Origin of the sequence: Rhizobium sp. CBN3 (assembly GCF_030518245.1) — a bacterium.
Lineage (GTDB): Bacteria > Pseudomonadota > Alphaproteobacteria > Rhizobiales > Rhizobiaceae > Rhizobium > Rhizobium aethiopicum_A.
Map to the genome: position 1 here is coordinate 111,748 of NZ_JAULSE010000009.1, position 56,437 is coordinate 168,184.

49 protein-coding genes and 1 pseudogene (2 of these 50 running past the window's edge) are annotated in these 56,437 nt (G+C 62.2%); 34 read left to right on the forward strand and 16 right to left on the reverse strand.

All coding sequences use genetic code 11. The features are described from left to right. Window positions 1–605, reverse strand: the 5' portion of a protein-coding gene (locus QWJ46_RS15560; protein ID WP_302752012.1) for a 2-dehydro-3-deoxygalactonokinase. 313 nt of this gene lie to the left of the window's left edge; the window shows 605 of its 918 coding nt (coding positions 1–605); the start codon lies at window positions 603–605; the stop codon falls past the left edge of the window. Next, window positions 605–1,402 (reverse strand): SDR family NAD(P)-dependent oxidoreductase, encoded by a 798-nt coding sequence (locus QWJ46_RS15565; protein ID WP_302752013.1) that lies wholly within the window; start codon window positions 1,400–1,402, stop codon window positions 605–607. Before QWJ46_RS15565 ends, QWJ46_RS15560 begins: the two co-directional genes overlap by 1 nt. A gap of 103 nt (window positions 1,403–1,505) precedes the next feature. On the opposite strand from QWJ46_RS15565, the gene QWJ46_RS15570 reads away from it, so the two are divergent. The 11 genes from QWJ46_RS15570 (at window position 1,506) to QWJ46_RS15620 (ending at window position 12,792) form a co-directional block, all read left to right on the forward strand. After that, entirely contained in the window at window positions 1,506–2,300 is a 795-nt protein-coding gene (locus QWJ46_RS15570) for an IclR family transcriptional regulator (protein ID WP_184455161.1), read from the forward strand. Window positions 2,301–2,522: 222 nt separating this feature from the next. After that, window positions 2,523–3,257: a LuxR family transcriptional regulator gene (locus tag QWJ46_RS15575; RefSeq protein ID WP_302752096.1), complete on the forward strand. Its 735-nt coding sequence runs from the start codon at window positions 2,523–2,525 to the stop codon at window positions 3,255–3,257. Window positions 3,258–3,872: 615 nt separating this feature from the next. Beyond that, window positions 3,873–5,033, forward strand: a complete 1,161-nt coding sequence (locus QWJ46_RS15580; protein ID WP_302752015.1) for an Mrp/NBP35 family ATP-binding protein — start codon at window positions 3,873–3,875, stop codon at window positions 5,031–5,033. Window positions 5,034–5,483: 450 nt separating this feature from the next. Continuing rightward, a complete protein-coding gene (locus QWJ46_RS15585) occupies window positions 5,484–6,458 on the forward strand; it encodes a magnesium transporter CorA family protein (RefSeq protein WP_302752016.1) in 975 nt (324 codons plus the stop codon). 18 nt (window positions 6,459–6,476) lie between these two features. Continuing rightward, window positions 6,477–8,378, forward strand: a complete 1,902-nt coding sequence (locus QWJ46_RS15590; RefSeq protein ID WP_184455158.1) for a potassium transporter Kup — start codon at window positions 6,477–6,479, stop codon at window positions 8,376–8,378. A 283-nt stretch (window positions 8,379–8,661) separates the two neighbouring features. After that, a complete protein-coding gene (locus QWJ46_RS15595) occupies window positions 8,662–9,873 on the forward strand; it encodes a cell wall hydrolase (protein ID WP_302752017.1) in 1,212 nt (403 codons plus the stop codon). Between the two features lie 272 nt (window positions 9,874–10,145). Next, window positions 10,146–10,481 carry an AtpZ/AtpI family protein gene (locus QWJ46_RS15600; protein WP_184455156.1) on the forward strand — a complete coding sequence of 112 codons (336 nt, stop codon included), beginning with the start codon at window positions 10,146–10,148 and terminating at the stop codon, window positions 10,479–10,481. A 63-nt stretch (window positions 10,482–10,544) separates the two neighbouring features. Continuing rightward, entirely contained in the window at window positions 10,545–11,297 is a 753-nt protein-coding gene (locus QWJ46_RS15605) for a F0F1 ATP synthase subunit A (RefSeq protein WP_302752018.1), read from the forward strand. A gap of 68 nt (window positions 11,298–11,365) precedes the next feature. Next, complete coding sequence (locus tag QWJ46_RS15610; RefSeq protein ID WP_003588243.1) at window positions 11,366–11,593, forward strand: F0F1 ATP synthase subunit C; 228 nt, start codon at window positions 11,366–11,368, stop codon at window positions 11,591–11,593. Window positions 11,594–11,670: 77 nt separating this feature from the next. Beyond that, a complete protein-coding gene (locus tag QWJ46_RS15615; RefSeq protein WP_302752019.1) occupies window positions 11,671–12,294 on the forward strand; it encodes a F0F1 ATP synthase subunit B in 624 nt (207 codons plus the stop codon). 3 nt (window positions 12,295–12,297) lie between these two features. After that, window positions 12,298–12,792 carry a F0F1 ATP synthase subunit B gene (locus QWJ46_RS15620; RefSeq protein WP_302752020.1) on the forward strand — a complete coding sequence of 165 codons (495 nt, stop codon included), beginning with the start codon at window positions 12,298–12,300 and terminating at the stop codon, window positions 12,790–12,792. Between the two features lie 354 nt (window positions 12,793–13,146). On the opposite strand, the gene QWJ46_RS15625 is transcribed toward QWJ46_RS15620, so the two are convergent. Together QWJ46_RS15625 and QWJ46_RS15630 are read right to left on the reverse strand one after the other, a co-directional pair. After that, entirely contained in the window at window positions 13,147–13,836 is a 690-nt protein-coding gene (locus QWJ46_RS15625) for a ribonuclease HII (RefSeq protein WP_184455153.1), read from the reverse strand. Between the two features lie 167 nt (window positions 13,837–14,003). Then, window positions 14,004–15,161, reverse strand: coding sequence for a PA0069 family radical SAM protein (locus QWJ46_RS15630; protein ID WP_302752021.1), 1,158 nt, complete (start codon window positions 15,159–15,161; stop codon window positions 14,004–14,006). Window positions 15,162–15,300: 139 nt separating this feature from the next. Here QWJ46_RS15630 and QWJ46_RS15635 point away from each other — a divergent pair, with 139 nt between their 5' ends. Next, the gene (locus tag QWJ46_RS15635; protein ID WP_302752022.1) at window positions 15,301–15,819 is read left to right on the forward strand and encodes a glycosyltransferase family A protein; all 519 of its coding nucleotides are present in this window, start codon (window positions 15,301–15,303) and stop codon (window positions 15,817–15,819) included. A 427-nt stretch (window positions 15,820–16,246) separates the two neighbouring features. Then, window positions 16,247–16,603 carry a hypothetical protein gene (locus QWJ46_RS15640; protein ID WP_302752023.1) on the forward strand — a complete coding sequence of 119 codons (357 nt, stop codon included), beginning with the start codon at window positions 16,247–16,249 and terminating at the stop codon, window positions 16,601–16,603. A 19-nt stretch (window positions 16,604–16,622) separates the two neighbouring features. On the opposite strand, the gene moaB is transcribed toward QWJ46_RS15640, so the two are convergent. The 4 genes from moaB to QWJ46_RS15660 form a co-directional block, all read right to left on the reverse strand. Next, on the reverse strand, window positions 16,623–17,174 hold the full coding sequence (gene moaB / locus QWJ46_RS15645; RefSeq protein WP_302752024.1) for a molybdenum cofactor biosynthesis protein B: 552 nt from the start codon (window positions 17,172–17,174) through the stop codon (window positions 16,623–16,625). Then, window positions 17,174–18,058 carry a 4-(cytidine 5'-diphospho)-2-C-methyl-D-erythritol kinase gene (locus QWJ46_RS15650; protein ID WP_302752025.1) on the reverse strand — a complete coding sequence of 295 codons (885 nt, stop codon included), beginning with the start codon at window positions 18,056–18,058 and terminating at the stop codon, window positions 17,174–17,176. The genes moaB and QWJ46_RS15650 overlap by 1 nt, the downstream gene beginning before the upstream one ends. 12 nt (window positions 18,059–18,070) lie before the next feature. After that, entirely contained in the window at window positions 18,071–19,903 is a 1,833-nt protein-coding gene (locus QWJ46_RS15655) for a tetratricopeptide repeat protein (RefSeq protein WP_302752026.1), read from the reverse strand. Window positions 19,904–20,030: 127 nt separating this feature from the next. Further along, window positions 20,031–21,047: a polyprenyl synthetase family protein gene (locus QWJ46_RS15660; RefSeq protein ID WP_285194730.1), complete on the reverse strand. Its 1,017-nt coding sequence runs from the start codon at window positions 21,045–21,047 to the stop codon at window positions 20,031–20,033. A 108-nt stretch (window positions 21,048–21,155) separates the two neighbouring features. Here QWJ46_RS15660 and QWJ46_RS15665 point away from each other — a divergent pair, with 108 nt between their 5' ends. After that, window positions 21,156–21,383: a DUF2007 domain-containing protein gene (locus QWJ46_RS15665; RefSeq protein WP_184460491.1), complete on the forward strand. Its 228-nt coding sequence runs from the start codon at window positions 21,156–21,158 to the stop codon at window positions 21,381–21,383. A gap of 7 nt (window positions 21,384–21,390) precedes the next feature. Continuing rightward, window positions 21,391–22,188 (forward strand): tRNA1(Val) (adenine(37)-N6)-methyltransferase, encoded by a 798-nt coding sequence (locus QWJ46_RS15670; RefSeq protein WP_302752027.1) that lies wholly within the window; start codon window positions 21,391–21,393, stop codon window positions 22,186–22,188. Here the strand turns inward: QWJ46_RS15670 and QWJ46_RS15675 are convergent. Continuing rightward, on the reverse strand, window positions 22,178–23,518 hold the full coding sequence (locus QWJ46_RS15675; protein ID WP_184460489.1) for an Nramp family divalent metal transporter: 1,341 nt from the start codon (window positions 23,516–23,518) through the stop codon (window positions 22,178–22,180). The genes QWJ46_RS15670 and QWJ46_RS15675 overlap by 11 nt on opposite strands. Window positions 23,519–23,700: 182 nt before the next feature. Between QWJ46_RS15675 and QWJ46_RS15680 the strand changes: the two genes are divergently transcribed. From QWJ46_RS15680 to QWJ46_RS15730, 11 genes and pseudogenes are all read left to right on the forward strand, one after another. Continuing rightward, window positions 23,701–24,561 (forward strand): S49 family peptidase, encoded by an 861-nt coding sequence (locus QWJ46_RS15680; protein ID WP_302752028.1) that lies wholly within the window; start codon window positions 23,701–23,703, stop codon window positions 24,559–24,561. Between the two features lie 18 nt (window positions 24,562–24,579). Next, window positions 24,580–24,771 (forward strand): hypothetical protein, encoded by a 192-nt coding sequence (locus tag QWJ46_RS15685; RefSeq protein WP_184460487.1) that lies wholly within the window; start codon window positions 24,580–24,582, stop codon window positions 24,769–24,771. Window positions 24,772–25,101: 330 nt separating this feature from the next. Then, entirely contained in the window at window positions 25,102–26,058 is a 957-nt protein-coding gene (locus QWJ46_RS15690) for a glycine--tRNA ligase subunit alpha (RefSeq protein ID WP_064694016.1), read from the forward strand. Continuing rightward, a pseudogene (locus QWJ46_RS15695) lies at window positions 26,055–26,659 on the forward strand (AAA family ATPase). Before QWJ46_RS15690 ends, QWJ46_RS15695 begins: the two are co-directional and overlap by 4 nt. Window positions 26,660–26,853: 194 nt before the next feature. After that, entirely contained in the window at window positions 26,854–28,590 is a 1,737-nt protein-coding gene (locus QWJ46_RS15700) for a DUF2207 domain-containing protein (RefSeq protein WP_302752097.1), read from the forward strand. Between the two features lie 112 nt (window positions 28,591–28,702). Further along, complete coding sequence (locus QWJ46_RS15705) at window positions 28,703–29,254, forward strand: LemA family protein (protein WP_184460484.1); 552 nt, start codon at window positions 28,703–28,705, stop codon at window positions 29,252–29,254. Window positions 29,255–29,345: 91 nt separating this feature from the next. Beyond that, window positions 29,346–30,608: a 3-phosphoshikimate 1-carboxyvinyltransferase gene (locus tag QWJ46_RS15710; RefSeq protein WP_302752030.1), complete on the forward strand. Its 1,263-nt coding sequence runs from the start codon at window positions 29,346–29,348 to the stop codon at window positions 30,606–30,608. Between the two features lie 38 nt (window positions 30,609–30,646). Then, a complete protein-coding gene (locus tag QWJ46_RS15715; RefSeq protein ID WP_302752031.1) occupies window positions 30,647–32,581 on the forward strand; it encodes a DUF2207 domain-containing protein in 1,935 nt (644 codons plus the stop codon). Between the two features lie 66 nt (window positions 32,582–32,647). Next, window positions 32,648–33,931, forward strand: a complete 1,284-nt coding sequence (gene purD, locus QWJ46_RS15720; protein WP_302752032.1) for a phosphoribosylamine--glycine ligase — start codon at window positions 32,648–32,650, stop codon at window positions 33,929–33,931. A gap of 93 nt (window positions 33,932–34,024) precedes the next feature. Continuing rightward, a complete protein-coding gene (locus QWJ46_RS15725) occupies window positions 34,025–34,486 on the forward strand; it encodes a plant virulence effector HPE1-like domain-containing protein (protein ID WP_302752033.1) in 462 nt (153 codons plus the stop codon). 372 nt (window positions 34,487–34,858) lie between these two features. Continuing rightward, window positions 34,859–36,682 (forward strand): methyl-accepting chemotaxis protein, encoded by a 1,824-nt coding sequence (locus tag QWJ46_RS15730; RefSeq protein WP_302752034.1) that lies wholly within the window; start codon window positions 34,859–34,861, stop codon window positions 36,680–36,682. A 128-nt stretch (window positions 36,683–36,810) separates the two neighbouring features. Here QWJ46_RS15730 and QWJ46_RS15735 read toward each other — a convergent pair whose 3' ends face one another. Together QWJ46_RS15735 and glyS are read right to left on the reverse strand one after the other, a co-directional pair. Then, entirely contained in the window at window positions 36,811–37,299 is a 489-nt protein-coding gene (locus QWJ46_RS15735) for a DUF523 domain-containing protein (protein WP_184460478.1), read from the reverse strand. 475 nt (window positions 37,300–37,774) lie between these two features. Next, a complete protein-coding gene (gene glyS / locus QWJ46_RS15740; RefSeq protein WP_302752035.1) occupies window positions 37,775–39,889 on the reverse strand; it encodes a glycine--tRNA ligase subunit beta in 2,115 nt (704 codons plus the stop codon). A gap of 227 nt (window positions 39,890–40,116) precedes the next feature. Here glyS and QWJ46_RS15745 point away from each other — a divergent pair, with 227 nt between their 5' ends. From QWJ46_RS15745 to ubiA, 5 genes are all read left to right on the forward strand, one after another. After that, complete coding sequence (locus tag QWJ46_RS15745) at window positions 40,117–42,426, forward strand: Tex family protein (protein ID WP_302752036.1); 2,310 nt, start codon at window positions 40,117–40,119, stop codon at window positions 42,424–42,426. Window positions 42,427–42,559: 133 nt separating this feature from the next. Beyond that, window positions 42,560–43,819: a cyclopropane-fatty-acyl-phospholipid synthase family protein gene (locus tag QWJ46_RS15750; protein WP_302752037.1), complete on the forward strand. Its 1,260-nt coding sequence runs from the start codon at window positions 42,560–42,562 to the stop codon at window positions 43,817–43,819. 33 nt (window positions 43,820–43,852) lie between these two features. After that, entirely contained in the window at window positions 43,853–44,434 is a 582-nt protein-coding gene (locus QWJ46_RS15755; protein WP_302752038.1) for a histidine phosphatase family protein, read from the forward strand. A 295-nt stretch (window positions 44,435–44,729) separates the two neighbouring features. Next, window positions 44,730–45,542 (forward strand): MipA/OmpV family protein, encoded by an 813-nt coding sequence (locus QWJ46_RS15760; RefSeq protein ID WP_302752039.1) that lies wholly within the window; start codon window positions 44,730–44,732, stop codon window positions 45,540–45,542. Window positions 45,543–45,746: 204 nt separating this feature from the next. Next, window positions 45,747–46,706, forward strand: coding sequence for a 4-hydroxybenzoate octaprenyltransferase (gene ubiA, locus QWJ46_RS15765; protein WP_302752040.1), 960 nt, complete (start codon window positions 45,747–45,749; stop codon window positions 46,704–46,706). Between the two features lie 77 nt (window positions 46,707–46,783). On the opposite strand, the gene QWJ46_RS15770 is transcribed toward ubiA, so the two are convergent. Both QWJ46_RS15770 and QWJ46_RS15775 read right to left on the reverse strand, forming a co-directional pair. Continuing rightward, complete coding sequence (locus QWJ46_RS15770; RefSeq protein ID WP_085777167.1) at window positions 46,784–47,350, reverse strand: DUF6101 family protein; 567 nt, start codon at window positions 47,348–47,350, stop codon at window positions 46,784–46,786. 101 nt (window positions 47,351–47,451) lie between these two features. Further along, window positions 47,452–47,652 (reverse strand): hypothetical protein, encoded by a 201-nt coding sequence (locus QWJ46_RS15775; RefSeq protein WP_302752041.1) that lies wholly within the window; start codon window positions 47,650–47,652, stop codon window positions 47,452–47,454. On the opposite strand from QWJ46_RS15775, the gene QWJ46_RS15780 reads away from it, so the two are divergent. Further along, on the forward strand, window positions 47,651–50,986 hold the full coding sequence (locus QWJ46_RS15780) for a DUF1217 domain-containing protein (protein WP_302752042.1): 3,336 nt from the start codon (window positions 47,651–47,653) through the stop codon (window positions 50,984–50,986). The two genes, QWJ46_RS15775 and QWJ46_RS15780, sit on opposite strands and share 2 nt — an antisense overlap. A 187-nt stretch (window positions 50,987–51,173) precedes the next feature. Here the strand turns inward: QWJ46_RS15780 and QWJ46_RS15785 are convergent, their stop codons facing one another. The 3 genes from QWJ46_RS15785 to QWJ46_RS15795 all read right to left on the reverse strand — a co-directional run bounded on the left by QWJ46_RS15785 (window position 51,174) and on the right by QWJ46_RS15795 (window position 54,297). Beyond that, window positions 51,174–52,610 carry an FAD-binding oxidoreductase gene (locus QWJ46_RS15785; protein ID WP_302752043.1) on the reverse strand — a complete coding sequence of 479 codons (1,437 nt, stop codon included), beginning with the start codon at window positions 52,608–52,610 and terminating at the stop codon, window positions 51,174–51,176. A gap of 29 nt (window positions 52,611–52,639) precedes the next feature. Next, window positions 52,640–53,620 carry an L-threonylcarbamoyladenylate synthase gene (locus QWJ46_RS15790; RefSeq protein ID WP_302752098.1) on the reverse strand — a complete coding sequence of 327 codons (981 nt, stop codon included), beginning with the start codon at window positions 53,618–53,620 and terminating at the stop codon, window positions 52,640–52,642. Window positions 53,621–53,688: 68 nt separating this feature from the next. Next, window positions 53,689–54,297 (reverse strand): DUF6656 family protein, encoded by a 609-nt coding sequence (locus tag QWJ46_RS15795; protein ID WP_302752044.1) that lies wholly within the window; start codon window positions 54,295–54,297, stop codon window positions 53,689–53,691. Between the two features lie 403 nt (window positions 54,298–54,700). Between QWJ46_RS15795 and QWJ46_RS15800 the strand changes: the two genes are divergently transcribed. Both QWJ46_RS15800 and QWJ46_RS15805 read left to right on the forward strand, forming a co-directional pair. Next, entirely contained in the window at window positions 54,701–55,945 is a 1,245-nt protein-coding gene (locus QWJ46_RS15800) for an aromatic ring-hydroxylating dioxygenase subunit alpha (RefSeq protein ID WP_064805926.1), read from the forward strand. 126 nt (window positions 55,946–56,071) lie between these two features. Beyond that, a protein-coding gene (locus QWJ46_RS15805) for a BA14K family protein (protein WP_302752045.1) crosses the window boundary here: on the forward strand, window positions 56,072–56,437 show its 5' portion. It continues 84 nt past the right edge of the window; only the first 366 of its 450 coding nucleotides appear in the window; the start codon lies at window positions 56,072–56,074; its stop codon lies off the right edge, out of view.

A 56,437-nucleotide genomic window follows, 5' to 3' on the forward strand; every position in this document is an offset into this window, starting at 1 on the left:
ACGGCCGCCTCGAAGGCAGCCGCATCCGCCGGCTGTTGTTCGGCACCTGACACGGCATGCGACAGGATCGTGTTTTTGCTGATCGCGTCAAAAAGTTCGCCGGTCATGAAGGTCGAAAAGCCGGTGACCTTGCCGTCCACGACATGCACCCATTTCGAATGCGTGCCGGGCATGCAGACTGCCTGCGCCGCGGAATTCGCGCGGCCGAGCGCGCCGAGAAGCTGGGTTTCCTCGCCGCGCATGACATCGGGCCTCGCCACATCCCGCTGGGCAAGGCCCGGCAGGATGCGGATGTCACGCCCTGCATCCGGCACGCGAACCGCCGCGGTGAGGATCGAGGCGAGCGGCGCGGGCACGTCGATATAGCCGGCCTCGACCCAGCCCTGCCTTGCGCCGGCCATGCCGCAGACGATGACAGGCAGGCCTTCCGGCGCTTCGACAGCGGCGAGATGTCCTGACAGCACGGTGGAAAAGCCGGTCTTTGCCGCGCTGGTCATGCCTTCGCCACTGCGGCGTTCGGCAAGAATGCTGCCGTCCCTGCCGATCAGCCAGAGCCGGAAACTGCTGGTGCCCCAGTCCACCGCGACATAAGCGGGATTAGCCATTACAAAACGCCTCCATCGACGATCAGGGACTGGGCGGTCATACCAGCCGCGCAGTCGGATGCAAGAAACAGGCAGGGACCGACGATCGCATCGGCCTTGAGCGCGACTTTCAGGCATTGCTGCTCGACCGAGCGCGCGATGCTTTCCTCGGTGAGCCAGAGCTGCATCTGCCGTTCGGTGACGACCATGCCGGGCAGGATGCAGTTGACCCGGATATTCTCCGGCCCGAGCCGGCCGGCCATGCTCTTCGTCAGTCCGACGACCGCCGCCTTCGCTGCCGCATAGGCGGGAAATCCGCCCATGTTCAGCTTGAAGGCGATCGACGACATATTGACGATCGCGCCGCCGCCGGCCGACCGCATCGACGGCGCCACTGCCTGCGAGGTGAAGAACACGTGCCGCAGATTGACCGCCTGATTGTTGTCCCAATAAGCCTCGGTCACATCATCAAATTCATGGCGGTCGTCCCAGGCCGCGTTGTTGACGAGCACGCGGACCGGCCCGGACTTGGTAACGACGGCATCGACCGTGCGCCGGATCGCCTCGATGTCGCGCAGATCGGCATGGTAGAAGAGCACCGGATGCGCCGTTTCCCGCGACAGTCTTTCCGCGAGTTCGCTGCCGGCCGTCTCGGCAATGTCGATGAAGGAGACCTTGGCGCCCTGGCGTGCGAAACCTTCGACGATCGCCGCGCCGATGCCGGATCCGCCGCCGGTCACGAGCACGGCGCGATCCTTGAACTCGGGAAATTGTGCTGCCACTGCGCTCACCGTCTCCTCCGATCTCTCACGTTCCATTATTTGGAACTTAATTTGACTATGTGGAATTATCCGATTATGCTGGCCTTTCTGTCAAGGGCGCAGGCTTGCAAGCGCGGACCGATCTGATGGCACATAGACAATGACTTCAAGCGACGGCATGTCCCAGACACGCGAGACCGGCACCCTCGGCAAATTGATGGTTCTCCTCGATCTCGTCACCCATGCGGATACGCCATTGCGCTTCACCGATATCCTGGCGCGCGCCCGCCAGCCGCGCGGCACGCTGCATCGCCAGCTCAGCCACCTGGTGGAGGAGGGGTTGCTCGAGCTTGATGGCGACGGCCGTTATGCGCCGGGCCTGCGCCTGCTCGATTTTGCCGCGCGCAGCTGGGCGCGCAACGAATTCCGCCTGGTTGCCGAACCGCACCTGAGCGAACTCCAGCAGGCGACCGGCGAGACGGTGCATCTCGGCGTTCTCCGGGGACAGTCGATCATCTATCTCGACAAGGTCGAAGGGCGTCAGCCGGTGCGCATGTATTCGCAGATCGGCAACGCGTCGCCCTGCTACTGCACCGGCGTCGGCAAGGCCGCTCTTTCGCTGCTTCCGCCGGAAACTCTTGTCGACCTCCTCGCCGGCCTGAGCTTCACCAGCTTTACCGCCTCGACCCATGCTTCGGCCGAGACGCTTGCCGCCGAAATCCGCGAGATCGCCGAACAGGGCTATGCTTTCGACCGCGAGGAGCACGAGGCCGGCATCCGCTGCGTCGCCGCACCGGTCTGGTCGGAGGATCGCACCTTCATCGGCGGCATTTCGGTCACCGGCCCGGCCTATCGGCTGTCGATGGAACTTCTGCGTCAGTGGGCCGTTCCCGTACAGCTGGCGGCTGCAAGGATTATGGAGGGCATGCGCGTCCGCCTCGGCCCGCGCCGTTGACGGTATCGCTAATATCTTTGATGGACGACTCGCTAAGCATGCTTATGATGAGCGCGATATTGAGATTTACGGGCGGATCACACCAAGTGGAATGACCTGCGAAATCTGCACCCACGCATTGGTCGAAGCCTGTCTGCCGAGGCCGGCTCCATGTGATCTAACTCACGCTCCTCACGCCTCGATGCAACCGAACCGGCCGCGGCGCCAAAGATGAAAACTGTGATGGTACCCTTGTCGCAAACATCCACGGAAGAAGACGATTACATCAACGAAATCGCTGGCCTGAAGACGCAGTTCGATATTTTCCGTTTCTTGAAACGCGTCACGGAAGCCTATCGCAGCCGCGCCTTCATGGTTCTCAACCTGCCGCCGATCACCTCTCTCGACCTGCAGGGCAACACCGTCATCACCAGTTGGCCGGCCGAGCTTCTGGCGCTCTACGACCAGGAAGCGCTGATGGTGAACAGCCCGGTTCTGAGGCGGCTGAGAACATCGACACGGCCTTTTTTCTACGACATGTCGCGCGAGGCCTGGTCACGTGACGACGGCAAGTCCGCCCTGGTCACGGGGTTGTTCGAGCGTTTCAGGATGATACGCGGCGCCTACTTCCCAACGCATGAGGCCTCAGGCCTGCGCGGCGCCGTCTCCTTCTCCGGCGACCGTGAACCCTTCGGCGCCGCCGAGATGCGCGAGCTTTGCTATATCGCCATCCATGTCTTCGACAGGCTTGCCGAAATCCGCAACCTCGATACGCGCATGACGGACTCGCTGACCGACCGCGAGATCGACTGCCTCAACTGGACGGCTGCCGGCAAGACCAGCGCCGAAATCGCCGAAATCCTGGCGCTGTCCGAGCATACGATCAATCATTACCTCAATCGCGCCACCAAGAAGCTCGACACGGTCAACCGCACCCAGGCGGTCGCGAAGGCGCTGCGGATCGGCCTGATCAAATAAGTCGCAAAGATGGCGGCGCGCTGCGGGCGGTCGCTCAGTGCTTAGGCAGAACCGGGATGCGCCGCCGGCACTTCTCAGCGCTTTTCCCGATTTTTTCATCTGGCACGCTTTCTGCATCTCCTTTGCCAGAGGTCCAGAGGGGACTTTGATGACCAGCGCCAGGAAATGGCGCGGCCGACACACCGCTGACCGACGCCGACGCCGCCTCTCTCCCGGCCCTCGGCGTCGGTGGCGGTTGTTGCCTTTTGGCACCGCTTCTTCCGCAGCTGTTCACGAATTCCTCTCCCCGGTCACTTTTCTCTGGCCTTTTTTTTGGCTTGCGCTAGTTCGCCCCGCATTGCGCCGATTCTCGGGGAGAGAGACCGTTGCGGCCATCAGGGCGAAAAAGCCCGGCGGACTTGATGGCCGCAACGGCTTCGCGGGGTCCCCGCCGGCGTTTTTGAAGCCGGCAAATCGATTTTCCTTCCGATGATTTTGTTTGGCGAAGGCGTGCGGCTCCACTATCTCTACCGCATGATTTCGTGCCTTGGTCGGAATCGGCCAAGACTAAAATCATGCGTGCGTCTTGAAAGACGCGCGGCGCCGTAGTCTGCGAGAAGAAGCAATGAGGGTGGAATGACCGACGTCACGAAGGAAAAGGTTCTCGAAACGCTGAAGACCGTGCGCGGACCGGATCTCGAACACGACATCGTCGCGCTCGGCATGGTCTCCGATGTCTTCATCTCCGACGGCAAGGTCTATTTTTCCATCACCGTTCCGGCCGAGCGCGCCAAGGAGCTGGAGCCGATGCGGCTCGCCGCCGAGCGCGTCATCAAGGAGATGCCGGGTGTCAAGGGTGCGCTCGTCACGCTGACTGCGGACAAGAAGGCGGCCGCCGCCGCGCCCGCTGCCCGCCCGGCGTCGAATCCGCCCCACGGTCATGATCATGAGCATCATGCGCATGCGCCGCAGCAACAGCCGCCCCGCGCCGGCAAGATCGGCGTCCCCGGTATCGGCGCGATCATTGCCGTCGCCTCCGGCAAGGGCGGGGTCGGCAAGTCCACCACCGCCGTCAACCTGGCGCTCGGCCTGCTCGCCAACGGTCTCAGAGTCGGTATTCTCGATGCCGATATCTACGGCCCCTCGATGCCGCGGCTCTTGAAGATCTCCGGTCGCCCGACGCAGATCGATGGCCGCATCATCAATCCGATGGAGAATTACGGCCTCAAGGTCATGTCGATGGGTTTCCTCGTCGACGAGGAGACGGCGATGATCTGGCGCGGACCGATGGTCCAGTCGGCCCTGATGCAGATGCTGCGCGAAGTGGCATGGGGCGAGCTCGACGTCCTCGTCGTCGACATGCCGCCCGGCACCGGCGATGCGCAGTTGACGATGGCCCAGCAGGTGCCGCTTGCCGGCGCCGTCATCGTCTCGACACCGCAGGATCTCGCCCTGATCGATGCCCGCAAGGGCCTCAACATGTTCCGCAAGGTCGAGGTGCCGGTTCTCGGTATCGTCGAGAATATGAGCTATTTCATCGCCCCCGATACCGGCACCCGCTACGACATCTTCGGCCATGGCGGCGCCCGCAAGGAGGCCGAGCGCATCGGCGTGCCCTTCCTCGGCGAAGTGCCGCTGACGATGAACATCCGCGAAACCTCCGACGCCGGCACGCCGCTCGTCGCCTCCGATCCGAACGGCGTCGTCGCGGGCATCTATCGCGGCATCGCCGCCAAGGTGTGGCAGCAGCTAGGCGGCCAGCCCCAGCGCCCGGCGCCGGCGATCGTCTTTGAATGACGTCTCCGTTTATGGGCAGGACTTCCGGGCCAGGGCGCGCATGACAGCAGAGCGCTGAGCCGCCGAATCACCGTTGCGATCACCCCGAATTGTGCGGGAAATGTGGTGAAAAGCCGCGCTTCACGGAAGATGTCTTGATTATTTCACGGCTTTGCTTCATATGCCGCGGCGCCATGATGGCATTGCTGCAGATGCTCAACGACGGCCGTCTTCGTTTCGAAGGTCCGGCCCGCCTGCAAGGTCGAAGGATGGGTACTGCGATGCGGTGGAGCACAATGGGCATGCTGGCTTTCGAGGCCGGATGCAGCCGGAGTTGTATGAACTTTCTTGATCCGCTTCCGTTTGGGCCTGGAACGAGCCACCCTCGCATTGCCGCGATGGCGGACGGATGGAAAGGCTTGCAATGAAGATGATGACCACGAAGTGTCGTGAGCATCGGAGACGCTGCCGGTGATCACCGCTTACCGTTCCAATTGCAAATTGGTCGAAATCCGCGATCTCGCGCAGCCGGCATCCTTTCCCGAGGATGTCGTCTGGATCGACATGATCGAGCCGAGCCGCGAGGAGGAGCTTTATGTCGAGAAGGTTCTCGGTATCGAGGTTCCGACCCGTGACGATCTCAAGGACATCGAACCGTCGGCTCGCCTTTATATCGAAAACGACGCCGTCTTCATGACCGCTTCGCTGGTCTGGAAGGCCGATACCGACGCGCCGACGCTGACCGACGTCGCCTTCATCCTGGCCGGAAACCGCCTGGTCACCATCCGCTACGCCCAACCGAAATCCTTTGCGCTGTTCATCGCCGCCCTTCACCGGCTGCCGGAAAACTGGCGCAGCGGCGCGGCCCTTCTCGCCAAGCTGCTGGAGACGATCGTCGACCGGACCGCCGAAATCCTCGAAACCTCCGTCTCGCGCATCGACATCTTGTCGACGCATGTCTTCGGCAGGGCGAAAAAGGTCCGCAAGCCTTCGAACTACCTCGAGCAGAAATTGCGCGATATCGCCGGTCATCACCGCATGATCAGTAAGCTGCGAGACAGTCTCGGCTCGCTTTCCCGGCTTCTGACGTTCTTTTACACGGTCCCGGCGATCCAGCAGGACCACGAGGCGAAAGAGCTCTGCCGCACCGTCTCGCGCGACATTCAGTCGCTGTCGGAGCATGCCTCCTTCGTCGCCGCCAACATCACCTTCCTGCTCGATGCCTCGCTCGGCCTCATCAATATCGAGCAGAACTCGATCATCAAGATTTTCTCGATCGCCTCAGTCGTGTTCCTGCCGCCGACATTGGTCGCCTCCATCTATGGCATGAATTTTCAGGTCATGCCGGAATTGGCCTGGACCGCGGGTTATCCCTATTCGCTGGCCTTGATGGTAATATCGGCCGTCATTCCATTTTTCTTTTTTCGCTGGAAAGGCTGGCTCTGAGGAGCTTGTTGAAATTTCATGTCCGAAGAGAGCCATCCTCCGCACGATCGCCATATGACGCCGCGCAAGCTGTTCTATCTCGCGCTCGGTTCCGTCGGTGTCGTCTACGGCGATATCGGCACGAGCCCGCTCTACGCTTTTCGCGAGGCGCTGAAGCCCGTCGCCCATGACGGCGTCACCCGTTTCGAGGTCATCAGTCTGATTTCGCTGATGATCTGGGCGCTGACCATCATCGTCACCATCAAATACGTTCTCTTCCTGCTGCGCGCCGACAACGACGGGGAGGGCGGCACGCTGTCGCTGCTCGCCCTTCTGATGAAGACCGCCAACGGCCATACCGCAATGCTGATGCTGCTCGGACTGATGGGCGCTGCCCTGTTCCTCGGCGATGCGATGATCACGCCGGCGCTTTCGGTGCTGTCGGCCGTCGAGGGTCTGAAGCTCGTCACACCAAGCCTGGCGGAATATATCGTGCCGATCTCGGTGGCGATCCTGGTGCTGCTCTTCGTCGTGCAGTCGCGCGGCACCGGCGCCGTCGCCAAATTCTTCGGCCCGATCACCGCCGTCTGGTTCCTCGTCATCGCCGCCGCCGGCATTTCCCATATCTCCGACGATTTCGGCATTCTGGCCGCCTTCAACCCCTATTATGCCGTCAGCTTCCTGCTGCATGAGGGTTTTTATGGTGTCGTCGTGCTTGGTGCCGTCTTCCTGACGGTGACGGGCGCCGAGGCGCTTTATGCCGATCTCGGCCATTTCGGCCGTCGCCCGATCCAATGGGCCTGGTTCGCGCTGGTGTTTCCGGCGTTGACGCTGAACTATCTCGGGCAGGGCGCGCTCGTGCTCGGCAGACCGGAGACGATGTCCGATCCCTTCTATCTGATGTTTCCGCAATGGGCGCTGCTGCCGGTCGTCATCCTCGCCACCGCCGCAACAATCATCGCCAGCCAGGCCGTCATAACGGGGGCCTTTTCGCTGGTGCGCCAGGGCATCAACCTCGGCTTCCTGCCGCGCATGGAAATCCTCTTCACCTCGGAAACCAATACCGGACAGATCTTCTTGCCGTCGGTCAACGCCGTGCTATTCTTCGGCGTCATCTTCCTGGTGCTGAGCTTCAAGACGTCGGACGCATTGGCCACCGCCTACGGCATCTCCGTCACCGGCGCCATGGTCGTCACCTCGATCATGGCCTTCGAATTCGTCCGGGCCCGCTGGAACTGGTCGCTGCCGGTCGCGGTGATCGCGCTCGCGCCGCTCGTCGTCCTCGAAATGATCTTCCTCGGCGCCAACCTTCTGAAGATCCATGATGGCGGCTATATCCCGATCCTGATCGCCACCGCCTTTACCGTCGTCATGTGGACCTGGCGCCGCGGCACCGCGATCCTGATGGAGAAGACCCGGCACACCGATATTCCGCTCGCCTCCTTCGTCAGTTCCATCGAGCGCAAGAGCGAGCATTCGCCGGCGCAGGTTCCGGGCACGGCGATCTTCCTGACCAGTGATCCGGAATCGGCCCCCGCCGCCCTGCTGCACAATCTCAAACACAACCACGTGCTTCACGACCGCAACGTCATTCTGACGATCCGCACGGTCAACAAGCCGCGTGTACCGAGCCACGACCGCTACAAGGTCGAGCCGATTTCCGAACGCTTCTCGCGCGTCGAGCTGCTCTTCGGCTTCATGGAATCGCAGAACGTCTCGCAGGCGCTGGCGACGCTGCGCAAGACCGGACTGAAGTTCGACATCATGTCGACCTCCTTCTATCTCGGCCGCCGCAAACTGGTGCCGGATGCCAAGTCGGGCATGCCCTACTGGCAGGACCGGCTGTACATCGCGCTCGCCAACGCCGCCGCCAACCCCTCGGATTATTTCCGCCTGCCGGCCAACCGCGTGGTGGAGCTGGGCTCGCACGTTATTATTTGATGCGTGGGGCAAAGACCCCGCCCCAAACCCCTCCCCACAAGGGGGAGGGGCTTAACTTGCCGCGCCGGCTTACCATATCTGCAACGTGTCGGAGGAGCGAGGCGGAACCCCCGGGTTAGTCCCTCCCCCTTGTGGGGAGGGGTTGGGGCGGGGTCTTTCACAAGGCTGCGACACACACTTCGTCCCATGAACTTATCAGCCATATTAGAACATCCAAAAACTCCCGCTGCTACTTTCCGGCACGCTTCGTTAACCGGACGTCAAGGTTAATGAGAGATTTTCGATGGCATGTTCCCGCGTTCCATGCCCGGAGTTCGTGTTGCGTCGAAAGAGCCCTTCCCGTAGCAAGCTGCGTCTTCTCCCCGAGAACTGGGTCTCGCCCGCCATCTTCGGGCTTGCCGTCTGGCTGATCTTCCCAAGCGTTGCCTCCCACGCCGATCTCGCCACCATGCTCGCCGGTCTCGACGGTGAAGGGGAGAGCTGGCGCATGGTGCTGACCAATTCGCCGGCCGGCTCCATCCATCAGGCCGAGCTCGCCTTCGCCGATCCGGCCGCGACCGGCTCGATCGCCTCAGGCGCCGGCATGGTGCTGCCCGATGGCCGCAAGGTGGCTTTTACGGCCAAGGAAAAGGGTCACGAGGACACGCCGGACGAGGACCGCGTCATTCGCGGCACGAAGAAAGGCCGCGTCGTCGCCGTCGAGAAGATGCAGCCGCCGAAGGACTTTTCCGCCGGCTCGATTCTCGAGCGCACCAAGATGCTCTTCACACCGAATTTCGATCTCAAGGACCGGTCGGCTTTCGTCAAGCCGAAGATCCAGGGCAGGGAAATCGAGATCGCCACCTCTTTCTATAAGAAGCAGCCGGTGATGCCGCAGGTCGGCGTGCCGGCGATGCTCGCAAGCCTCGTCACCAGCAACAAGGCCGACGTGCTTGCCACCGCCTATGCGCCGGCGGCACCGGATTATGCCCGCCAGTCGCCCTTCGATTCGATCCTGACCGAACCCGACAGCGGCCGCTTCGTTCCCCAGATCGGTCCGGGCGACCACGCCTGGGCCGCAAGCGTGCTGCCGCCGAGCGTCTTCTCCGCCCGCGAGCAGCAATGCCTTGCCTCCGGAATTTATTTCGAGGCGCGCGGGGAATCGGTGAAGGGCCAGGCGGCCGTCGCCCAGGTCATCCTCAACCGTGTTCGCAACCCCGCCTATCCCAAGAGCATCTGCGGCGTCGTTTACCAGAACGAGGATTGGCGCAACCGCTGCCAGTTTTCCTTCGCCTGCGACAGCATCAAGGACCGGGTGAATTCGCAATATCACTGGCGGGTGGCCCGAGACGTGGCGATGGCGGTGACATCAGGCAAGATCTGGCTGCCGCAGGTGGGTTCGGCAACACACTACCATGCCGTCTATGTGAGACCGAAATGGGCAAAGACCATGGAAAAGGTCGGCCGCATCGGTCTCCACGTCTTCTACCGCACCTATGGCGGCGGCTGGAGCTGAGATAAAGCGCCAGGGCGGCAGCGATTTCCGGCCTGCAAAAGCGGATTCTTTCCGTCGAATTTGCCCGCACGGCTGAATATCGATATATCTAATTGTTTTTACAGAATTATTTTCTGGCTGGACAGAAGCTGCCTACGCCTTGACTATACCAATCCCTAAAACTATGTTGCGCGCGACTTCAGAACGGGCCGGAAGGGTCTCAACCTTCGCGTCCGGGGTCCGAATGACCGGGGTAGCGGGAGTGCGGGCGACGGGCAGGCGAGGAGAGATCCATGGCGGACGACCGCGAAGAAAGTCTTGAGAAGCGCCGTGCGCAACTGGGAGCGGAACTCGCGACCAAGCGCGCTGAGGCGGGAGTGGAACAAGCAAGCGAGGCCCAAGCTGAGGTAAGCCGCAAAGGTTATGCCCAGGCGATGAAGCTTTCCAGCGAGTTCATTGCCGCAATCGTCGTCGGTGCCGTCCTTGGCTATCTTCTCGACCGTTTTGTTGGCACGGCGCCTTGGGGGTTGATTGTTCTTCTGCTTCTCGGATTCTGTGCCGGCGTTCTGAACGTGCTGCGTTCTGCGGGGGTGGTTGCCCATCCGCTGGACGACCAGGACAAGAAATAGGGGGCCGGTCCCGGTCCAGTGCAATGACCCCGCGTCCTGCGGGCCAAAGAGAGAGAACAAGCGGTGTCTAACGATCCGACTCATCAGTTCCTGATCCAGAAGATTGTCCCGATCGAAATCGGCGGAATTGATTTTTCGTTCACCAACGCATCGCTCTTCATGGTCGCTTCGGCAGCCGTTGCCGCCGGTTTCCTTTATTTCTCGACCTCGAACCGCGCCATCGTGCCCGGTCGTTCGCAGTCGGTCGCGGAAATGTCCTATGAATTCATCGCCAACATGCTCAAGGAAGGCGCGGGCAAGCAGGGACTGAAGTTCTTCCCGCTGGTCTTCTCGCTCTTCATGTTCGTGCTGACGGCGAACCTGCTCGGCATGTTCCCCTATTTCTTCACGATCACCAGCCAGATCATCGTCACCTTCGCGCTGGCGATTCTCGTCATCAGCACGGTTCTGATCTACGGCTTCTATAAGCACGGTTTCCACTTCCTGAATGTCTTCGTGCCCTCGGGCGTGCCGGGCATATTGCTGCCGCTGGTCGTCTCGATCGAAATCATTTCCTTCCTGTCCCGTCCGATTTCGCTCTCCGTTCGTCTTTTCGCCAACATGCTCGCCGGTCATATCACGCTGAAGGTGTTCGCAGGCTTCGTCGCCTCGCTTGGAGCCCTCGGTGCAGTCGGTGTCGGCGGCGCCATTCTTCCCCTCATCATGACCGTCGCCCTGACCGGTCTCGAGTTCCTCGTCGCCTTCCTCCAGGCTTACGTCTTCGCGGTGCTGACTTGCATGTACCTCAACGACGCAATCCATCCGGGCGGGCACTAAGGATAACGACAACGACGTCTCCAGGGCGTCAGTCATTCGCCGCAACAACCATTTCAAAGGAGTTCAACATGGAAGCGGAAGCAGCAAAGTTCATCGGTGCAGGCCTGGCTTGCTTTGGTATGGCCGGTACGGCTCTCGGCCTCGGCAATATCTTCGGCAGCTACCTCTCCGGCGCTCTGCGCAATCCGTCTGCCGCTGACAGCCAGTTCGGCCGTCTGGTATTCGGCTTCGCCGTTACGGAAGCTCTGGGCATCTTCTCGCTGCTCGTCGCTCTCCTCCTCCTCTTCGCTGTCTGATATCGGCGAATAGATGGATCACGGCCTGCTACCGCAAGCCGTGATCCTTTGCATTTGCAGTCCACCTGGAGGTGAGCATGTTTTTTGTGACCCCGGCTTACGCTGAAGAAGCACCGGCGGCAGCGACCGGCACGGATGCGCATGCCGCTCCGGCCGCAGGCGAGGTCCATACCGAGACCGGCGTTGCCGAAGGCGAACACGCCCGCGGCCCGTTCCCGCCTTTCGATTCGACAACCTACGCATCCCAGCTGCTCTGGCTGGTGATTACGTTCGGCGTCTTTTACCTCCTTATGCAAAAGGTCATCGCGCCGCGCATCGGGGCCATCCTCGACCAGCGCCACACGCGCATCTCTCAGGATCTGGAAGAAGCAGGCCGCCTGAAGGCGGAAGCCGACGCCGCCGTCCAGACCTATGAAGGCGAACTGGCCGCTGCCCGCGCCAAATCCCACGCGATCGGCTCCGCTGCCCGCGACGCCGCCAAGGTCAAGGCCGAAGAGGATCGTCGCACCGTCGAAACGAGCCTGTCGGAAAAGATCAAGGCTGCCGAAGCCCGGATCGCCGACATCAAGGCCAAGGCTTTCGCCGACGTCGGCACCATTGCCGAGGAAACGGCAGCCGCGGTCGTCGAACAGCTGATCGGCAGCACCGCTGCGCAGGCAGACGTCGCCGCCGCCGTCGCGGCCGCCAAGAAGGAGGCTTGATCGATGGATATTTTTCACCCTGACGCCACTTTCTTCGCCTTTGTCGGCCTTGTCCTCTTCCTGGCGCTGGTCGTTTACCTCAAGGTTCCCGGCATGATGGCACGCTCGCTCGACGACCGCGCCGACCAGATCCGCAACGAGCTGGCCGAAGCCAAGCGCCTGCGCGAGGAAGCCCAGCATCTGCTCGCCGAATACCAGCGCAAGCGCAAGGAAGCGGAAGCGGAAGCTGCCCACATCGTTGCCGCCGCTGAGCGCGAAGCCGAGATGCTGACTGCCGAGGCGAAGAAGAAGACGGAAGAATTCGTCGCCAACCGCACGGCGCTCTCCGAGCAGAAGATCAAGCAGGCCGAGGCCGATGCGATGAAGGCGGTGCGTTCCGCCGCCGTCGATCTGGCCATCGCAGCCGCCGAAACGGTGCTCGCCAAGAAGGCCGACGGTAAGGTCCAGTCGGAGCTCTTCGGCAACGCCGTCGGCCAGGTCAAGACACGGCTCAACTGAGCGGTATCGAATGAATGAGGGAAAGGCCGGGCATGTCCCGGCCTTTTTCTTTTGGTGGCCTCACTCTTTATGCAGTCTCTACGTCAAACTCGGAAACGACTGAGAATGAGGCGCGACGCTGCGACGAATCCCTTCTCCCCAGCGGGGAGAAGATGCCGGCAGGCAGATGAGGGGGTGAGCGGCAAAGCCGCGAATGCACGGAGTGCAAGCGAAGGGCAAAATGATCGGTGTGTCGTGTGGCCCCCTCATCCGACCCTTCGGGCCACCTTCTCCCCGCTGGGAGAAGAGGGAGCAAGCCGCCGCACCGGCTTTCTGCTGCCGGTTTGGCATTGCCACTTTTTCAGTTGAATTACGCTACTCGGAAATCAGCTCGTCCATCTCAGGCCCGTCCTCGCCCTTGCGCAGCGGTCTAAAGCTCATCCGGTGCAGCGAACAGGGACCGTGCTTCTCGATGCCGGCGCGGTGCTGCGCCGTGCCGTAGCCGACATGGGCGGCAAACCCGTAATCCGGAAAAACATTATGGGCCCGCGCCATCATCCGGTCGCGCGTCACCTTGGCGACGATCGAGGCGGCGGCGATCGAGACCGAGCGGGCATCGCCCTTGACAACCGCTTGTCCGGGGCAATCGAGGCCGGGCGGCACATCAAGCCCATCCGTCAGCACGTAACTTGCGGGAATGGCGAGGCTGCAGATGGCGCGCCGCATCGCGTCCAGGCTCGCCTTGCGAATGTCAGTTTCGTCGATGCGGGTCGAGCTGGAGGAGGCGATGGAAACCGTCGCGGTCGCCAGGATCTGCACGAAGAGTTCCTCGCGCCGCTGCGCCGAGAGCTGCTTGGAATCGTTGAGGCCTTCAGGGATGCGCTTCGGATCGAGGATGACGGCGGCAGCCACCACAGGCCCCGCCAGCGGCCCGCGGCCTGCCTCGTCGGCGCCGGCGACCGGCCAGTGGCCGGCCTTGCGGGCTTTGAGCTCGAGCTTGAAATCCGGCACGAGAGGGACCGTGTCGAAAAGCAGGGGAGAATCGGGTGGCGTGCGACGTTTCATGCGGCTGAACCTCGCACGCCAACCCGATTTCCCGCAAGTCCCCGGATCAGGGCGGCGGCCGGGGACGGCCCGGCGGATGGTGGCGGTCAGGGCCATCCGCGGGAATTGCGCTCGGGGCTCGAAAACAGGGCGGTTTTTCTGAGCAGCCGATGCGCAAACTTGAAAAATCAGAGCAGCGACAGCTGCACGCCGCTACCATCCGGTGGCACGAACAGATCGTCGCGCAGCGGCACGCTGCGCCGCGTCAGCTCGAAGCGTTTCGCCGCCATTTCGAAACGCCGGGCGATCTGCCAGGCATAGGGGCCGGCGCCCTTCATGCGCTTGCCGAATTCGGCGTCGTAATCCTTGCCGCCGCGCATCGAGCGCACCAGCGACATCACATGCCGGTAACGATCGGGATAGTGCTGCAGCAGCCAGTCGCGAAAGAGCGGGCTGACTTCGAGCGGCAGCCTGAGAATGACATAACTCGCCTCGGCGGCGCCGGCAGCCTTTGCCGATTCGAGGATGCGTTCCAACTCGTGATCGTTCAGCGCCGGGATCAGCGGAGCGGCCATGACGGCAGTCTGGATGCCTGCCTCCGAGAGCGCATGAATGGTCTCCAGCCGTCGCGGCGGCGTGGCGGCGCGCGGCTCCATCGCCCGGGCAAGCTTGCGGTCGAGCGTGGTGACCGAGATGCCGACGCGCACCAGGTTCTTGCGGGCCATCTCTTGCAGAATGTCGAGATCGCGCAGGATCATCGCCGACTTGGTGACGATCGAGACCGGATGGTTCGCCTTGTTCAGCACCTCGAGGATGCCGCGCATGATGCGCCATTCCTTCTCGATCGGCTGATAGGGGTCGGTATTGGTGCCGATCGCGATCACCCGCACCTTGTAGCCCGGCTTGGCGAGCTCCCGCTCCAGGAGCTTCGCCGCATCGGGCTTGGCGAAGAGCTTCGTCTCGAAATCGAGTCCCGCCGAAAGCCCCATATAGGCGTGCGTCGGGCGGGCGAAACAATAGATGCAGCCGTGCTCACAGCCGCGATAGGGATTGATCGAGCGGTCGAAGGAAAGATCCGGCGATTCGTTGCGGGTAATCGCGGTGCGCGGCTTTTCGATCTGCACCTCGGTCTTGAACGGCGGCAGGTCTTCCAGGGTCTGCCAGCCGTCGTCGAAGGTCTCCCGTTGCAGCGCTTCGAACCGCCCTGTCGGGTTCAGTCCGGCTCCGCGCCCCCGCCGCCGGTCGCCCTCGACCCTGAGACCTGAGGACACGATCATCGCATCGGCAATATCTGCCGTATTGGCAGGCGCGAATGCGGCCTGCCCTGCCAGGGACTGCTCTCTCATCGGATTCTCCCGCGGCGGAAAGCCGTTGCCTCCACCCGTTTTGATGATTAAATTCCTATCGGCAAAATGAGAACAATGCAAGAACAAAATGCGCAAAAGGGTGCTGGCAAAAAATTGTGCGGCGCATTATGAATAATCGATGTTGACGGTTGTTCTCGAATGTCAGGATCAGGAATCCGAACTGGCGCAGACCTTATCGGTATTGGTTGCAGGCGCGGTGGAAGGGCTCGTCAGCGATGTGATCGTGCTCGATCACGGCTCACGCGACGGCACCTCGCGGGTCGCCGACGCCGCCGGCTGCCGTTTCCATTCACAGTGGGATATCAAGGACATCGTTCGCTCCGCCCGAGGCGAATGGCTGCTCTTTATCGAGCCGGGCGCCAGGCCCCAGGCCGGCTGGATCGATGAGATCGCCGAATATGTGGCGCTGAATAAGACACCAGCGCGCTTTGCCGCGTCGCGCGGCTATCGACGCCCGTTCTTCCAGCGCGTCACCCGTGCCCGGCCGCCGCTGGAGCTCGGGCTGTTGATGCCGAAGAACCTGGCGCTCGCCGCCGCCAGAAGCGGGATGCATGTTGCCGACTTCGCCAAGGGCCAGAAGCCGCGCAAGCTCGCAAGTGAATTGATTCCCTCCTGGGTGGCGCGTGCCGCGCGCTGAGCGGTTCTACGCTTTATGATGTCTGGATATGGTTCATGACTGTCCGGTGCAGACCCGCAAAAAACCCCTCCCCAACCCCTCCCCACAAGGGGGAGGGGCTAACGTGCCGCCCCCTGCTTTCCATTTCACCTCGCATCCGCTCCACCCTTTGCATCTGCAGTAGGGCTGACGTCTGCGCAGTTGGCGCAGCGTGTTAGCCCCTCCCCCTTGTGGGGAGGGGTTGGGGAGGGGTTTTCTCTAATAGGCGGTTCGCCGATCCCGCCATCGCGCAAAGATGGCGCCCAATCGGATTTCGCGCTATAATTCGCTCATGGCGCCGCCGAAGCGCCGCGCTTCGCAACGGATGCCGTGGAATGCCGGTGAACGGCAGAACAGGTCGGCGAAAAATCTCCTCTTCTGCCGGATTTCCGGCGAAAGGAGGTGCTTCATGCCACGCGGTAGGATCTACGGCGTACGCGGTAGGATCGACGGCGTACGCAGTATGATCTGCGGCCTGCTGGCCGTCATATTGCCGACATTGGTGATCGCGCATCCGCATTCGGCAGCATCGCAGACGATGCTCAGTTGCGCAGGCCGATCCGACGTCGTCAGTTTCCTCGACAGGAATTTCGGTGAGAAGCTCACCGCGGTCGGGCTGGTCAACCAGAACGCCGTTCTCGAGGTCTATGCCGCCAAAAGTGGCACCTGGACGCTCGTGATCACGGATGTTCACGGCATAAGCTGCATTCTGCTGTCGGGTGATAGCTGGGATTCGATGCCGGCTCTGCCGGGCATTGCCACTTAAAGAATTGAGACGGCCAGTCCTATTTCTGCGCGCCGCGTTTCAAGTGCTCATCCAGGCGCGGCATGATCTCGACGAAATTGCACGGCACGCTGCGATAGTCGAGCTGTGCTTTCAGGATACCGTCCCAGGCGTCCCGGCAGGCGCCGGGCGAGCCGGGCAGAGCAAAGATGAAGGTGGAGTTGGCAACACCCGCGGTGGCGCGCGACTGGATCGTCGCCGTGCCGATCTTATCGTAGGAAATACGGTGGAAGACGGCGGAAAAGCCATCCATGCGTTTTTCGAAAAGCGGTTCCAGCGCCTCGGGCGTCACGTCTCGGCCGGTAAAGCCGGTGCCGCCTGTGGTGATGACGACGTCGATCTCATCCCGCTCGGTCCAGGTTTTGACCTGGGCGGCGATTTTCTCCCGGTCGTCGGGCACGATTGCCCGCTCGACCAGCCTGTGGCCAGCCTCGGCGATCCGCGCCGCCAGCGTATCGCCGGACTTGTCCGTCTCCGGCGTGCGCGTATCCGAGACCGTGAGAACCGCTATGCCGACGGTGATGAAGGGCCGTTTTTCATCCAAACCTGCCATCACATGCCTCCCGAAACCGTTTCCGTCGCTTGGAAATACCAGTCGGGCCGCGCCGCGTGAAGAGCCGCCGCCGCATCTCGCGCGGCGGCCATGTCGGCAAAGATCCCGAAGCAGGTGGCGCCGGAGCCGGACATGCGGGCAAGAAGAGCGCCCTCAGCCTGCAGCATCGCCGAGATCGCCGCAATTTCGGGCACGGCCTCGCGCGCCGGTGGCTCCAGGTCGTTGCGAGCCGCGCCGATCGCCGCCAGCCAGCCGGCGGTCTGTGCGAGGTTCAGGGGCGGATTGTTCTTTGCCGTGAGCCGGCGGAAAACCTCCGGCGTCGGAACCCCCTTTAGCGGGTTGGCAAGCACCATGGCGAAGGCCGGCAGATCCGGCACGGCTTCGATCTCCTCGCCGATGCCGCGGGCGATCAGCGGCCGGCTCTCGAGGCACATGGGCACGTCGGCCCCAAGCTTCAGAGCCAGCGCCGCCAGCGTCTCCACCGGCAACCCAGTGCCCCAGAGGCGCATCAGCCCACGCAGGGTCGCCGCCGCGTCGGCCGAGCCGCCGCCGATGCCGGAGGCAACGGGCAGGTTCTTCTGGAGGTGGATGTGAACAGGGAAGGCGAGGCCGCCCACGACTTCGCGCAGGAGGTCGCGCGCTCTGAGCACCAGATTGGTGCCGCCGTCGCCGGCAAGCGTCTCGCCGAAGCGGCCCGACAGGGTGAAGGCGTCGGCCTGCGCCGGCAGGAAGCCCAGCCGGTCGCCGCAATCGGCGAAGGTCACCAGCATATCGAGCAGGTGATAACCGTCCGGCCGCTGGCCCGTCACATGCAGGGCGAGATTGATCTTCGCGCGCGCCTCTTCGGTGACGCCGAAAGCGTCGGCCAAGCCCTGCTCAGGCATCGGTCGCGCCCGTCAGGACTTCTTGTCGACCGGCGGCGGCGTGACCGGCGCCGGATCCGGCTGCTTCTTGTCTGCCGCCTTGGCATCGTCGTCAGCGGGCAGGCCGTTTGCGACCTTTTCCTTGATCTTCGGAATTTCGGCCGCTTCAGGCTCGGAGGCGAGCGCCCGGTTCCACTGGTAGACGGCTTCGAGCTTGCGCCCGACGCGCCAGTAGGCATCGCCGAGATGGTCGTTGATCGTCGCGTCGCCGGCCTTGATCTGCGCCGCCCGCTCCAGCTCGTCGACGGCGTCGTCGAAGCGGTTGAGGCGGAAATAGGCCCAGCCGAGCGAATCGATGATGTAACCGTCGTCAGGGCGGAGATCGACGGCCTTCTTGATCATGGCGAGGCCTTCGTCGAGGTTCCGGTTCATGTCGATCCAGGAATAGCCGAGATAGTTCAGCACCTGCGGCTGGTCGGGGTTGAGCTCCAGGGCCTTGCGGAAATTCGGTTCGGCCTGGTCCCACTTCTTCAGCCGCTCATAGGCGATGCCGCGCTGGAAGAAGACGCTCCAGTTGGCGCGGCCGGGGATCGGCCCGATCGCTTCGACCGCCTTGTCGTAATTGGCGGCCATCGCCTCGTAGTCCTTGGCGTCGGAGAGCACGCTGCCATAGGCGAGGTAGCTGCGGATGTCCTTCGGATCCGAGGCGATCAGCGCCTGCAGGTGCTTGCGCGCCTCGTCGACCTTGCCGCCCTGGGCAAGGGCGAGGCCGAGCTGCAGCTCGGAGATGCGCCGCATCGGCGAATCTTCCGGCACCTTCTTATAGAGGGAGATGGCGCGGTCCATCTGGTTCTGCTTTTCGGCGATGCCGCCGAGCAGCACCAGTGTATCGGCGCTGTTGGGGTCGAGCGCCTTGGCGGTCTGCAGGTAGAGCGAGACGATATCCTCGGCGCCATCGCGGTTCAGAGCACCGCCGACGGAGAAGAGCACGCCGGCAGCGCCTTCTTCGGCGGTCTTGACCTGCTGCTCCTGCTTTTCGCCCTTCTCGATGCTGTCGCGTAGCGCATTCAGCGGCGCATAATTCGGCAGCAGGTTATCGCCGACCGAAACAGCGTCGAGCGCCTTCTGCTTGTTGCCCTGCGCGGCCTCGAGGCGGGCAAGCGCCATCACCGCTCGCATGAAGGTGTCGGGCGCCGTCGCCCCGCCTTCCTTGTCGAGCACGGCGTCGTTCAGATGCTGGCGGGCCGATTTCACGTCGCCGGTGACGACGGCGATGGCGCCGGCATTGTAGTTCTGGAAGATGCGGAACCAGTCCGGCCCCTTCATCTTCTCGACCATGGCGAGCGCTTCCTTGCCGCGGCCGGCGCCGACCCGGGCCCAAGCGAGCAGCAGGTCGTTCATCATCCGGTCGAGATCGTTCGGCCCCTTATATTTCAGGATCGACTCGGCGGTCTTGTAGTCGTCGCGGCGCACGGCATCCATGCCGCGCACGATCGTGGTGATGCGCTCGACCGAGGGATCGCCCTTCAGATCGTTGGCGTATTTGACGCCTTCCTTGATGTCGCCGTTGAGCAGCAGCGAGATCATCAGCCGCTGGCGAATCTCGGGATTGCCGGGCTCGATCTGCAGCGCCTTCTTGTAGAGCGCTATCGCGGTCTCGTAATCGTGATCGACATCGGCTGTGCGCGCGGCGAGGAAGGCGCCTGAGAACGTGGTGACGTTATCGGCATCGAAGAAGCTCTCGGCTTTGCCGGCATCGCCCGCCTTGGCCGCATCTTCGGCACTCACGCCGGCAACACCGCCAAGCGAAAGGACAGCCGCCAGCGCTGCGCTCGTAAGAAGACGGATGGCAATTCTCTGCCGCATTAGAAAACCTTTCTTCGAGAGCGTCCGGCCGCTGCCGGTCGCAAATCAGTCGTCATCACTGAGTCATAACAGGATGGCTTTTTTGGAGCGGCGCTGCAAGAAAATCAGCCTCGATCGCGGCGTTCGATCAATTGACGCGCTCGATGCAGAAGTCGATCACTTCCATCAGGGCGGATTTCCATACCGTATCGGGAAGCGGCGCCAGCGCGTCGCGCGCGATCGTGCCGTAATGGACCGCCCGGCCGATCGTGTCGCTCAGCGTGCCATATTTGGTGATCAGCCCGAGCGCTTTTTCCAGGTTGGCGTCGCTGCTGTTGCCGGCCTCGATCGCATCACGCCAGAAGGCGCGCTCCTCCGTGGTGCCGCGGCGATAGGCGAGGATGACGGGCAGCGTGATCTTGCCTTCGCGGAAATCGTCGCCGACATTCTTGCCGAGATCGGCGGCCTTGCCGCCATAGTCAAGCGCATCGTCGACGAGCTGAAAGGCGAGGCCGAGATTCATGCCGTAGGATTTCAGCGCATTGCGGCCGGAGCGGCCGGCATCGGCAACGATCGGCCCGACTTCGGCGGCAGCCGCGAAGAGAGCCGCCGTCTTGGCGCGGATGACGGAGAGGTAATCGTCCTCCGTCGTCTCCATGTTCTTGGCGACGGAAAGCTGCAGCACTTCGCCTTCGGCGATCACGCAGGCAGCGGACGACAGGACGTCGAGCGCATCGAGCGAGCCGACATCGACCATCATGCGGAAGGCCTGGCCGAGCAGGAAATCGCCGACCAGCACGCTTGCCTGGTTGCCCCAGATCATCCGCGCCGTCGATTTGCCGCGGCGCAGGTCGCTTTCGTCGACGACGTCGTCATGCAGCAGTGTCGCCGTATGCATGAATTCGACCGAGGTGGCGAGCTTGATGTGGTTTTCGCCGCGGTAGTCGAACAGCGAGGCGGCCGCCAGCGTCAGCATCGGCCGCAGCCGCTTGCCGCCTGATGAGATCAGATGGTTGGCCACTTCGGGGATCATCTGCACGTCGGAGCCGGCCTTGGACAGAATGAGCTGGTTCACCCGCTCCATGTCAGCCCGGGTGAGATCGACCAGCGGCTTGATGGATGCCAGTTTGTTTTTGCTTTCTTCAAGCGGTATGACCACGCCCAACGACCCGGACTCCTGTTCACTCATTGCATCTGACAATAGAAAGGGGCGATGGACGCGGCAAGGGGTGAATTGTCGCGTCAGCCGAAATTGGAAGGAAAACGACGGCAAATGCATGAACTTATCCGCGCCAACGATCCTGTCCTGCTCTCCTTCGCCGAGAGCCTGATGAAGGATGCCGGAATTCACTGCTTCATCGCCGATCAGGGCATGAGCGTGCTGGAAGGCTCGCTCGGCATGCTGCCGCGCCGCCTGCTGGTGGATGAGGACATGGCCAACCAGGCCCGCCGCATCCTGATCGACGCCGGCCTCGGCGGCGAGCTGCGCGACAGGACGTGAGCGGGCGATGACCGGCGGACCCGCTGAAACCATCGATGCCTTCCATCGCGGCGCCTTTCATCTCGTGCAGCCGAAGGGCAGGGGCCATCGCGCCGGCATGGATGCGATGCTGCTGGCCGCCCTCGTCGCCGACGATCGCCCGGTCAGGGTTGCCGATCTCGGCGCCGGCGCCGGTGCCGCCGGCCTCGCCGTCGCCTCGCGCCTTGCCAATGCAGAGGTGGTGCTGTTCGAACGCTCTGCCGAAATGGCCGATTACGCCCGCCGCAGCATCCTTTTGCCGGAAAATGCCCATCTCGCCGGCCGCCTTAGTGTCGTCGAGGCCGATGTGACGCTGACCGCCAAGGCGCGCAACGATGCAGGCCTTGCCGATGAAAGCTTCCATCACGTAATCATGAACCCGCCCTTCAACGATGCCGGCGACCGGCGCACGCCCGATTCGCTGAAAGCCGAAGCCCATGCGATGACCGATGGCCTGTTCGAAAGCTGGATCCGCACCGCCGGCGCCATCATGATCCCGGGCGGGCAACTGTCGCTGATCGCCAGACCCGAGTCGATCGCCGAAATCATCGATGCCTGCGGCCGGCGCTTCGGCGGCATCGAAATAACAGCCATCCATCCGCGCCCAGGGGAAAATGCAGTCCGTATCCTGGTGACCGCCATTAAGGGTTCGCGGGCGCGGCTGTCGCTGCGCGCGGCCCTCGTCATGCACGAAGAGGGGAGCCACAAGTTCTCCCCTCTCGTCGATGATTTCAACAATGGCCGGGCGGCCTATGCCAGGCTTCGACCGTCAAACGCTAGCCGGTGACGAAGTCGAAGAGCAGCTTGACGTTCAGCCCGGCGATGACGATAGCGATCACATAGGCGATGCCGCTCAGCCAGCGCGGCGCGACGAGTTCGCCCATCTTGGCCCGGTTGGCGGTGAACATCACAAGCGGGAAGACGGCGAAGGAAAGCTGCAGGCTGAGCACCACTTGGGTGAGGATCAGCAGTTCGGCCGTGCCCTGGTTGCCGTACCAGATGGTGACGACCGCCGCCGGCACGATGGCGATGGCGCGGGTGATCAGCCGGCGCACCCACGGTTTCAGCCGGATCTTGAGGAAGCCTTCCATGACGATCTGGCCGGCAAGGGTTGCCGTCACCGTCGAGTTGAGGCCGCAGCAGAGAAGCGCGATGCCGAAGAGCGTCGGCGCGATCGCCAGGCCGAGCAGCGGCGACAGCAGCGCATAGGCATTGCCGAGCTCGACGACATCGGTCTTGCCGTTGGCATTGAAGGCGGCGGCCGCAAGGATCAGGATCGAGGCATTGATCAAAAGCGCGAAACACAGCGCGACGGTCGAGTCGATCGTCGCAAAGGTCAGCGCCTCCTTCTTCTCGGGGATCGTGTGACCATAGGCCCGCGTCTGCACGATGCCGGAGTGCAGATAGAGATTGTGCGGCATGACGGTCGCGCCGAGGATGCCGAGCGCCAGGTAGAGCATTTCCGGGTTGGTGACGATTTCGGTCGTCGGGAAGAAGCCGGTGATGACGGCGCCCCATTGCGGATCGGCCAGGAAGATCTGTACGCCGAAGCAGAGCGCGATGACCCCGAGCAGCGCGATGATGAAGGCTTCCACCCAACGGAAGCCGAGCCTCTGCAGAAAGAGGATCAGGAAGACGTCGAGCGCGGTGATCAGCACACCGAGTTCGAGCGGGATACCCATCAGCAGGTTGAGGCCGATCGCCGTGCCGATCACCTCGGCAATGTCGGTGGCGATGATGGCGATTTCCGCAAAGGCCCAGAGCGGCACCGAGACGTATTTCGGAAAGGCGTCGCGGCAGGCCTGCGCGAGGTCGCGACCGGAGGCGATCGCCAGGCGCGCGCAGAGCGATTGCAGCACGATTGCCATCAGGTTGGAAAGCAGGGCGACGGTGAGCAGCGCATAGCCGAATTTCGAGCCGCCGGCGAGCGAGGTCGCCCAGTTGCCGGGGTCCATGTAGCCGACGGCGACCATGTAGCCCGGCCCGGCAAAGGCCGCTGCCCGGCGCCACATCGAGCTGTGACGCCCCGTTCCGACGGTGCGGTAGACATCCGACAGCGACGCCTCTCCGCGTTCGTGTCGCCAGCCGCTGTTTGCATTGGGATTGAGGGCATCCATGCCATTTCCACCTGTTTATCGTCCGTGCACTATGACCGATTAGAATGATAATGCAAGTCATTCGCAACAAGAAAATCAATCCGGTGTTTTTCAGGAACGCGGCCATTGCGTTTGTCGTTCCAGCGCATACATGGATGCGATCGCGAAATGATGTTCGTGCGACCTGAAGCGAAGGATGGGAAATGGCCGGATTCTTGAGAAAGCTGCTGCCGAAACGGTTCCGCAAGGAGGGCCTCACCATTCCCGTCGTCAGGCTGCAGGGTGCGATCATCAGCGGCGGCGGCCAGTTCCGGCCCACCCTCAATCTCGCCAATGTCGCCCCGGTCCTGGAAAAGGCCTTCGCCATGAAGGAGGCGCCGGCGGTTGCCATAACAATCAATTCGCCGGGCGGCTCGCCGGTCCAGTCCCGCCTGATCTTCACCCGCATTCGTGAGCTCGCCCGCGAAAAGCAGAAGAAGGTGCTGGTCTTTGTCGAGGATGTCGCCGCTTCGGGGGGCTATATGATCGCGCTTGCCGGCGACGAGATCATCGCCGACGCCACCTCGATCGTCGGATCGATCGGCGTCGTCTCCGGCGGTTTCGGCTTTCCCGAACTGCTGAAGAAGATCGGCGTCGAGCGCCGCGTCTATACGGCCGGCGAAAACAAGGTGATCCTCGATCCGTTCCAGCCGGAAAAGGAAAAGGATATCGAGTACCTCAAGAGCCTGCAGCTCGAAATCCATCAGGTCTTCATCGCAATGGTGCGCGAGCGCCGCGCCGGCAAGCTGACGGATGATGCGACGGTGTTTTCCGGCCTGTTCTGGAGCGGTACCCGCGGCCTCGAGCTCGGCCTCATCGACGGCCTCGGCGACATGCGCCAGGAATTGAAGCGGCGCTACGGCCAGAAGACCCGGCTGCAACTCGTCACCGCCGGCCGCGGCCTCTTCGGCCGCCGCATTCCGGGTGTATCGCCGATCTCCCTCGAAGGCGCGGGGGCAGGTCTCGCAACAGGACTTGTCGAAGCAGCGGAAGAGAGAGCATTGTGGAGCCGCTTCGGGCTTTGAGAGGAGCAAGAGAGGGGCATGGCACAGCTTATCACGATCCTGATCCTGGTGTTCTCAGCCTGGTGGCTCTACCGCCGCTTCGTCTCCGATGCCCGCAAGCTCGCCGAAAAATCGCGTCGCGCCGAAAAGGAACGCCAGACCGGCGCGATCGGCACGCTGGTCAAGGATCCGGCCACAGGGGAGTATCGGCTGAAGCGGGAGGAAGAATAGGTCTTGATTCCCCTTCTCCCCAGCGGGGAGAAGGTGCCCGTAGGGCGGATGAGGGGGCCGCACGCACCGGCAGGCTTGACAGTATTATCGCGCGCTTGACCGAATAGATATTGGGAGAGGGCGTGCCGTGTCGCCCCCTCATCTGCCTGCCGGCATCTTCTCCCCGAGGGGAGAAGGGACATGCCGCGCCGGTGCGTGCTCGAGTTGCTACGGCGGCTGAATCTCTCTTGCGTATTTTAGCCAGCCGCCCGATGCCGCAAAACCCTTGACCCCTGCCGCCCTCCATGGCACCTGTCGCGCCGATAATTCCCAAGCCAGCGGTGCCATCCCATGTCAGCTCTCCCAGACCATATGAACCCGAAGCGCTCCTTCCAGGCGCTGATCCTGACCCTGCATAGCTACTGGGCGGACAAGGGTTGTGCGGTGCTGCAGCCCTACGACATGGAGGTCGGCGCCGGCACCTTCCACCCGGCAACGACGCTGCGCGCCCTCGGCCCCAAGCCGTGGAAAGCGGCCTACGTCCAGCCCTCCCGCCGTCCGTCCGATGGCCGTTATGGCGAGAACCCGAACCGGCTGCAGCATTATTACCAGTATCAGGTCATCCTGAAGCCGAACCCGCCTAACCTGCAGGAGCTCTATCTCGGCTCGCTGGCCGCAATCGGCCTCGATCCACTGCTGCACGACATCCGCTTCGTCGAGGACGACTGGGAAAGCCCGACGCTCGGCGCCTGGGGTCTCGGCTGGGAATGCTGGTGCGACGGCATGGAGGTCTCGCAATTCACCTATTTCCAGCAGGTCTGCGGCATCGAATGCGCCCCGGTCGCCGGCGAACTGACCTATGGTCTCGAACGCCTCGCCATGTATGTCCAGGGTGTCGACAATGTCTACGACCTGAATTTCAACGGCCGCGAGGGCGACGAGAAGATCAGCTATGGCGATGTCTTCCTGCAGGCCGAACAGGAATATTCACGTCACAATTTCGAATTCGCCAATACCGAAATGCTGCATCGCCATTTCGTCGATGCCGAGAAGGAATGCCGCGCGCTGCTCGATGCCGGCGCCCCCGGCCAAAGCGACAATCAGCGCCTGCACAAATGCGTCTTCCCGGCCTATGACCAGTGCATCAAGGCCAGTCACGTCTTCAACCTGCTCGACGCCCGCGGCGTCATCTCGGTCACCGAACGTCAGAGCTATATCCTGCGGGTGCGCACGCTCGCCAAGGCCTGCGGCGAAGCCTTCCTGCTGACCGACGCCGGCGGCGTCAACTTGTCCAAAGAGGCGGCATGACGCAAAAGCCTGCCAGCCGTATCGTCCATCTCAACGGCTGGCCAGGCACCGGGAAGCTGACGGTCGGCCGCTTGCTGGCGAGAAGGCTCGGCGCGCGGCTCATCGACAATCACACGCTGCTTAATCCGGCCGAAGCTCTTTTCGCCCGCAGCAACCCTCTGCATCCATCACTGCGCGAGCAGATTCGGCGAGCGTTTTTCGACCACGCCGTCCTCGCCGACCCGGCTGAAAGCTTCGTCTTTACCGATGCTCTTGCCGATGACGAGCATGATGGTGCGATGTTCTCTGGGTATCTCGATCTGGCCGCCGCCAGAGGCGCGGATCTGGTCGCGGTTCTCCTCGATTGCGCGCCGGAGGAGAATGCCAGGCGCCTCATCTCTTCCGGCCGATCCGAGGCGCTCAAGCGACGGATACGGCGAAGCTGCAACAGCTCCGGGCGAACTATAAACTGTTGCGCGGACTGGCTGAATACACAATCGAAATTGATACGACGGACCTTTCGCCGGAGCAGACGGTGGCCCGAATTCTCGCGTACATCATTGACGACAGCCGAGAATCCGGTGTCGTTGTTACCCAAAGTGCGGCGAAACCTTCCTGCTGACTGATGCGGCGGCGTTCAACTGACGAGCGAGGCGGCGTAAGCAGCCTCGAAAATTTCCGTCGCTCCAAGGCCAGCCTCTTTTGTATTGCGCAAACCATCACCACGTTGTCACATATTGCGATAATGCAAGGTATCTCTTTTGAATGAATGATATTCTTTACTTTAAGTTTTCAAATGAGAATTTCGCCGCCAGGATGTTGCGTCTTTTATCATGGCCAATCTTATGCGCTATGCTAGTCGTTCTGACCTCGTGCAGCGATTTTGACCGGGAGTTCACCGTCCAGTCGGCAAGCAGTACGGTTGAAGTCTATACCGACGGCACCGCCTTTGTGTCGGAGTTCTTCGACATCGCAGTCAAAAAGACGGAGAATTACGGCGGCGTTTACGTTGATATCCCTCAACGTTTCACAGATGCGTCAAACGGGGTTCACTGGCGAGATTTCGAACTGGTTGCAGCCAGACGTGACGGACTCGACGAATATTATTTCAAAGAAAACAATGTGCCGGGCTACTCGATTTATATCGGCAAGGAGCACTGCAAACATTGCCCTGCAGATTTGTCCCCCGGTGTTACAAAGATCCAGATCGTTTACTGGCTCGGCCGCCTGGTTCATCAGGAAAGCGATCGCGAGGTTCTCTCCCTGCCGGCCTATATGAGCCGCGTCCATGGCCAGGGCGCGAAAAAGACGCTGACGCTGAAGCTGCCGCGCGGTGGAACGTTACGCCCTTCGCAACAGGATCCGGCGGCCTATGAGGTCATGCAGAAAGCACCGAATGAGTTTGTAGTGTCTATTGCGGCAGGCAAGGGGGATCGGGTTCTGCCGGACATCGAGGTCGAATATCCCACCAGGACCTTTGTGACGGTAACGAGCGGCAACCGGGTGAGGTGGTGGCTGTCCGATCATTTGCTTCTATTCATCAGCATTTTGGGACCGTTCCTCACCGGTCTGTTTGTCATCACTAGATCAGGGCAGGGCTGGCGATTGCCTGCACCTTCAATTGCTGTCGATAGCAAGATGATGGAGAGCATCTCGCCTGCTTTGGCGGCCTATTTGTTTTCAAACTGGAAGTCGGAAGCGGCAAAAGCAGCCTTCATGGCGTCTGCGTGCCATCTCGCAGTGAAAAAAATGCTTCGCATTTCCAGCCTTGGTGAGAATGCCGAAGCTTCGGATTTGTCTGCCAGGCAAGTGCGCAAGAAGGGCAAGGTGGCGCGCGCCAGATGGTATGGTCTTCCGGCCGTGACGCGCCTGGTGTTTGGGCAAATTGAAAAAGAACGGCCCGCCGATGGTCGGCGCAAGATCTTGTATGCTTTGTATGGTTTCGAACGTGAATTGCACAAGACAGTCGTTGCCGAGTATCACAAAGCCAGAGGTGGCATAGATCGGGGCGCGTTGGCGACCGCTGTTACTATTCTGCTTCTTGGCGTTGCCATCGCTTATTTTTCGGGTCTGCTGCTCTTTTCCGCAGCTATCTGCGGCATATTACTAATTTCTGCCGTGATTGTGATAGCATTCCTGCACCCGGAGCGGGTTTCTTGGCCGACCGATTTCAGGCAGGCGTTCGGTCTATATGTCGGTGTTCCGGCACTAATGATTTTTGCGCTTGTCTACATTTGCACCACTGAGGTTATCAGCGAACAGCAGCCGTATCTCCTGGCGATTTTGCTGAATATCGCAGGCATCGTCATTATTCCGAGGGTGGCGCGCATGGCGACGCCGAAGCAGCGACAGATGCGCAACAGCGTTCTGACGTTGGACGGTTACTTGCGCGGCGAACTCGATGGTCCTGCAATGTCGGTAGAATGTTATGAACGCTATCTGCCGTTCGCGGTTGCCCTTGATGTCGAGCATTGCTGGACTGAACGCTTCAATCTCTGGCGAGAAAGCCAGAAGATGCAGGCCTATGTTCCCGATTGGCGGATAGTCTCCTAGACGAACGGATTCCCCAAGTCTCGTCGAAATCGTCCGAAGACTTGTTTCGCCAAGATGACTTTGTCATGCCGAATCACTAACGTGCGATCATCAAATCGGGGAGCCCATCTGCATGTATGTGATACTCGCTCTTATCGCTGTCATCGCGCTCTATCTCATCTTCATCTACAACGGCCTGGTGCGTTCCCGCCAGATGGCGGAAGAAGCCTGGTCGGGCATCGACGTGCAGCTCAAGCGCCGGGCGGATCTGATCCCGAACCTGATCGAGACGGTCAAGGGCTATGCTGCCCATGAGAAGTCGACGCTCGAAGAGGTGGTTGCGCTCCGCAACAAGGCGCAGGCCGTGCCATCGGGCGATGTTGCGGGCAGGGCGCAGGCGGAAGGGCTGCTCGGCCAGGCGCTCGGCCGGGTGATCGCGCTTGCCGAAGCCTATCCCGATCTCAAGGCCAACCAGAATTTCGCCGAACTGCAGGCTTCGCTCGAAACCCTGGAAGGCGAGCTGCAGATGGCGCGGCGTTACTACAATGGTGCGGCCCGCGACCTGAACGTCAAGGTCGAAAGCTTCCCCTCCAATCTTGTTGCCGGCCAGTTCGGTTTTGCCAAGCGGGAGTATTTCGAAATCACCAACGAGGCCGATCGCGCCGTTCCCAGCGTCAAATTCTGACGATCCGGCATTTTGCCTTTGCAAAAAACCGATTAAGAGCAGGAGCAGACGGCGACGCGCTTTAGCCTCGCTCATGGACGGAAGAAACAGCATGACACGCACAGCCAAACTCACGATCATCCCGCCGGGCGGGCCGCTTTTGGGCCGCGCCATGCCGCCGGGTTCGAAGTCGATCACCAATCGCGCCCTGCTGCTCGCCGGCCTTGCCAAGGGCACCAGCCGGCTGACCGGCGCGCTGAAGAGCGACGATACGCGTTATATGGCCGATGCGCTGCGCGCCATGGGGGTCGCGATCGACGAGCCAGACGATACCACCTTCGTCGTCACCGGCAGCGGCAGGCTCACGCCGCCGAAGGCGCCGCTTTTCCTGGGCAATGCCGGCACGGCCACACGCTTCCTGACGGCGGCTGCGGCTCTCGTCGACGGCACCGTCATCGTCGACGGCGACGAGCACATGCGCAAGCGCCCGATTGGTCCGCTGGTCCAAGCGATGCGCACGCTCGGCATCGATGCGAGCGCCGAGACCGGCTGCCCGCCGGTCACAGTCAGGGGCACCGGCCGCTTTGAGGCCGACCGGATACTGATCGATGGCGGGCTGTCCAGCCAATATGTTTCGGCGCTGCTGATGATGGCGGCGGGCGGCGACCATCCGGTCGACATCGAACTCGTCGGTGAGGATATCGGCGCGCTTGGCTATATCGATCTGACCACTGCGGCGATGAAGGCCTTCGGCGCCAAGGTCGAAAAGACCAGCCCGGTCACCTGGCGCGTCGAGCCGACCGGCTACCGCGCCGCCGATTTCGTCATCGAGCCGGATGCATCCGCCGCGACCTATCTCTGGGCGGCCGAGGTGCTGACCGAGGGCAAGATCGATCTCGGCGTGCCGAACGATGCCTTCACCCAGCCGGATGCCAAGGCCTACGAGACGATCGCCAAGTTCCCGCACCTGCCGGCCGAGATCGATGGTTCGCAGATGCAAGATGCCGTTCCGACGATTGCCGTGCTTGCCGCCTTCAACGAGACGCCGGTCCGCTTCGTCGGCATCGCCAATCTGCGCGTCAAGGAATGCGACCGCATCCGCGCCCTGTCCACCGGGCTCAACAATATCCGCGAAGGTCTGGCCGTCGAAGAAGGTGACGATCTGATCGTCCACTCCGATCCTGCACTCGTCGGTCAGGCACTGCCGGCCGAGATCGACACCTTTGCCGATCACCGCATCGCCATGAGCTTTGCGCTCGCCGGCCTCAAGATCGATGGCATAACCATTCTCGATCCCGATTGCGTCGGCAAGACCTTCCCCGCCTATTGGCGGACGCTCGCCGCCCTCGGCGTGACCTATCGGGATAAGGATTGAGGCAAGCCACAGTCGAGGCTGCCGACGGGGAGACAGGGATGGGGCGTCGGTTTTTCGGTTTTTGCTTTGCGCTGCTCCTGATGCTTGCCGCCCCGGCGGCCTTTGCCGCCGAGGTCATCGACAGTTTCGCCTCCGACATCGCACTCGAAAAGAGCGGTGCGATGACGGTGACGGAAACCATCACCGTCAATGCCGAGGGTAACCGGATCAATCACGGCATCTTCCGTGATTTTCCGCTCTATTTCACCGATGCAGGCGGCCGTCGCCGCAGCGTCGATTTCGATATGGTGTCGGTGACGCGCGACGGCGACGACGAGCCCTGGCACACGGAATCGATATCCGGTGGCATCCGCATCTATGCCGGATCCGCCGAGGTGACGGTGACGCCGGGCCATCATCGCTACGTCTTCACCTACAGGACCAACCGTCAGATCCGCTATTTCGACGATCACGACGAACTCTATTGGAACGTCACCGGCAATGGCTGGATCTTTCCAATCCGCTCTGCGACAGCAACGGTGACGCTGCCGCCTGATGTCAGCGCGACGGGGACGATCTTCTTCACCGGCCCGCAGGGCGCCAGAGGAAAGAATGCCCGTGTCAGCGAAAGCGGGGCCGGCCTTGTCTTTTCCACCACCGCGCCTCTTGGCCCCAATGAAGGCCTGACCTTTGCGATCCGCATGCCGAAGGGCTCGATCGATCCGCCGAGCGCGGACATGGAAAGCACCTGGTGGCTGAAGGACAACCGCAATTATTTCATCGGCTTCGGCGGTCTGCTCCTGGTTTTCGCCTATTATCTCAGATCCTGGCTGAAGGTTGGCCGCGATCCTGCCCGGGGCGTCGTCGTGCCGCGCTGGGATGCGCCTGACGGCATCTCGCCGGCGCTGGTCAATTATATCGACAACAAGGGTTTCTCCGGCGGCGGCTGGACGGCGCTTGCCGCTACCGCGCTCAATCTTGCGGTGCGCGGTTACGTCAAGCTCGAAGACCTCAAGGATTCGATCATCATCCGCGGCACCGGCAAGCCGCTTGGCAAGGAGAAGTTCCAGGCCGGCGAGGCCGAACTGCTGAAAGTCGCCGGCGGCGAAGGCAGGACGCTGACGATCGACAAGGCTAATGGCGAGCGGGTAAAATCGGTTGGGCAGTCCTTCCGTTCGGCGATCGAGAGGGAGCATCGCGGCAGATACTATAATTCCAACATCGGCTATACCACAGGCGGCATCGCCCTCAGCGCCGCCGCCCTGGTGGCCCTGTTCGTCTTCGGCTCGCTGGAGCCCGATACGATCGTGCTGATGCTGATCCCGATTGCCATCTCGGTCTTCATTGCCGTCTTCATCGCCGGTTTGGTCAAGTCGCTGCACCACGGTCGATCGCTGTTCGCCAAGGTCATGGCCGTCATCGCCGCGGCGGTCGGTGTTTTCGTCGGCGTCGGCATTCTTTCCATCATTGTCCTAACGCTTGCCTCGTCGCTGGTGGAACTGCACGAAACGCCGATGCTCTTTGCCGTCGGCGGCATCGTGCTGCTCAACATCCTCTATGTCTTCATCATGGGCGCGCCGACCCGGCTCGGCGCCAGGATGATGGATGGCGTGGACGGCCTGCGGCAATATCTGACGCTGGCCGAAAAGGACCGCATGAACATGGCCGGCGCCCCACGAATGTCGCCGCAGCATTTCGAGACGCTGCTGCCCTACGCGGTGGCTTTGGGTGTCGAAAAGCCCTGGTCGCGCACCTTCGAGACCTGGCTTGCGGCTGCTGCCGCCGGCACGGCCGCAGCCTACGCGCCCTCCTGGTATTCCGGTGATTTCAACAGCGGCAGCTTCTCCGACCGCGTCGGCGGTTTCTCCTCGTCGATGGCGTCTACCATCGCCTCCACGATACCCTCGCCGCCGCCATCGAGTTCATCCTCCGGTTTTTCCGGCGGCGGCTCCTCCGGCGGCGGTGGCGGAGGCGGGGGAGGCGGGGGCTGGTAAGCTTTCCCGCTTGACCTTTCGGCCCTCGGCCCTTAACCGCCTGACGGAACAGGAAAGGGATCGCGCATGAAGGTTCTGTTGATCGGATCGGGCGGACGCGAGCACGCGCTCGCCTGGAAGCTGGCGCAATCGCCGTTGATGAGCGAATTCTACGCCGCCCCCGGCAATCCCGGCATTGGCGAACATGCCATCCTCGCGCCCTTGAATGTCGAGGACCACGAAGCAGTCGCCTCTTTCTGCAAGGACAAGGCGATCGATTTCGTCGTCGTCGGACCCGAGGCGCCGCTCGTCGCTGGCCTCGCCGACCGGCTGCGCGCCGATGGCCTTTCGGTCTTCGGGCCCTCCGCCGGTGCCGCCCAGCTCGAGGGCTCCAAGGGCTTCACCAAGGATATCTGCGCCCGCTACGGCATCCCCACCGGCGCTTACCAGCGCTTCAACAACGCGCCGAAAGCCAAAGCCTATATTCGCGCCCAGGGCGCTCCGATCGTCGTCAAGGCCGACGGGCTGGCCGCCGGCAAGGGCGTGACTGTTGCGATGACGCTCGATGAGGCGCTTGATGCCGTCGACGACTGCTTCGAGGGCGCTTTTGGCGCCGCTGGCGCCGAAGTTGTCGTCGAAGCCTATCTCGATGGCGAGGAAGCGAGCTTCTTCTGTCTCTGCGATGGAAAACATGCGCTGCCGCTGGCGACCGCCCAGGATCACAAGCGGGTGGGCGAGGGCGATACCGGCGTCAATACCGGCGGCATGGGCGCCTATTCGCCGGCGCCTGTGATGACGGCCGAGATGGTCGAGCGCACCATGAAGGAGATCATCGAGCCGACGATTCGCGGCATGGCCGAGAGCGGTCATCCCTTCTCCGGCGTGTTTTTCGCCGGACTGATGATCACGAAGAAGGGGCCGGAGCTCATCGAATACAATGTCCGCTTCGGCGATCCGGAATGTCAGGTGCTGATGATGCGGCTGAAGAGCGATCTGCTGCCGCTGCTGCTTGCCACCGCCAATGGTACGCTCGATCAGGTGAGCGCCGAATGGAGCGACGATCCGGCGCTGACAGTGGTCATGGCCTCGAAGGGCTATCCCGGCGCCTATGAGAAAAACACACCGATCCAGTCCCTGCCCGAGGCAGGCGAGGGCGAGAAGGTGTTTCATGCCGGCACGGGCATGAAGGACGGCGTGCTGGTCGCAACCGGCGGCCGCGTGCTCAACGTCACCGCGTCAGGCGGCACGGTTGCCGAGGCGAAGGGCCGCGCCTATGCCCTGCTGGATAGGGTTCGGTGGGAAAACGGCTTCTGCCGGCGTGACATCGGCTGGCGCGCGATCGAGCGCGAAAAAGCCTCGAACGACGCATAAATCGTCGCGTTCCTTAAATTTTTATCCTTTCCCCTGACGGGATGGAAACGAAGCTGCGCTATACCGCTGTCGTAGTGAGACGGAGGTGCGTTGATGCGTCAGATTTTCCTCGGTGCGGCAGTCCTGCTGATGGCAGGCTCGGCGATGGCCTCCTCGATCGAGGTGATCGGCAAAACGGCAGGGCGTGCCGAAGGCAGCATCGTCACTGAACGCTGCACTGCTTGCCCGCCGCTACAGGCCGAGCAAAGCCGCAAGGACTATACGGTGCCGGAACTGAAACCCGGCGTCCTCCAGGCAAGCGAAGTCCGCGACGTCGGCGGCGAAACGAAGATCTTCCGCACCGAAGCCTGGATGGGCGGTTCGCCCGTCGTCTTCGTCAGCAAGGCAACGCCGGAAGCCCTGGCTGCCGCCGAACCTTCGATGGCTCCCGCCCAGGGCATCGACATGAACGCAACGACCGCAGCCGTCATCGGTGGCGATGCCAGGCCGGTTGCCGCCGGCATGGTTGAGCAGCCGGCGGCTCCCGATGTTTCCGAATTCAAGCTGCGTTTCTAAAAAACACGGCGTCGGACGGCCATGTGCCGCTAAGCCAAGTCGCTGCAACAGTTCCCTGCCCCTGCCCGATCAAGGTTCCGATCGCTTGGGGTTCCACCGCGGTGGAGCGAATGCACCCTCGAAGAGAAGCGGGGGTGCATTCCTGCGTTGAGGACCCGGCAGATCTGCATTGTAACTCTGCCCCCTGATTTTTAGGGAAATTCGCGTCGTTTTGAATAAAATTAAAGCTTTCTTATCGAGTCAGCTTCAATTCTTACTCGCCGGTCGCAGCATGTTGTTCAGCAGCGGTAGACGCGTCCTTCTCAGATGCGCTCGCACAGGCGGTAGAAGACCGCACCGGAATGTATTCGCTCATTCCCTTTGCGAGGAATCATGAAAAATCTAAAGATATCGAAGCAGCTCATATTGCTGATCGTCGGCTTGATGGCGGCCTTTGCGATCGCCACGTCCCTGCAGATCCGCTCCTCGGTCGATGCGATTTGCAAGGAGCGTTACGACATGCTCCGTGCCGAGGTTCAGTCGGCGATCTCGGTTCTCAAGCTTTACCAGGCCAAGGTCACCGCAGGCGAAATGACGCTGGAGGATGCCCAGAAGCAGGCTTACGCCACCGTCAACGGCATGAAATACGATCCGGACGGCTATTTCTTCGGCTACAGCTACGATGTCGGGATGCTGTTCCACTATGATGCCTCGAAGGTCGGACAGAACCTGAAGGGGCAGCCGGACAGCAAGGGCAAGCTCTATCGCGAAGAGCTGGTCAAGCTCGGCCAGCAGGGTGGCGGTCTCGTCGAATTTTATTCCACCAGCAAGCCGGGCCAGCCGGCCGGCGATTATCGCAAGACGGCCTATGGCCAGGCCTTCGACCCCTGGAAGGTCGTCGTTGTCACCGGCGTCTATATGGACGATCTCGATGCGCAGATTAATAGCACGATCCTGACCGCGCTCTCCGGCAGCATCGTTCTTTTCTTCCTGGCCATGGCTGCCGCCTACGTCGTCATCCGCGGCATATCGGGGCCTCTCAACAATGTCCATGCCGCATTGAAGGCGGTCTCCGAAGAGGACGTTTCCATCGTCATCCCGCATACGGGCATGAACAATGAGGTCGGTATGATGGCGAAGGCGACGCTGTCGCTGCAGGAGAAGATTCGGGAACGCCATCAGATGTCCGATCGTGAGGCGGCCCAGCAGCTGGCGCTGGAAAGCGAGCGCGAAAACAACCTGCGCCAGCAGCAGGACGAGGCCGCGCTCCAGGCCCGCGTGGTGACGACGATCGGCCAGGCGCTGGAGCTGATCGCCCGCGGCGACCTTACGGTCCGCTGCGCCGATCTCGGCCAGAAATACGCCGCCCTTCGCGACAACTTCAACGATGCGCTGTCGCATCTCGAAGCCGCCATGGCCAAGGTCAGCGCCAAGGGCAGTGACATCGGCACCAGCAAGGAAGAAATTCGCCGCGCCTCCAACGAGCTGTCGCAGCGCACCGAGCGCCAGGCCGCAAGCCTGGAGGAAACATCCGCCGCCCTCGATGAGCTCACCGTCGCCGTCCGCCAGACCGCCGATGGCGCCCATGAGGCGAGCAAGCGCGTGCATGCCGTCAGCGCCGAGACCACCCATAGCGATGCGATCGTCAGCGAGGCGATCGAGGCGATGAGCGGCATCGAGAAATCGTCTTCGGAGATATCGAAGATCATCGGCGTCATCGACGAGATCGCCTTCCAGACCAACCTCTTGGCTTTGAACGCCGGCGTCGAGGCGGCCCGTGCCGGCGAATCCGGCAAGGGTTTTGCTGTCGTCGCCCAGGAAGTGCGCGAACTCGCCCAGCGTTCCGCTGCCGCGGCAAAGGAGATCAAGGACCAGATCGCCCGCTCCTCCAGCCAGGTCGATCACGGCGTCCGTCTGGTCGGCGAGGCAGGTGAGGCGCTGAAGCGCATCTCCGACCAGATCAAGGCCGCCAACGAGATCGTCGCCAAGATCGCCCACAGCGCTTCCGAACAGGACACGACGCTGCGCTCGATCTCCTCGTCGGTGAACCAACTCGACGCCGCCACCCAGCAGAACGCCGCCATGGCCGAGGAGACCACGGCATCGGCCGAGACGCTCGCCAGCGACACCGACGAATTGATCGATCTCATCCGCGGTTTCCGCGTCAACAGTGCCGCTGCTGCTCCCGTTGCGCATCAAGGTCGCCGCGCCGCCTAGCGCAATTCCAGGAAAAGTGTGAAACGGTTTTCCGTCAGGAACTGCGTAAAAACATAAGCGGCGGGGACAATCAGAGTTTTCAGCACCAAAATCTTAGCGGCCGTCGGTTCTCCGGCGGCCGTGTCGTTTTATTGTGCCAGACGGTCGATCAATTGGTCGATTTCCCCATCGGAAAATACTTCGACGCCGGCCGCTTTCAGCGCCGCCGCCGTTACGCCGTTGCCGGCCTGTCGGCGTCCGGAAAACGTGCCGTCATAGATGAACCCGGAGCCGCAGGACGGACTGCCGTCGATGAGCAGCGCATAGCGGCAGCCGGTCTGCCTTGCCAGCGCCACGGCATTCTCCGCCGCCTGCAGAAATTCCGCCGTCACGTTGCCGCCGGTCAGTTCCACAACCCGCGCCCTGCCGGCCAGCACCTCTTCGCCGGTCGCTCCATCCGCGATCTCCGCCGGCGGCCGCGGCACCGCCATACCCGCCGACATCTCCGGACAGATCGTCACCAGCCGCCCTTCGGCCCGCCATCTCTCGATCGCCGGATGAAGCAATGGCTTTGCCCGCCCGTCATAGCGGACGGCCTGGCCCATGAGGCAGGCGCTGACGAGGATCTTGTCTTGCATGCCGATTGAATAACGCCGCAGTGGCGGCAATGCCAGTGTTGGTGACAGCTCTCCGAGAGATACGAACTGTATTTGCCGTTCATTTCATTTGCAGCGACTTCTCGACTCCCTCTTCTCCCCAGCGGGGAGAAGGTGCCCGTAGGGCGGATGAGGGGGCCGGCGAAGCAGGTCTTTCCTACAGTGCCCATGCAACCTCCGACCGCGCTGTGGCCGTCTCGACCGTGCTCGTGACATAGGGGCAGGTGCTATCGTCGGTGTATCGGAACAGGATTTACGTGAAGGATGTGCCGTGCGGCCCCCTCATCCGCCTGCCGGCACCTTTCTCCCCGCTGGGGAGAAGAGGACATGCCGCGACCTCACCGTTCTTGCCGGGCTCCCGAGACGTGTGGCTCGAATCTGGTAGACGGTGCCAGACTGGTGCGAAGCGGGCTTAACCCAAGCATCCACGTGCAAGTGCCCGATCGTGCTGGCTATATCACCCCGAAATCTTCGAGAAATCCGCCACCGTTCCCGTTGCCTCGCGGATCAACCGCAGCAGGGCGAGGCGGTTGGCGCGGATGGCGGCGTCCTCGTCGTTGACGAGCACGTCTTCGAAGAAGCGGTCGACCGGGCCGCGCAGCTTGGAAAGCGCTTCCATCGCCGAGCGGAAATCTTCGCCGGCAACGGCATTCGCCGCATCCTTCGAGGCGCTCGATATGGCGGCGAACAGCTCCTTCTCGGCATCGAGCCTGAAGAGCGCCGGCGAAACGCCGTCGGCGATGACGGTGCCCTTCTTTTCCTCGGCGGCGAGCAGCTGCGTCGCGCGCTTGGTGCCGGCGAGCAGGTTCTCGCCGTCCTCCGAGGTGATGAAGGCTGTCAGCGCCTCGACGCGGCGCGCCACCATCAACAGGTCGTCGGCTTCAGGCGTCAGCACCGCGTCGATCAGATCGTGCCGGGCGCCCTGGTCGCGCAGATAGACCTTGAGGCGATCATGGAAGAAGGAGAGCAGATCGCCATCCTTGGTCGTCGCTAGCAGCGGCAGACGGACCCTGCGCTCCAGCAGGATGCGAACGACGCCGAGGGCGGCACGTCGCAGCGCAAACGGGTCTTTCGAACCTGTCGGCTTCTCGTCGATCGCCCAGAAGCCCGTCAGCGTGTCGAGCTTGTCGGCAAGCGCCAGCGTAATCGCCACCCTGTCCTCCGGCACGCGGTCCGACGGACCCTGCGGCTTGTAATGGTCCTCGACCGCCGCGGCAACGGAGGCGTTTTCGCCCTGCAGCGCCGCATATTTGCGCCCCATCAGACCCTGCAGCTCCGGGAATTCGCCGACGGCTTCGGTGCGCAGATCCGCCTTGGCGAGCACAGCGGCACGATCGACGAGAGCCGCATCCGCGCCGGTGATAGCGGTGAGTTCCTTTGCCAGCGCCCGAACGCGAGCGACCCGATCGCCCTGCGTACCGAGCTTGGCATGGAAGGTCACGTCGAGCGCGTCGAGCTTGGCCATGCGCTGGTCAAGCGGCTTCTTCAGGTCGAGACCGAATTTTGCTGCAGATGTTTTGAGTGTCTCGAGATCGGGCATGTCGCCCTGGTCGCGCTTCCAGAAATGCAGCGCATCGGAAAGACGAGCGCGCACCACCTTGCCGTTGCCGTGGACGATCTCCTTGCCGCCGTCATGCGCCTGGATGTTGGAAACCAGGATGAACCTGTTCGACAGCGTCTCTTCACCCTGCTTGCGGGTGACGAAGCACTTCTGATTGGTCTTGATCGTCAGGCGGATGATCTCGGAGGGAATCGAGAGGTAATCCTCCTCGAAGCTGCCCATCAGCACCTGCGGCCATTCGACGAGGCCGGAGACTTCCTCCAGCAGGCCTTCGTCCTCCACCAGCTCGAGGCCGTTGGCAAAAGCGATGTCGCGGGCATCGTGCAGGATGATGTCCTTGCGCCGCTCGGCGTCGAGGATGACCTTGGCCTTTTCCAGGCTTGCCGCGTAGTCGTCGAAACGCCGCACGGTGATCGCCTCGGGCGCATGGAAGCGATGGCCGTAGGTGACGTTGGAGGCGGTGATGCCGTCGATCTCGAAGGGGATGACGGTGGTTTCTTCATGCTCCGGGCCGAAGGTGCAGACGATCGACTGCAGCGGCCGCACCCAGCGCAAGGCGCCGGGTTTTGAGGAGGCCTTGCCCCAGCGCATCGATTTCGGCCAGGGAAAATCGCGGATGATGCCCGGCATCACCTCGGAGACGATTTCCTCCGTCGCGCGGCCCGGCTTCGAAATCACCGCGACGTAGAAATCGCCCTTCTTCGGATCGCTCACCACCTGCGCCTCGGAGACCGACGACAGGCCGGCGCCGCGCAGAAAGCCCTCGATCGCCTTCTCGTTGGCGTCTGTGCGCGGCCCTTTGCGCTCCTCGCGCACATCGGCGGAGCGCGCCGTCAGACCGTGAATGTCGAGCGCCAGCCGCCGCGGCGTCCAAAATTCGCGCGCGCCTTCATAGGACAGACCGGCTTCGACAAGCGCATCGGTGACGAGCTTCTTCAGGTCGCCGGCAGCCTTGCGCTGCATGCGGGCCGGAATCTCTTCGGAGCGAAGTTCGAGAAGAAGGTTTGGCATGTCACTCTTTTCCTTGCGCCCGCGGGAGGGGCGATCCAAAAACGTTGCTTCTGCTATCAAAGAATGCCGCATCTGCACAACCGCAAAAACGGCGGAGAGCCATGGGGTGGGCCGACACGCTGATGACCCCCAATTCCCCAACTTCCGCTGTGGAAACCACAGTCGGGCATTGCCTTGCCGCTTTTCGCCGCTATGGTCCCGCAACTTTCGTCGATATAGGAAATCCCATGGCCGCTGACCTCCGTTTCCTCGCCGCCCGCATCTCGGCCGAAATCAATGCTCGGCCCGACCAGGCCAAGGCTGCCATCGAGCTGCTCGACGAAGGCGCCACCGTGCCCTTCATCGCCCGCTACCGCAAGGAAGTGACGGGCGGGCTCGATGATACGCAGCTGCGTAATCTTGCCGAGCGGCTGGTCTATCTGCGCGAACTCGAAGCCCGCCGCGATGCGATCGTCGAATCGATCACCGGCCAGGGCAAGATGACCGACGAGCTGATGGGGAAGGTTGCCGGGGCCGAAACCAAGGCGGAGCTCGAGGATCTCTACCTGCCTTACAAGCCGAAGCGCCGCACCCGCGCCGAGATCGCCCGCGAACGCGGCCTCGGCCCGCTTGCCGAGGCGATCCTGGCCGATCGCGGCCGTGAACCGGCGGCTGTCGCCGAAGGCTTCATTACTGCTGATGTGACCGACGTGAAAACGGCGCTTGAAGGCGCGCGCGATATCATCGCCGAAGCCATTGCCGAAAATGCCGACCTGCTCGGCAAGTTGCGCGCCCATCTACGCCAGGCTGCGCTGCTGAAAGCCAGGGTCGTCGACGGCAAGCAGGCGGCGGGAGAAAAATTTTCCGATTATTTCGATCATTCCGAACGCTGGGCGACTGCGCCGGGCCACCGCGCGCTCGCCATGCTGCGCGGCTGGAACGAGGAAGTGCTGACGCTGACGATCGAGGCCGATGCCGAGACCGCCTCGCCGAACAAGCCGGTCGAACGGATGATTGCGGCGGCCTATGAGATCGGTGCAAGCCGTCCCGGCGACCGCTGGCTGATGGAGGTCGCCAGCTGGACCTGGCGCGTCAAGCTTTCCATGTCGCTGTCGCTCGACCTGATGCGCGAGCTGCGCGAAAGGGCCGAAGAGGAGGCGATCCATGTCTTCGCCCGCAATCTCAAGGACCTGCTGTTGGCTGCCCCCGCCGGTTCGCGCGCGACGATGGGGCTCGATCCCGGCATTCGCACCGGCGTAAAGGTCGCTGTCGTCGACGGCACCGGCAAGGTGGTGGCGACCTCGACCGTCTATCCCTTCCAGCCGAGGAACGACGTGCGCGGCGCCCAGATCGAGCTTGCCTCGCTGATCCGCAAGCACAATGTCGAGCTGATCTCGATCGGCAACGGCACCGGCAGCCGCGAAACCGAAAAGCTGGTGGCCGACATGCTGGCCGAGCTTCCGGCGCCGAAGCCGACCAAGGTGATCGTTTCGGAAGCGGGCGCATCGGTCTATTCCGCCTCGGCGACCGCAGCGGCTGAGTTTCCCGATCTCGACGTGTCCTTGCGCGGCGCCGTCTCCATTGCCCGCCGCCTTCAGGATCCGCTCGCCGAACTCGTCAAGATCGAGCCGAAATCGATCGGCGTCGGCCAGTATCAGCACGATGTCGACCAGCAGAAGCTGTCGCGTTCGCTCGATGCCGTCGTCGAAGACGCGGTGAACGCCGTCGGCGTCGATTTGAACACCGCCTCGGCGCCGCTGCTATCCCGCGTCTCCGGCCTCGGCCCATCGATCGCCGAGGCCATCGTCCGCCACCGCGACAGCGAGGGCCGTTTCGAAACGCGGCGCGATTTGCTGAAGGTCGCAAGACTCGGCGGCCGCACCTTCGAACAATGCGCCGGCTTCCTGCGCATTCCGAACGGCAAGGAGCCGCTCGACGCCTCCTCGGTCCACCCCGAGGCCTACGGCGTCGCCAAGAAAATCGTCGCTGCCTGCGGCCGCGATCTGCGTACGCTGATGGGCGACAGCGCCGTCTTGAAATCGGTCGATCCTCGTCAGTTCATCGACGAGAAATTCGGTCTGCCGACGGTTCGCGACATCCTCGCCGAGCTGGAAAAGCCCGGCCGCGACCCGCGTCCAAGCTTCAAGACCGCGACCTTCGCCGAGGGCGTCAACGAGATTTCCGACCTGACGCCCGGCATGGTGCTCGAAGGCACCGTCACCAATGTCGCCGCCTTCGGCGCCTTCGTCGATATCGGCGTGCATCAGGACGGTCTGGTGCATGTGTCGCAGCTTGCCGATCGTTTCGTCAAGGACCCGCACGAGGTCGTCAAGGCGGGCGATGTCGTCAAGGTGCGCGTCGTCGAAGTCGACGCCAAGCGCAAGCGCATCGGCCTTTCGATGCGCCGTGACGACGGTTCCGCCGCTGCTCCACCTCGTGGTGATTCTCGCGGAAATCAGGGTGGCCGGCCGCAAAACGACAGGCGCCCCGCCGCGCCCAGACAGGAGAGCCAAGGCGCCTTCGGTGCTGCACTCGCCGAAGCCATGAAACGAAAATAACGGCTTACCCGTCATTTCGGCAAAAATGCAACAGTTTGGCAGCGTTCTTTGCGGACTGCTAAATCCGGCGCTTGTAAGGCGGAGGAGAGTTATTAAGTTGATGTGACCATCCTGTCACATTTGCGAGGCGTCCATGGCGTCGGCTTTCCTATCGATTGTCCAGCAAATCATCCGCAAGGGTTCGTTGAAACTTACCCTTGCCAATGGCGAGACCCACGTGATCGGCGACGGCACCGGAGACATGGTGGTCGCCCGGCTTGCCGATCAGGAGGCCGAAGACGCCATTCGGCGCGACCCGACGATGAAGCTCGGCGAGATGTACATGCAGGGGCGGTTCATTCTCGAACAGGGCAATATCTACGACTTCCTGTCGCTGGTGAAGCAGAACACCACCAACGAGATCTTCGATTTCAAGATGGCGGCGCTGCTCGTCGGCCGTATCGCCTGGCAGCAGCTGAAGAGCCGCGTGCCGATCAATCGCAACAAGCACAATGTCGCCCATCATTACGATCTGTCGGCCAAGCTCTTCGATCTTTTCCTCGACGAGGATTGGCAATATTCCTGCGCCTATTTCGAACCGCCGGGCATCAGTCTCGACGAGGCACAGCTCGCCAAGAAACGCCATATCGCCGCCAAGCTGCTGCTTCAGCCCAACCAGCGCATCCTGGAAATCGGCTCCGGCTGGGGCGGCATGGGCATGTATCTGACGGAGGCGACTGAAGGGGCCGAGTTCACCGGCATCACGCTCAGCGAAGAGCAGCTGAAGGTCTCCCGCTCACGCGCCGAAAAGCGCGGCCTGTCCGAGCGGGTGCGTTTCGAGCTGCAGGACTACCGCAGCATGAACGGCCGGAAGTTCGACCGCATCGTCTCGGTCGGCATGTTCGAGCATGTCGGGATCGGCAATTACGGCAATTTCTTCCGCAAGGTGGCGGACCTGCTCGACCATAACGGCGTCATGGTGCTGCATTCGATCGGCCGGCCGAAGCCGAGCTTCGGCACCAATGCCTTCATCGAGAAATATATCTTTCCCGGCGGCTATATCCCCTCGGTCGGCGAGGTGGTGGCGCCGCTCGAAAAGGCGGGGCTGCTGGTCAGGGATGTCGAAATCCTGCCGATGCATTATGCCTATACGCTGCGTCATTGGCGCGAGCGTTTCGTGGCGCGCAAGGCCGAGGCGGTGGCGCTTTACGACGAGCAGTTCTTCCGCATGTGGGAGTTTTATCTGGCGGGTTCGGAGATGGGCTTCCGCTGGGATGAGCTGTTCATCCTGCAGATCCAGATTGCCAAGAACCAGTTCGCCGTTCCCGACAACCGCAACTATATCGCGCAGAATGAAGCGAAGCTGAAGGAATTCGAGGCGAGGCGGGCACCGCTGGAAAAGGTGACGTTCTGATCCCGCGGCGTTTGTGATGAAAAGAGACTGCTGATGAGCAATGTCTTTCCCGAAATTTACCTGGTCCGCCACGGTGAAACCGAATGGAGCCTGTCCGGGCGCCATACCGGGCGCAGCGATATTCCCCTGACGGCGAACGGTGAGACTGCGGCTCGAAAACTCGCCGAGCGGCTGGCCGGCCTTTCCTTTTCCGCCGTCTGGTCGAGCCCGTCGGCGCGAGCCCATAAGACCTGCGCGCTCGCCGGCTTCGGAGCGGGCGCGGTGATCCGCGACGATCTCGCCGAATGGGACTATGGCGCCTATGAAGGCGTTACCACCAAGGCGATCCTGGCGGAGCGCCCCGGCTGGCAGCTCTTTCGCGACGGTTGCCCGAACGGCGAAACGGCCGCTGACGTCGGTGCCCGCGCCGACACCGTCATCCACGCGCTTCGCCAAGCGGCAGCCCCCATCCTGATCTTTTCCAGCTCGCATTTCCTGCGCGTCCTGGCCGCCCGCTGGCTCAGCCTGCCGCCGCAAGGGGGCGCATATTTCTCACTGGATACGGCCAGCATCAGCGTGCTCGGCTATGAGCACGACCTGACCGAACCGGTCATTCGCCGGTGGAACCAGAGATAGGGCGACTGGGGGAGGGTTTTGCGGAATTCTATAACTGATGGCATCGGCTGCGGCCCCCTCATCCGGCTGCCGCCACCTTCTCCCCGCTGGGGCGAAGGGGACGTGTCGCGAGGTCTCGATCCCTCTTCTCCCCAGCGGGGAGAAGGTGCCCGTAGGGCGGATGAGGGGGCTACACGGCACGCCTTTCATTGAGCGCCCTTTGTCGCCGTGGTTAACATTGGCGTAACGACCTCACGATAAATGTAGCCACCGCCGCTCTCCGCGGCTGTGTTTTTGCGTTTTCTGGAGTGCGGACGTGTTTCATCGATCAGTCGTATCGATCTCCCTGGCTATTGTCTTTTCATCCCCTGCCTTGGCGCTCGCGCAGGAAAGCGGCCAGCATTTCTGGTCCGGCGACTGGTATCTGAGCGTCGGTGTCGCCGGCTTTTCCGCGCCGAAATTCGAGGGTTCACGGCGTTATGAATTCCGCTTCAGCCCGCTGATTTCGGCCGGCCGGCAGGGCTCGGCTCCGCGCTTTTCCTCGCGCAACGACAATCCGTCCTTCGCCCTGATGGATAATGGTGCTTTCCGCGCCGGCATCGCCGGCAAATTCGTGCCTTCGCGCGACGAGGGCGACGGTCACGAGCTGAAAGGCATGAAGAAGGTCAAATGGGGAGCGGAAGCCGGCGGCTTCGTCGAAGTCTATCCGACCGATTTCCTGCGCGCCCGCGCCGAAGTTCGCCAGGGCATCCGCTCGCATGACGGCGTCGTTGCCGATCTCGCCGTCGATGCCTTCACCGACATCGCCCCCAACCTGCAACTGTCAGGCGGTCCACGCGCGACATTCGCCACTAGCGGCTATTACGATGCCTATTACGGCGTCAACGCCAAACAGTCGGCGGCGAGCGGGCTTGATCAATACAAGCCGTCGTCGGGCATCCAGTCCTATGGCGCCGGCGCGGCTCTGACATGGAAGGCGACGGAAAACCTGTCGGCCAGCTCTTTCCTCGAATATAAGCGACTGGCGGGGCCGGCGGCCGACAGCAGTCTCGTGCAGCAGCGCGGCTCGAAGAACCAGCTGCTCATCGGTGTCTCGGCGACCTACAGGTTCAATTTCTCGCTGCAATAATTTAATGCATGTCGCCCGGAAGTGTGCGCGGTTCCGGGACAACGACATGCATAAACGCAATGCACGTCGCTCGGAAGTGTGCCACGGTTCCGGGACAACGACATGCATGAGCAAAGAGCCAAAGCGCGTCCAATGCGACGCGCTTCTTGGCGCTGCCGCGATCGCTTCTTGACCGGATCGCCAGCCGGCCGCTAGATGAACGGCATGCAAGATACAGGCGAGTTCAACGATCGCGTCTCCGACGCACCTTCCGATAACTGGGTCTACCGGATCCTGCCGCCATGGCTCTGGCCTTATGCGCAGCTCGCACGCTGGGATCGCCCGATCGGCTGGGAGCTCTTGATGTGGCCGTGCTTCTGGTCGGCCACGCTCGCCTCCAATGCGGCGATCGGGCAAGGGCTCTATTCCGGCAGCCTGCTGGTGTCCCACCTTTTCCTCTATTTCATCGGCGCCGTCGCCATGCGCGGTGCCGGCTGCACCTATAACGATCTCGTCGACCACGAGATCGACATGGAAGTGGCGCGCACCCGCTCGCGTCCGCTGCCCTCCGGCCGCGTCACCCGCGCCCGCGCCAAGATTTTCATCGGCATTCAGGCGCTGGTCGGCCTTTTCGTGCTCTTGCAATTCAACTGGTTCACTGTCTTTCTCGGCCTGCTCTCGCTCGGAATCGTCGCACTTTATCCCTATGCCAAGCGCTTCACCGACTGGCCGCAATTCTATCTCGGCCTTGCCTTTTCCTGGGGCGCGCTGATGGGCTGGGCGGGCATTCTGGGTGGCCTCTCCTTTGCCGCCCTCCTGCTTTATGCCGCCTCCATCGCCTGGACGATCGGTTACGACACGATCTATGCGCATCAGGACAAGGAGGATGACGAGCTGATCGGCGTGCGCTCCACCGCCCGCCTTTTCGGTGATAAGACGAGGCAATGGCTGATCGGCCTTTATGGGCTGACGCTGGTGCTGATGTTTGCGGCCTTCGCGCTCGCCGGCGCCAATCTCATCGCCTTTATCGCCTTGTTCGGCGCGGCCGGCATGTTCGCCTGGCAGATCGTCCGGCTCGATATCAACGATCCCGCGCAATGCCTGGCGCTCTTCAAGTCGAACAACCGCGTCGGCCTGACCATCTTCCTCGGTCTGTTCTTTTCGCTGCTCTTCGCCCTTCCTTGAGGGTAACGGCGCGTGAAACGATAAACCCGGCACGAGTGCCGGGTTTCGAAATCGAAATGGCGCTGTCGCGATTTCGGTCAGTTGCGGGCGATGATTTCCTTGCCTTCGATCTTCATGGCGACGCCCAGCTGCCCGGTGGTGCGGCGCACGAGGAAGCGCGGACGGCGATTGGCGAAGTAGGAATGACGGCGGCGCGGCTTGAGGTCGCTGGTGCGCAGCGCCCCGATATGGTCTTCGAGCGGCCGGGCGACGCCATCGGCCTCGACCATCAGCATCGGAATGCGGAAGGCCTCCGACCAGCTGCGCCAGTCGGCGGCGATGTCGCTGAGATCATGGGCGACGAGCAGCGGAATGCAGAGTTCCGGATCCGCATGGTGAAGCTCGAGCGTGACGGTGACCTCGCCGTCGCCATGGTCGATGGCGCGGGCGGCGACACCCTTGAAGACGCGCCTCGGCAGGGCAATCGAGAGCGGCAGGCCGCTGGAGGGAAGGACTTTCCGCAGGACTGCGCCGCGTTCGTCGATCGTGATGCTGACGTCATCCGAACAATCATGGATGGCGTAGCTGATTTGCTGCGGGAAGCGGGACGGATCGAGACGCAGCGTCGTGCCAGCCCAAACGGGCTTCAAAACGGGATTGTTCATTTCATTCTACCCTTGTCTTACCTGAGAGCCGGTTTGCGGTCTTCTCCTCGGGACTTTTCGTCCTCTATGTCCGACAATAGGCGGCCCCCCTTCCGTACAGCTTAAAAATTGCGGTTAAGAAAACTTTGCCTCCCCTGATGGTTATCAAAACCGAATCCGGCAGGGTTTCCGGAAGGTGAACGGCCCGCCGTCCTGAAATGGCGCAATCCAAAGGTAAGTCTCGGGTAAGTTTTGCGTGGCAAAATGGGCTTACCAGCAGTTTGTCGTTCTTTAGAGATTTTGCCGAAAAGGGCGCTTTTCATGATCACGGCCTCCCTCGCGTACACGATCCTGTCGAAGGACATGACGTCGAGCTTGAACAAGGTCGCCTCGCAGGCGACGGTCAAGAAGGATGCCCAGTACTACGCCGACAACATCAACAAGGTCAAAGACGTCGACGACTTCCTCGGCGACTACAAGCTCTACAGCTACGCCATGAAGGCCTATGGTCTTGAGGACATGACCTACGCCAAGGCCTTCATGAAGAAGGTGCTCGAAAGCGATCTCACCGACCCGAACAGCTACGCCAACAAGCTCTCCGATACGCGCTACCGTGAATTCGCCGCCGCCTTCAATTTCAACGCACCCGAGAAGGACGTTCAGACCGACGCGCAGGAGGACGAGCTCATCGGCCTCTATAAGCAGTCCTTCGTCGATGCCGACAAGGCGGCTGCCACCGAGAGCACCTATTACAGCAACAATATCGACAGCGTGCAGACCGTCGACGACCTGGTCAACAACACGCGGCTGCGCACCTATGTGCTGAAGGCCTTCAAGATCGATCCCACCTATGCGTCCAAGGATTTCCTGCGGCAGGTGCTGACGAGCGATCTCAGCGACCCGACAAGCGTCGTCAACACGCAGGGCGGCGACAAGTACAAGGCGCTTGCCGCCCAGTTCAGCTTCAATGCCGACGGGACGGTCAACGGCAGCGCCCAGACCGCGACGCAGAAGTCGTCGATCATCGAGACCTATACGCTGAATAACCAGTCCGTCATCATCGACAATTCCGTCGGTTCCGATGTCGTTTATGTCAGCAAGACGGCGGCCGAATACAACCAGGCCTATTACACCGCCAAGATCGGCACGATCACCAATGTCGACGATCTCGTCGCCGACAGTCGCCTGACCTCCTATATCAAGACCGCCTACAGCATGGGCGCCGACTTCACCGCGCCAGCGCTGCGCATGGTGCTGACCGACCCCGGCTACGCCCAGCTGATGGGCTTCACCAATGTCTACAACGCCTTCAATTTCAAGGCGGACGGCACGACATCGACAACCGCACGTGCCCAGACGATCGACCAGTCGAACAAGCTGAAGGACGCGGCGGCAAGCACCGCCAATTATTATAGCGTGACCTCGCGGTCGAGCAGCATCACCAATGTCGACGACCTGCTCGCCGACAGCGTTCTGGCGCGCTACATCAAGGATGCCTACGGCCTCGGCACCAGTTTCAGCAATGCCGAGCTGAAGAGCATTCTGACGGACTCGACCTATGCCGCCGCCCAGGGGCATGCCGATCTCAATGCCGACTTCAACTTCCAGGCTGACGGCTCGATCAACGGGTCGGTGATTCAGACCGACGCGCAGCGCAAGTCGACCACCGACAAATCGGCGGCGAACGCAGCTCACTTCAACAGCATGATCGGCAATGTCACCAATGTCGACGACATCATGTCCGATCCCATCGCCGTCAGCTATCTCAGAACCAGCATGCAGATCGCCGACAGCGTCTCCGACGCAACGCTGAGGAGCTTCCTCGTCGATCCCTCGGCTGCCAGCGCCCAGGGCTACAGCGACGTCCACGATCTCTTCAATTTCAAAACGGATGGCTCGGTCGCGACCCTCTATTCCACGCAGAGCGCGGCGCAAAGCGCCAGCACGGCAAGCAAGGCCGACGATGCCGCCGTCTATTACCAGGCAACCATCGCCGGCATCTCCAATGTCGACCAGCTGCTAAGCGACCGGCGGCTGAATAATTTCATCCGCAACGCCTACGGCATCCCGTCGACCGTCAGCGATGTCGATCTGCGCGCTATCCTGACCGATCAGAGCGGCACCGGCACCTATGCCGACGTCGCCGCCGCTTTCAACTTCAAAGCGGACGGTTCGCTCGAGGACGGCATGGCGGCACAGACGTCCGCCCAGATCACCAACACGAAAATTGCCGCCTCGGCGCGCGCGGACGACTATTCCGCCCGCATGGCGACGATCGCCAATGTCGATGATCTCATCGCCGATCCCGCCATCACCAACTTCCTGAAGAGCACTTACAATCTGCCGTTCGATATCACGGACGCCGATCTCAAGAGCATCCTGACCGATGCGACCGCCGCCGCCGCGGCAGGCTATTCCGACTTCAATGCCGATTTCAACTTTGCCGCCGACGGATCGCTCCCCGTCGTCAGCTCGATCCAGACCGCAGATCAGGCGCAGACCACCAACGACAACTACATGGCGCGCTATGACGACGAGCGCGACGAGGCGATCGAAGAAGTCGCCGACAATTACAAGAGCATGATGGCCGACAGCAGCAGCCTCTTGAACTTCTCCGACGTCAAGACCGTCAATGATTTCCTGCGTACCAATCGAACGGCCGATTTCACCAGGAGCAACGACAATCTGCCGGATCTCTATCATGTCGCGCTGCAGGCCTTCGGCCTGACCGATCAGGACGTGCCGCGCTCAATGATGCGTAAAATCCTGACGAGCGATGCCTACGATCCGGACGGCTATGTCGCCTCGCTGAAGGACGAGCGCATTACCAACCTGGCGCGCGCCTTCAACTTCGGCCCCGACGGCAAGGCGGCCGCACCCCTCCAGGCGCTGCCAGACGCGACCATGGCCAAATACGCCACCGACTACAAGGCGCATGTCACCATGCTGCTGAAGGCCGGGCCGGTAAAGGACAAGGCATCGAAGGACGCGACCAAGGAGGTGGATTATTTTGCCAAAGGTATGGCGAAGGTGCAGTCGCTCGACGATTTCCTCGATGACAGCCGCCTGACCGATCTGGTGTTGAAGGCGAACAACCTCGACCCGAAGGATTACGACAAGGCGACGCTGAAGAAGATCTTCACCTCCGATCCCGACGACAAGAAGAGCTATCTCAACACCAAGGCCGATGCGCGCTTCAAGGATATCGTCGCAGCCTTCAACTTCGACAAGGACGGCAATCTGACCCGCGCCAAGATCGGCGCCATCCAGAACAAGGCGGCCGAGGACAATACCCAGGAGCTCTACCTGCAGCAGACGCTGGAGACCCAACAGGGCGAAAGCAACGACGGCGTCCGTCTGGCGCTCTACTTCAGCCGCAAGGCCTCCAGCGTCACCTCGATCTATTCGCTGCTCGGCGACAAGGCGCTCTATCAGGTCATCACGACGGCTTACAGCCTGCCGTCCCAGATATCGAGCATGGACGTCGCCAAACAGGCCGATCTCATCAATCGTTTCGTCAAGCTCGAGGATCTCCAGGATCCGAAGAAAGTCGACAAGCTGCTGCGGCGCTTCACCGCGATGTACGACGTCCAGAACAGCACCCAGCAGTCGCCGACCCTGCAGATCCTGACCGGCGGCGGCACGCAGCAGGCTTGAGGCAGTTCAGGCAGGAGCGCGGCGCCGACGGCTGCCCCTCACCCTAACCCTCTCCCCGTAAACGGGGCGAGGGGACTTGCCTAACGCAACGTCGAGATGGAGGAAGCCGGTGCGGCATATCCCTTCTCCCCGCGCGCGGGGAGAAGGTGGCGGCAGCCGGATGAGGGGCAAACCCTGACCGTCCGCCTCACCCCTCGAGGCTGATGACTTTCCCTGGGTTCATGATATCAGCCGGATCGAAGGCGCGCTTGATGCGGCGCATCAGTTCAATTTCGATGGCCGGGCGGATCGCCGCGAGTTCGTCGCGCTTCAGCTGGCCGATACCGTGTTCGGCCGAGATCGAGCCGCCATGGGCGAGCACTAACCCATGCACGATATGGTTCATTTCGCGCCAGCGGGCGATGAAAGCGGACTTGTCGGCGCCGATCGGCTGGGAAATATTGTAATGAATATTGCCGTCGCCCATGTGGCCGAAGGCGCAGATGCGGGCGCCCGGCATGGCCGCCAGGACGGCTTTCTCCGCCTCGGCCATGAACTGCGGGATCTTCGACACCGGCACGGACACGTCATGCTTGATCGAACCGCCTTCCGGCTTCTGCGCATCCGACATGCTCTCGCGCATATGCCAGATCGCCTTCTGCTGGGCGACGGAGGCGGCGATCGCGGCGTCCAGCACCAGACCGGCCTCGAAGCCCTGCTCCAGCACGCCATTCATCATCCGCTCCGCCGTCTCGGCCGAATCCGACGTCGAAATGTCGATCAGCACGTACCAGGGGTATGCCGCTTCCAGCGGATCGCGCACGCCCTCGATGTGGCGCGTGGTGATCTCGACGCCGAAGCGCGGCATCAGCTCGAAACCGGTGAGCGAGGTGCCGCAGAGGCTGGCGGCAAGATTGAAGAGAGCGAGCGCATCCTCGACCGAATTGAGGCCGGCGAACGCCACCTGATGGCCGAGCGGCTGAGGAAACAGCTTCAGCACCGCGCCGGTGATGATGCCGAGCGTGCCTTCGGCGCCGATGAAGAGATCGCGCAGGTCATAGCCGGTATTGTCCTTCTTCAGGCGGCGCAGGCCATCCCAGATCTCGCCGGTCGGAAGCACCACTTCGAGGCCGAGGCAGAGCTGGCGCATATTGCCATAGGCAAGCACGGCCGTGCCGCCGGCATTGGTGGAGAGATTGCCGCCGATGCGGCAGGAGCCCTCCGAGCCGAGCGACAGAGGAAAAAGCCGTCCATGCGCCTCGGCCGCCTTCTGCACATCGGCAAGGATCGCGCCGCCATCGGCGACCAGCACGTTCGCCACCGGATCGACATCGCGGATCCTGTTCATGCGCTCGAGCGACAGGATGATATCGGCCTGGCCGGCACGCGGCGTCTGGCCGCCGACGAGGCCGGTATTGCCGGTCTGCGGCACGATCGCCGTTTTGGTCTCGGTCGCGAGCTTCATGATCGCGGAGACCTCCTCGACCGCGCCGGGTTTCAGCAGGAGAGGCGAGGAGCCATGATAGAGCCCGCGGTTTTCGATCAGGTGCGGCGCCAGATCGGCCTCGCCGCGCAACGCATATTTTTCGCCGACGATTGCGGCGAAGCGGTCGAGAAGATCGGTGGAAATGCCGGGGCTGCTCATCAGGTCGATCCTCTGTCGCTTCTATCAGGTCAGTCAGTCGCGCGGGGCGCGGCAGCCCTTTGCAGCCGGTCGTTGATGGCTTCGCCGAGCCCATCGTCCGGGATGGGCGAGAAGGCGATGCTCGATACGCCGCTGGCATCGGCTCGCTTCATATAATCGAAAAGATTGGCCGCCGCTTCCGCCAGATCGCCGCGTGGGCTGAGATCGAGGACGATGCGTGCCGTACGCGCGCCTTCGACCGCCGCACCGCCGAAGGCGATCAGCGCTTCGCCCGGTTCAACTTTGGTCGCATTGAGGCGCACGCTGGCGCCCGGCGCATAATGCGAGGCGAGCATGCCGGGCGCCTCGATTGCCGCCGATGCCTTTTTGGCGCGCAGCAGCGGCTGGCCTGCGACGCGCTCGATCTCGCGCGCCGCCAGCCCGCCGGGCCGAAGCAGCCGCAGCCGGCCGCCCTCCGCCTTGACGATGGTGGATTCGACGCCGACGGCGCTCGGTCCCGCATCGAGGATCAACGGGATTCTCGCCCCGAGATCGGCTTCGACATGGACCGCACTGGTCGCGCTGATGGCGCCTGAGGTATTGGCGCTCGGCGCTGCGAGCGGCCGTCCGAAGGCGCCGATCAGGGTGCCGGCGAAGCCCTTGGGCACGCGCACGCCGACGCTGTCGAGACCGGCGGTCGCCAGCGCGTGGATCAGGCCTGCGGGCCTCAGCGGCAGCACCAGCGTCAACGGGCCGGGCCAGAAGGCTTCGGCGAGCGCCCGCGAGACAGGGTCGAACTCCGCATACTGTTCGGCCATCTCGAGATCGGCCATATGGCAGATCAGCGGGTTGAAGCGCGGCCGGCCCTTGGTCTCGTAGATGCGAGTGATGGCGGCCGGATTGGTGGCGTCGGCCGCAAGGCCGTAGACGGTCTCCGTCGGCATGGCGATGGCAAAGCCGTCGGAAAGAGCGGCGCAGGCCGCTTCGAGCGCCGCCTGCCTGTCTGCCCTGATGTCGATGATGCGTGCCATATGCTGCCCGTGTCTGGTTCCGGCAGTCATTAGGCTTTCCGTCGCCGGCGATCAATCGCCTTGTTGGCTCACAGTTGGCGGATGATTTCGCGCAGCTGCTCGTTGCGGGCGCCGAGCAGCAGGATATTGCGGATCGCTGCCTGCGGATCGTGGGTGCGAAAGAGCAGCCCGTTGCCACGCACCGAGCGGTCGATCGTCATCTTTTCGGAGGACTCCTCGCCCGGCTTGATCGCGACGGCGAAATACATCCGGGAATAGCCGACATCGATCCGTTCGAAGAAATTGTCGTTGTCGCCGATGTCGGAATAGAAGTTGGCGATGTAGAAGGCCCAGCTGACCTCTTCGTAGCGGGCGAATTTCGTGCGTGCCGCGGTGACGTGGCAATAACCGAGATGCGGGCTGTCCTGCAGCGTCCGATGGAAGATCATCTTCGGAAACTGGATCGAGTGGTGGAAGCCGTTGATGTGCTGATGCGTCTTCTCGCCGGCCGCCTGCAGCTTGCGGCCGGTCTTTTCGGCGACCTCGTCATGGGTGAGGTAGCGCCTTTCCTCGGCCAGCCAGTGGCGCCGGTCGCGGGGGATGCGGCCGGTGCGCAGGAATTCGGAATGGGCGGCGACCAGTTGCCGCTCCTGCGGCCGGATTACTTCTTTCGCGTCGAAATAGCGGAGTCTGGCCATGGTTTGCGTGCTTCGTCGGTCTGAGGTTGCCAGCAGGATAAGATCGTATGCTTAATGCGATGTTAAGAAGCGACCGGGGCATCGGACGGAAGCCGGCAATGTCGTAAATGCAACAATCGCCGATATCGAAGAGCCGCTCTCTTTGCCGATCTGGTCTTTACGCCATGTCGCAATTGACGATAATTGCCGATAGAGTCGGACGATGGCTCGACCGGGAAGGCCTGCCTGAAGCCTCGGCGCCTCCTGTCGTCAATTTCGAAGCCGATGTCGCATTACAACCAAGCGGCAGGAATGCCAGGTGATTAAATGGCGCCATGAAACAATTCTCCCGCGGGAGAAGGAAGCAGGCGCGCTTCCATAGCCTTCGGCTTGAAGGCGGCAGCTGGTGCACGAGGACATGAAGATGGATATTCGCAGCAACGTTTTACGTCAGCTCAAGAACCGCCGCGAGGGCTTCAGCCTCGAACAGCCGTTCTACACCGACGAGGATTATTTCAAGCTCGACATGGAGATGATCTACTATCGCGACTGGCTGTTCATGGGCCATGATTGCGAACTGCCGAAGCCGGGCGCCTATTTCACCGTCCAGATCGGCACGTATCCGGTCGTCATCGTCCGCGGCCGTGACAATGTCATCCGCGCCTTCCACAACAGCTGTCGTCATCGCGGCTCGCGCGTCTGCACGAAGGAGCATGGCTCTTCCGTGCGCCTCGTCTGCCCCTATCATCAGTGGACTTACGATCTCGACGGCAAGCTCGCCTTTGCCCGTCACATGGGTGACGATTTCGACAAAACCGGCTTCAACCTGAAGCCGGTCCACTGCGAGAGCGTCGCAGGCTATATTTTCATCTGCCTTGCCGACGTTGCCCCGGATTTCAAGCCGGTGCGCGACAAGATCGAGCCCTATATGGCGCCGCACCGGATCGGCGAGACCAAGGTCGCCTTCCAGAGCACGATCATCGAGAAGGGCAACTGGAAGCTCGTCTGGGAAAACAACCGCGAGTGCTACCACTGCGCCGCCAATCACCCGGAACTCTGCCGCACCTATCCGGAAGCGCCGAGCGTCACCGGCACGGACGGCGGCGCCGACGATCCGGAGATCGCCGGCCACTGGGCGCGCTGCGAGGCCGCCGGCCTGCCGAGCAAGTTCCAGATCTCGCCGGATGGCCAGTTCCGCACCGCCCGCATGCCGCTGATCGAGGATGCCGAAAGCTACACCATGTCGGGCAAGCCGGCCGTGCAGCGCCGGATCTCCGACGACATCTCGATCAATCGTATCGGCACGATGCTGCTCTTCCACTATCCGACGACGTGGAATCATCTGCTCGGCGACCACGCCATCTCCTTCCGGGTGCTGCCGCTCAGCGCCAACGAGACGGCTGTGACGACCAAGTGGCTCGTCCACAAGGACGCCGTCGAGGGCGTCGATTACAATCTCGAGGAATTGACCCACGTCTGGACCGAGACCAACGACCAGGACCGCCGGATCGTCGAGGAAAATGCCTTCGGCATCCACTCGCCCGCCTATGAGCCCGGTCCCTATTCGGCTCTGCACGAGGGCGGCGTCATGCAGTTCCTCGAATGGTATTCGAACTTCATGGTGAACCGCCTGCAGGGCGACCAGGCGAAAATCTCCGCCGTCGCTTGACCGCTGCCGGTTGAGCCGGCCAAGCTCTATTCATCCAGAAGCTGCCGGTTCCGGCGGCTTTTGGAACCATTTTCGCTCGCAAGCGTTGCAGGCCAAGCGGTGATCGCTGTTGAATGGGAGAGAGAAATGATCGGGCTGAGAAAAAGGATGGCAACCGCGGTGATAGCCGCTGCCGTCGTTTTAACGAGTTTCGTGCCGTCGCAGGCAATCCAGATGCCGGCCGCGCCGCAGGTTGAAAAATCCTCGGCTGTCGAGAATGTCCAGTACTATTACCGACGCGACTACTACCGGCCCGGCTATCGCCCCGGCGCCTATTATCGCCCCGGCTGGTATGGCGGCTATCGCGGTTATTCCTACTATCGCCCCGGCTACCGCCGCTATAACGGCTACTGGTATCCGCTCGCAGCCTTCGGCGGGGCCATCGTCGCTCCGCCGCGGCGCTACGTGGTGCCCGCGCGGCGCATGGGGTCGGCTCACGTTGCCTGGTGCGAA

What these genes read in the sequence shown, in the direction of transcription:
- QWJ46_RS15565 (WP_302752013.1), bottom strand. Translation starts at nt 1,402, where the DNA reads ATGGAACGTGAGAGATCGGAGGAGACGGTGAGCGCAGTGGCAGCACAA.
- QWJ46_RS15570 (WP_184455161.1), top strand. Translation starts at nt 1,506, where the DNA reads ATGACTTCAAGCGACGGCATGTCCCAGACACGCGAGACCGGCACCCTC.
- QWJ46_RS15575 (WP_302752096.1), top strand. Translation starts at nt 2,523, where the DNA reads ATGGTACCCTTGTCGCAAACATCCACGGAAGAAGACGATTACATCAAC.
- QWJ46_RS15580 (WP_302752015.1), top strand. Translation starts at nt 3,873, where the DNA reads ATGACCGACGTCACGAAGGAAAAGGTTCTCGAAACGCTGAAGACCGTG.
- QWJ46_RS15590 (WP_184455158.1), top strand. Translation starts at nt 6,477, where the DNA reads ATGTCCGAAGAGAGCCATCCTCCGCACGATCGCCATATGACGCCGCGC.
- QWJ46_RS15595 (WP_302752017.1), top strand. Translation starts at nt 8,662, where the DNA reads ATGGCATGTTCCCGCGTTCCATGCCCGGAGTTCGTGTTGCGTCGAAAG.
- QWJ46_RS15600 (WP_184455156.1), top strand. Translation starts at nt 10,146, where the DNA reads ATGGCGGACGACCGCGAAGAAAGTCTTGAGAAGCGCCGTGCGCAACTG.
- QWJ46_RS15610 (WP_003588243.1), top strand. Translation starts at nt 11,366, where the DNA reads ATGGAAGCGGAAGCAGCAAAGTTCATCGGTGCAGGCCTGGCTTGCTTT.
- QWJ46_RS15615 (WP_302752019.1), top strand. Translation starts at nt 11,671, where the DNA reads ATGTTTTTTGTGACCCCGGCTTACGCTGAAGAAGCACCGGCGGCAGCG.
- QWJ46_RS15620 (WP_302752020.1), top strand. Translation starts at nt 12,298, where the DNA reads ATGGATATTTTTCACCCTGACGCCACTTTCTTCGCCTTTGTCGGCCTT.
- QWJ46_RS15625 (WP_184455153.1), bottom strand. Translation starts at nt 13,836, where the DNA reads ATGAAACGTCGCACGCCACCCGATTCTCCCCTGCTTTTCGACACGGTC.
- QWJ46_RS15630 (WP_302752021.1), bottom strand. Translation starts at nt 15,161, where the DNA reads ATGAGAGAGCAGTCCCTGGCAGGGCAGGCCGCATTCGCGCCTGCCAAT.
- QWJ46_RS15635 (WP_302752022.1), top strand. Translation starts at nt 15,301, where the DNA reads ATGTTGACGGTTGTTCTCGAATGTCAGGATCAGGAATCCGAACTGGCG.
- QWJ46_RS15640 (WP_302752023.1), top strand. Translation starts at nt 16,247, where the DNA reads ATGCCACGCGGTAGGATCTACGGCGTACGCGGTAGGATCGACGGCGTA.
- moaB (WP_302752024.1), bottom strand. Translation starts at nt 17,174, where the DNA reads ATGGCAGGTTTGGATGAAAAACGGCCCTTCATCACCGTCGGCATAGCG.
- QWJ46_RS15650 (WP_302752025.1), bottom strand. Translation starts at nt 18,058, where the DNA reads ATGCCTGAGCAGGGCTTGGCCGACGCTTTCGGCGTCACCGAAGAGGCG.
- QWJ46_RS15655 (WP_302752026.1), bottom strand. Translation starts at nt 19,903, where the DNA reads ATGCGGCAGAGAATTGCCATCCGTCTTCTTACGAGCGCAGCGCTGGCG.
- QWJ46_RS15665 (WP_184460491.1), top strand. Translation starts at nt 21,156, where the DNA reads ATGCATGAACTTATCCGCGCCAACGATCCTGTCCTGCTCTCCTTCGCC.
- QWJ46_RS15670 (WP_302752027.1), top strand. Translation starts at nt 21,391, where the DNA reads ATGACCGGCGGACCCGCTGAAACCATCGATGCCTTCCATCGCGGCGCC.
- QWJ46_RS15675 (WP_184460489.1), bottom strand. Translation starts at nt 23,518, where the DNA reads ATGGATGCCCTCAATCCCAATGCAAACAGCGGCTGGCGACACGAACGC.
- QWJ46_RS15680 (WP_302752028.1), top strand. Translation starts at nt 23,701, where the DNA reads ATGGCCGGATTCTTGAGAAAGCTGCTGCCGAAACGGTTCCGCAAGGAG.
- QWJ46_RS15685 (WP_184460487.1), top strand. Translation starts at nt 24,580, where the DNA reads ATGGCACAGCTTATCACGATCCTGATCCTGGTGTTCTCAGCCTGGTGG.
- QWJ46_RS15690 (WP_064694016.1), top strand. Translation starts at nt 25,102, where the DNA reads ATGTCAGCTCTCCCAGACCATATGAACCCGAAGCGCTCCTTCCAGGCG.
- QWJ46_RS15700 (WP_302752097.1), top strand. Translation starts at nt 26,854, where the DNA reads ATGTTGCGTCTTTTATCATGGCCAATCTTATGCGCTATGCTAGTCGTT.
- QWJ46_RS15705 (WP_184460484.1), top strand. Translation starts at nt 28,703, where the DNA reads ATGTATGTGATACTCGCTCTTATCGCTGTCATCGCGCTCTATCTCATC.
- QWJ46_RS15710 (WP_302752030.1), top strand. Translation starts at nt 29,346, where the DNA reads ATGACACGCACAGCCAAACTCACGATCATCCCGCCGGGCGGGCCGCTT.
- QWJ46_RS15715 (WP_302752031.1), top strand. Translation starts at nt 30,647, where the DNA reads ATGGGGCGTCGGTTTTTCGGTTTTTGCTTTGCGCTGCTCCTGATGCTT.
- purD (WP_302752032.1), top strand. Translation starts at nt 32,648, where the DNA reads ATGAAGGTTCTGTTGATCGGATCGGGCGGACGCGAGCACGCGCTCGCC.
- QWJ46_RS15725 (WP_302752033.1), top strand. Translation starts at nt 34,025, where the DNA reads ATGCGTCAGATTTTCCTCGGTGCGGCAGTCCTGCTGATGGCAGGCTCG.
- QWJ46_RS15730 (WP_302752034.1), top strand. Translation starts at nt 34,859, where the DNA reads ATGAAAAATCTAAAGATATCGAAGCAGCTCATATTGCTGATCGTCGGC.
- QWJ46_RS15735 (WP_184460478.1), bottom strand. Translation starts at nt 37,299, where the DNA reads ATGCAAGACAAGATCCTCGTCAGCGCCTGCCTCATGGGCCAGGCCGTC.
- glyS (WP_302752035.1), bottom strand. Translation starts at nt 39,889, where the DNA reads ATGCCAAACCTTCTTCTCGAACTTCGCTCCGAAGAGATTCCGGCCCGC.
- QWJ46_RS15745 (WP_302752036.1), top strand. Translation starts at nt 40,117, where the DNA reads ATGGCCGCTGACCTCCGTTTCCTCGCCGCCCGCATCTCGGCCGAAATC.
- QWJ46_RS15750 (WP_302752037.1), top strand. Translation starts at nt 42,560, where the DNA reads ATGGCGTCGGCTTTCCTATCGATTGTCCAGCAAATCATCCGCAAGGGT.
- QWJ46_RS15755 (WP_302752038.1), top strand. Translation starts at nt 43,853, where the DNA reads ATGAGCAATGTCTTTCCCGAAATTTACCTGGTCCGCCACGGTGAAACC.
- ubiA (WP_302752040.1), top strand. Translation starts at nt 45,747, where the DNA reads ATGCAAGATACAGGCGAGTTCAACGATCGCGTCTCCGACGCACCTTCC.
- QWJ46_RS15770 (WP_085777167.1), bottom strand. Translation starts at nt 47,350, where the DNA reads ATGAACAATCCCGTTTTGAAGCCCGTTTGGGCTGGCACGACGCTGCGT.
- QWJ46_RS15780 (WP_302752042.1), top strand. Translation starts at nt 47,651, where the DNA reads ATGATCACGGCCTCCCTCGCGTACACGATCCTGTCGAAGGACATGACG.
- QWJ46_RS15775 (WP_302752041.1), bottom strand. Translation starts at nt 47,652, where the DNA reads ATGAAAAGCGCCCTTTTCGGCAAAATCTCTAAAGAACGACAAACTGCT.
- QWJ46_RS15785 (WP_302752043.1), bottom strand. Translation starts at nt 52,610, where the DNA reads ATGAGCAGCCCCGGCATTTCCACCGATCTTCTCGACCGCTTCGCCGCA.
- QWJ46_RS15790 (WP_302752098.1), bottom strand. Translation starts at nt 53,620, where the DNA reads ATGGCACGCATCATCGACATCAGGGCAGACAGGCAGGCGGCGCTCGAA.
- QWJ46_RS15795 (WP_302752044.1), bottom strand. Translation starts at nt 54,297, where the DNA reads ATGGCCAGACTCCGCTATTTCGACGCGAAAGAAGTAATCCGGCCGCAG.
- QWJ46_RS15800 (WP_064805926.1), top strand. Translation starts at nt 54,701, where the DNA reads ATGGATATTCGCAGCAACGTTTTACGTCAGCTCAAGAACCGCCGCGAG.